At 34.1% G+C, this 52,145-nt stretch carries 55 protein-coding genes and 1 riboswitch; of the genes, 11 read left to right on the top strand and 44 right to left on the bottom strand.

Annotation, left to right across the window (positions count from 1 at the left end; all coding sequences use genetic code 11):
• Positions 1-211 (top strand): hypothetical protein (locus tag ACO1DI_RS12810; protein ID WP_423145343.1); only part of this gene is annotated, 211 nt, incomplete at its 5' end.
• 36 nt (positions 212-247) lie between these two features.
• Here ACO1DI_RS12810 and ACO1DI_RS12805 read toward each other — a convergent pair.
• The 30 genes from ACO1DI_RS12805 to ACO1DI_RS12660 all read right to left on the bottom strand — a co-directional run bounded on the left by ACO1DI_RS12805 (position 248) and on the right by ACO1DI_RS12660 (position 33,879).
• Positions 248-2,041 (bottom strand): ABC transporter ATP-binding protein, encoded by a 1,794-nt coding sequence (locus ACO1DI_RS12805; RefSeq protein WP_209369137.1) that lies wholly within the window; start codon positions 2,039-2,041, stop codon positions 248-250.
• Entirely contained in the window at positions 2,041-3,240 is a 1,200-nt protein-coding gene (locus ACO1DI_RS12800; RefSeq protein WP_115653800.1) for a nucleotidyltransferase domain-containing protein, read from the bottom strand. Before ACO1DI_RS12800 ends, ACO1DI_RS12805 begins: the two co-directional genes overlap by 1 nt.
• A 25-nt stretch (positions 3,241-3,265) precedes the next feature.
• A complete protein-coding gene (locus ACO1DI_RS12795; protein ID WP_098626847.1) occupies positions 3,266-3,715 on the bottom strand; it encodes a lasso peptide biosynthesis B2 protein in 450 nt (149 codons plus the stop codon).
• 28 nt (positions 3,716-3,743) lie between these two features.
• Positions 3,744-4,043, bottom strand: coding sequence for a lasso peptide biosynthesis PqqD family chaperone (locus tag ACO1DI_RS12790; RefSeq protein WP_115653798.1), 300 nt, complete (start codon positions 4,041-4,043; stop codon positions 3,744-3,746).
• The gene (locus ACO1DI_RS12785) at positions 4,036-4,974 is read right to left on the bottom strand and encodes an aldolase (protein ID WP_209369135.1); all 939 of its coding nucleotides are present in this window, start codon (positions 4,972-4,974) and stop codon (positions 4,036-4,038) included. The genes ACO1DI_RS12790 and ACO1DI_RS12785 overlap by 8 nt, the downstream gene beginning before the upstream one ends.
• Positions 4,975-5,421: 447 nt before the next feature.
• A complete protein-coding gene (locus ACO1DI_RS12780) occupies positions 5,422-5,553 on the bottom strand; it encodes a paeninodin family lasso peptide (RefSeq protein ID WP_115653796.1) in 132 nt (43 codons plus the stop codon).
• A 14-nt stretch (positions 5,554-5,567) separates the two neighbouring features.
• Positions 5,568-7,508 (bottom strand): lasso peptide isopeptide bond-forming cyclase, encoded by a 1,941-nt coding sequence (locus ACO1DI_RS12775; RefSeq protein WP_209369133.1) that lies wholly within the window; start codon positions 7,506-7,508, stop codon positions 5,568-5,570.
• A 530-nt stretch (positions 7,509-8,038) separates the two neighbouring features.
• Positions 8,039-10,597, bottom strand: coding sequence for a right-handed parallel beta-helix repeat-containing protein (locus ACO1DI_RS12770; RefSeq protein ID WP_115653794.1), 2,559 nt, complete (start codon positions 10,595-10,597; stop codon positions 8,039-8,041).
• Between the two features lie 67 nt (positions 10,598-10,664).
• Positions 10,665-11,597, bottom strand: coding sequence for a fibronectin type III domain-containing protein (locus ACO1DI_RS12765; RefSeq protein ID WP_115653793.1), 933 nt, complete (start codon positions 11,595-11,597; stop codon positions 10,665-10,667).
• Between the two features lie 1,630 nt (positions 11,598-13,227).
• Positions 13,228-14,769, bottom strand: coding sequence for an oligosaccharide flippase family protein (locus ACO1DI_RS12760; protein WP_115653792.1), 1,542 nt, complete (start codon positions 14,767-14,769; stop codon positions 13,228-13,230).
• A 548-nt stretch (positions 14,770-15,317) separates the two neighbouring features.
• On the bottom strand, positions 15,318-16,511 hold the full coding sequence (locus ACO1DI_RS12755) for a glycosyltransferase (protein WP_115653791.1): 1,194 nt from the start codon (positions 16,509-16,511) through the stop codon (positions 15,318-15,320).
• On the bottom strand, positions 16,508-17,638 hold the full coding sequence (locus ACO1DI_RS12750; RefSeq protein ID WP_115653790.1) for a polysaccharide pyruvyl transferase family protein: 1,131 nt from the start codon (positions 17,636-17,638) through the stop codon (positions 16,508-16,510). The genes ACO1DI_RS12755 and ACO1DI_RS12750 overlap by 4 nt, the downstream gene beginning before the upstream one ends.
• A gap of 66 nt (positions 17,639-17,704) precedes the next feature.
• Positions 17,705-18,919, bottom strand: a complete 1,215-nt coding sequence (locus ACO1DI_RS12745) for a glycosyltransferase (RefSeq protein ID WP_115653789.1) — start codon at positions 18,917-18,919, stop codon at positions 17,705-17,707.
• Between the two features lie 27 nt (positions 18,920-18,946).
• Positions 18,947-19,900, bottom strand: a complete 954-nt coding sequence (locus tag ACO1DI_RS12740) for a glycosyltransferase family 8 protein (protein WP_115653788.1) — start codon at positions 19,898-19,900, stop codon at positions 18,947-18,949.
• A gap of 15 nt (positions 19,901-19,915) precedes the next feature.
• Positions 19,916-20,653, bottom strand: coding sequence for a glycosyltransferase family 32 protein (locus ACO1DI_RS12735; RefSeq protein WP_115653787.1), 738 nt, complete (start codon positions 20,651-20,653; stop codon positions 19,916-19,918).
• A gap of 41 nt (positions 20,654-20,694) precedes the next feature.
• Positions 20,695-21,048, bottom strand: a complete 354-nt coding sequence (locus ACO1DI_RS12730) for a helix-turn-helix domain-containing protein (RefSeq protein WP_115653786.1) — start codon at positions 21,046-21,048, stop codon at positions 20,695-20,697.
• A gap of 20 nt (positions 21,049-21,068) precedes the next feature.
• Positions 21,069-22,241 carry a DegT/DnrJ/EryC1/StrS family aminotransferase gene (locus ACO1DI_RS12725; RefSeq protein ID WP_115653785.1) on the bottom strand — a complete coding sequence of 391 codons (1,173 nt, stop codon included), beginning with the start codon at positions 22,239-22,241 and terminating at the stop codon, positions 21,069-21,071.
• Between the two features lie 31 nt (positions 22,242-22,272).
• The gene (locus ACO1DI_RS12720) at positions 22,273-22,896 is read right to left on the bottom strand and encodes an acetyltransferase (RefSeq protein WP_115653784.1); all 624 of its coding nucleotides are present in this window, start codon (positions 22,894-22,896) and stop codon (positions 22,273-22,275) included.
• 1 nt (position 22,897) lies between these two features.
• On the bottom strand, positions 22,898-23,497 hold the full coding sequence (locus tag ACO1DI_RS12715; protein WP_115655154.1) for a sugar transferase: 600 nt from the start codon (positions 23,495-23,497) through the stop codon (positions 22,898-22,900).
• Positions 23,498-23,543: 46 nt separating this feature from the next.
• Complete coding sequence (locus tag ACO1DI_RS12710) at positions 23,544-23,693, bottom strand: hypothetical protein (protein WP_168760706.1); 150 nt, start codon at positions 23,691-23,693, stop codon at positions 23,544-23,546.
• Positions 23,694-23,705: 12 nt separating this feature from the next.
• A complete protein-coding gene (gene galE / locus ACO1DI_RS12705; protein WP_108674675.1) occupies positions 23,706-24,788 on the bottom strand; it encodes a UDP-glucose 4-epimerase GalE in 1,083 nt (360 codons plus the stop codon).
• Between the two features lie 19 nt (positions 24,789-24,807).
• Positions 24,808-25,887, bottom strand: coding sequence for an EpsG family protein (locus ACO1DI_RS12700; protein ID WP_115653783.1), 1,080 nt, complete (start codon positions 25,885-25,887; stop codon positions 24,808-24,810).
• A gap of 45 nt (positions 25,888-25,932) precedes the next feature.
• The gene (locus ACO1DI_RS12695; protein WP_115653782.1) at positions 25,933-26,826 is read right to left on the bottom strand and encodes a glycosyltransferase family 2 protein; all 894 of its coding nucleotides are present in this window, start codon (positions 26,824-26,826) and stop codon (positions 25,933-25,935) included.
• A 30-nt stretch (positions 26,827-26,856) separates the two neighbouring features.
• Positions 26,857-27,966, bottom strand: coding sequence for a glycosyltransferase family 1 protein (locus ACO1DI_RS12690; RefSeq protein ID WP_115653781.1), 1,110 nt, complete (start codon positions 27,964-27,966; stop codon positions 26,857-26,859).
• Positions 27,967-27,977: 11 nt separating this feature from the next.
• Positions 27,978-29,045: a glycosyltransferase gene (locus ACO1DI_RS12685; RefSeq protein WP_115653780.1), complete on the bottom strand. Its 1,068-nt coding sequence runs from the start codon at positions 29,043-29,045 to the stop codon at positions 27,978-27,980.
• Positions 29,008-30,171 carry a glycosyltransferase family 4 protein gene (locus ACO1DI_RS12680; RefSeq protein WP_115653779.1) on the bottom strand — a complete coding sequence of 388 codons (1,164 nt, stop codon included), beginning with the start codon at positions 30,169-30,171 and terminating at the stop codon, positions 29,008-29,010. Before ACO1DI_RS12680 ends, ACO1DI_RS12685 begins: the two co-directional genes overlap by 38 nt.
• A gap of 39 nt (positions 30,172-30,210) precedes the next feature.
• On the bottom strand, positions 30,211-32,043 hold the full coding sequence (locus tag ACO1DI_RS12675; protein WP_115653778.1) for a polysaccharide biosynthesis protein: 1,833 nt from the start codon (positions 32,041-32,043) through the stop codon (positions 30,211-30,213).
• A 31-nt stretch (positions 32,044-32,074) separates the two neighbouring features.
• Positions 32,075-32,224 (bottom strand): hypothetical protein, encoded by a 150-nt coding sequence (locus ACO1DI_RS12670; protein WP_168760704.1) that lies wholly within the window; start codon positions 32,222-32,224, stop codon positions 32,075-32,077.
• A gap of 280 nt (positions 32,225-32,504) precedes the next feature.
• Entirely contained in the window at positions 32,505-33,164 is a 660-nt protein-coding gene (locus tag ACO1DI_RS12665; protein ID WP_115653777.1) for a CpsD/CapB family tyrosine-protein kinase, read from the bottom strand.
• Complete coding sequence (locus ACO1DI_RS12660) at positions 33,151-33,879, bottom strand: YveK family protein (RefSeq protein WP_048021112.1); 729 nt, start codon at positions 33,877-33,879, stop codon at positions 33,151-33,153. The genes ACO1DI_RS12665 and ACO1DI_RS12660 overlap by 14 nt, the downstream gene beginning before the upstream one ends.
• 681 nt (positions 33,880-34,560) lie before the next feature.
• A riboswitch (cyclic di-GMP riboswitch) is annotated at positions 34,561-34,659 on the top strand.
• A 24-nt stretch (positions 34,660-34,683) separates the two neighbouring features.
• Between ACO1DI_RS12660 and ACO1DI_RS12655 the strand changes: the two genes are divergently transcribed.
• A complete protein-coding gene (locus tag ACO1DI_RS12655; protein WP_115653775.1) occupies positions 34,684-34,830 on the top strand; it encodes an anti-repressor SinI family protein in 147 nt (48 codons plus the stop codon).
• 343 nt (positions 34,831-35,173) lie between these two features.
• On the opposite strand, the gene ACO1DI_RS12650 is transcribed toward ACO1DI_RS12655, so the two are convergent.
• On the bottom strand, positions 35,174-35,506 hold the full coding sequence (locus ACO1DI_RS12650; RefSeq protein WP_115653774.1) for a helix-turn-helix domain-containing protein: 333 nt from the start codon (positions 35,504-35,506) through the stop codon (positions 35,174-35,176).
• 314 nt (positions 35,507-35,820) lie between these two features.
• Complete coding sequence (locus ACO1DI_RS12645; RefSeq protein WP_108674671.1) at positions 35,821-35,964, bottom strand: anti-repressor SinI family protein; 144 nt, start codon at positions 35,962-35,964, stop codon at positions 35,821-35,823.
• A gap of 226 nt (positions 35,965-36,190) precedes the next feature.
• Between ACO1DI_RS12645 and ACO1DI_RS12640 the strand changes: the two genes are divergently transcribed.
• From ACO1DI_RS12640 to ACO1DI_RS12630, 3 genes are all read left to right on the top strand, one after another.
• Positions 36,191-37,744: an alpha/beta hydrolase gene (locus ACO1DI_RS12640; protein ID WP_209369131.1), complete on the top strand. Its 1,554-nt coding sequence runs from the start codon at positions 36,191-36,193 to the stop codon at positions 37,742-37,744.
• Between the two features lie 15 nt (positions 37,745-37,759).
• Positions 37,760-38,230, top strand: coding sequence for a DinB family protein (locus ACO1DI_RS12635; RefSeq protein WP_209369129.1), 471 nt, complete (start codon positions 37,760-37,762; stop codon positions 38,228-38,230).
• A gap of 135 nt (positions 38,231-38,365) precedes the next feature.
• Positions 38,366-39,151 (top strand): nucleotidyltransferase domain-containing protein, encoded by a 786-nt coding sequence (locus ACO1DI_RS12630; RefSeq protein ID WP_014460251.1) that lies wholly within the window; start codon positions 38,366-38,368, stop codon positions 39,149-39,151.
• Between the two features lie 64 nt (positions 39,152-39,215).
• On the opposite strand, the gene ACO1DI_RS12625 is transcribed toward ACO1DI_RS12630, so the two are convergent.
• The 5 genes from ACO1DI_RS12625 to ACO1DI_RS12605 all read right to left on the bottom strand — a co-directional run bounded on the left by ACO1DI_RS12625 (position 39,216) and on the right by ACO1DI_RS12605 (position 41,296).
• Positions 39,216-39,413, bottom strand: coding sequence for a hypothetical protein (locus ACO1DI_RS12625; RefSeq protein ID WP_014460252.1), 198 nt, complete (start codon positions 39,411-39,413; stop codon positions 39,216-39,218).
• Positions 39,410-39,535 carry a hypothetical protein gene (locus tag ACO1DI_RS12620; protein WP_014460253.1) on the bottom strand — a complete coding sequence of 42 codons (126 nt, stop codon included), beginning with the start codon at positions 39,533-39,535 and terminating at the stop codon, positions 39,410-39,412. The genes ACO1DI_RS12625 and ACO1DI_RS12620 overlap by 4 nt, the downstream gene beginning before the upstream one ends.
• Positions 39,536-39,876: 341 nt before the next feature.
• Entirely contained in the window at positions 39,877-40,074 is a 198-nt protein-coding gene (locus ACO1DI_RS12615; RefSeq protein WP_014460254.1) for a hypothetical protein, read from the bottom strand.
• Between the two features lie 115 nt (positions 40,075-40,189).
• Complete coding sequence (gene fosB, locus ACO1DI_RS12610; RefSeq protein ID WP_328575229.1) at positions 40,190-40,618, bottom strand: metallothiol transferase FosB; 429 nt, start codon at positions 40,616-40,618, stop codon at positions 40,190-40,192.
• A gap of 66 nt (positions 40,619-40,684) precedes the next feature.
• A complete protein-coding gene (locus ACO1DI_RS12605) occupies positions 40,685-41,296 on the bottom strand; it encodes a LysE/ArgO family amino acid transporter (protein ID WP_014460256.1) in 612 nt (203 codons plus the stop codon).
• 103 nt (positions 41,297-41,399) lie between these two features.
• Between ACO1DI_RS12605 and ACO1DI_RS12600 the strand changes: the two genes are divergently transcribed.
• The gene (locus ACO1DI_RS12600) at positions 41,400-42,842 is read left to right on the top strand and encodes a PLP-dependent aminotransferase family protein (protein ID WP_423145342.1); all 1,443 of its coding nucleotides are present in this window, start codon (positions 41,400-41,402) and stop codon (positions 42,840-42,842) included.
• On the opposite strand, the gene ACO1DI_RS12595 is transcribed toward ACO1DI_RS12600, so the two are convergent.
• The 3 genes from ACO1DI_RS12595 to ACO1DI_RS12585 are packed head-to-tail and all read right to left on the bottom strand — an operon-like array spanning position 42,833 to position 45,161.
• Complete coding sequence (locus ACO1DI_RS12595) at positions 42,833-43,909, bottom strand: ATP-binding protein (protein WP_423145341.1); 1,077 nt, start codon at positions 43,907-43,909, stop codon at positions 42,833-42,835. The two genes, ACO1DI_RS12600 and ACO1DI_RS12595, sit on opposite strands and share 10 nt — an antisense overlap.
• Positions 43,906-44,586 carry a response regulator transcription factor gene (locus ACO1DI_RS12590; RefSeq protein ID WP_014460260.1) on the bottom strand — a complete coding sequence of 227 codons (681 nt, stop codon included), beginning with the start codon at positions 44,584-44,586 and terminating at the stop codon, positions 43,906-43,908. Before ACO1DI_RS12590 ends, ACO1DI_RS12595 begins: the two co-directional genes overlap by 4 nt.
• Before the next feature lie 11 nt (positions 44,587-44,597).
• Positions 44,598-45,161, bottom strand: coding sequence for a class I SAM-dependent methyltransferase (locus tag ACO1DI_RS12585; RefSeq protein WP_108674664.1), 564 nt, complete (start codon positions 45,159-45,161; stop codon positions 44,598-44,600).
• Between the two features lie 233 nt (positions 45,162-45,394).
• On the opposite strand from ACO1DI_RS12585, the gene ACO1DI_RS12580 reads away from it, so the two are divergent.
• Positions 45,395-45,529, top strand: coding sequence for a hypothetical protein (locus ACO1DI_RS12580; protein WP_264158850.1), 135 nt, complete (start codon positions 45,395-45,397; stop codon positions 45,527-45,529).
• A gap of 87 nt (positions 45,530-45,616) precedes the next feature.
• On the opposite strand, the gene ACO1DI_RS12575 is transcribed toward ACO1DI_RS12580, so the two are convergent.
• The gene (locus tag ACO1DI_RS12575; protein WP_108674663.1) at positions 45,617-46,336 is read right to left on the bottom strand and encodes an SDR family NAD(P)-dependent oxidoreductase; all 720 of its coding nucleotides are present in this window, start codon (positions 46,334-46,336) and stop codon (positions 45,617-45,619) included.
• A 198-nt stretch (positions 46,337-46,534) separates the two neighbouring features.
• Here ACO1DI_RS12575 and ACO1DI_RS12570 point away from each other — a divergent pair, with 198 nt between their 5' ends.
• The gene (locus ACO1DI_RS12570; protein WP_014460265.1) at positions 46,535-47,161 is read left to right on the top strand and encodes an FMN-dependent NADH-azoreductase; all 627 of its coding nucleotides are present in this window, start codon (positions 46,535-46,537) and stop codon (positions 47,159-47,161) included.
• Positions 47,162-47,189: 28 nt separating this feature from the next.
• Here ACO1DI_RS12570 and ACO1DI_RS12565 read toward each other — a convergent pair whose 3' ends face one another.
• Positions 47,190-47,957, bottom strand: a complete 768-nt coding sequence (locus tag ACO1DI_RS12565; RefSeq protein WP_209369122.1) for a TrmB family transcriptional regulator — start codon at positions 47,955-47,957, stop codon at positions 47,190-47,192.
• 122 nt (positions 47,958-48,079) lie between these two features.
• Between ACO1DI_RS12565 and ACO1DI_RS12560 the strand changes: the two genes are divergently transcribed.
• The 3 genes from ACO1DI_RS12560 (at position 48,080) to ACO1DI_RS12550 (ending at position 50,676) form a co-directional block, all read left to right on the top strand.
• Positions 48,080-48,853 carry a sulfite exporter TauE/SafE family protein gene (locus tag ACO1DI_RS12560; RefSeq protein ID WP_013056888.1) on the top strand — a complete coding sequence of 258 codons (774 nt, stop codon included), beginning with the start codon at positions 48,080-48,082 and terminating at the stop codon, positions 48,851-48,853.
• A gap of 164 nt (positions 48,854-49,017) precedes the next feature.
• The gene (locus ACO1DI_RS12555; protein ID WP_243549222.1) at positions 49,018-49,683 is read left to right on the top strand and encodes a hypothetical protein; all 666 of its coding nucleotides are present in this window, start codon (positions 49,018-49,020) and stop codon (positions 49,681-49,683) included.
• Positions 49,684-49,785: 102 nt separating this feature from the next.
• Positions 49,786-50,676, top strand: coding sequence for a PhzF family phenazine biosynthesis isomerase (locus ACO1DI_RS12550; protein ID WP_209369118.1), 891 nt, complete (start codon positions 49,786-49,788; stop codon positions 50,674-50,676).
• A gap of 40 nt (positions 50,677-50,716) precedes the next feature.
• On the opposite strand, the gene ACO1DI_RS12545 is transcribed toward ACO1DI_RS12550, so the two are convergent.
• Both ACO1DI_RS12545 and ACO1DI_RS12540 read right to left on the bottom strand, forming a co-directional pair.
• Entirely contained in the window at positions 50,717-50,983 is a 267-nt protein-coding gene (locus ACO1DI_RS12545) for a hypothetical protein (protein WP_205689777.1), read from the bottom strand.
• 125 nt (positions 50,984-51,108) lie between these two features.
• Positions 51,109-52,145 (bottom strand): NAD(P)H-hydrate dehydratase (locus tag ACO1DI_RS12540; RefSeq protein ID WP_423145340.1); only part of this gene is annotated, 1,037 nt, incomplete at its 5' end.

Here is a 52,145-nt window from a genome sequence, read left to right as displayed (position 1 = left end):
TTTTTTTATTTTACTTGGTTCGGTTATCCGAAACTGGGTGTTTAACCCTACTTACGAAGCTGAGGGACTGCGTTTTCGCATTTATCGTGAAACGCTTTCGCGTTTTCGTGCGCCGCTTCAAGCTGATGATTTAACACTTCTGGAGCGCTATAAGTCTTCTCTTGCATATGATCACCTCCTTTCAATTAATTCTTTATTAAAGAACGATTGATTCAAAAAATTTAACCCATTGCTGTTTAGTAAAGTTCTAATGAGCAGCTTCCATTTGTTTTCCTAGTAATTGACTAAATGTATTACTCTTTTCTTCGGCAAGTTGAGTAAAACCACCTTGTTGAATAATTTTACCTTGCTCCAGCACGATAACCTGATCAGCATTGCGAATTGTAGATAGACGATGAGCAATAACAATAATCGTCATTTTTCCTTTTAATCGTTCCAATGCTTCTTGAATTTTTGCTTCATTTTCCGTGTCAAGCGCGCTCGTTGCTTCGTCTAAGACTAAAATAGATGGATTGCGTAAAATAGCGCGGGCTAGCACAAGCCGCTGCCTTTCTCCTCCTGAAAGCTTAATTCCTCGGTCTCCGATTAATGAATCAAGGCCTTGTGGAAGCCTTCTTACAAATTCTGCAGCCGATGAAAACTCAAGCGCTTCCCACATTCGCTGTTCGCTTGCGTTAGGTTCTACCAACAATAAATTTTCTCTTATACTCGCATTAAACAAAAAAGGATCTTGTGGAACATAGCTAATAGCTCGCCTTAACGATAATAAATTATCTTTTGATAACGGAATTCCATCAATTAAAACCTGACCTTTTTCAGGCTGATTAAGCCCCATCAACAAGTCTATCAGCGTGCTTTTCCCAGCACCAGACCGACCTACAAAAGCAGTCATTTGGTTAGAAGGAATGATTAAATTAATACGGTGCAAAGCGTAAGATGCATCTTGGTTATAGCGAAAATAAGCGTTTCTGCACTGAATGTCTTTTTTAAATTGAATTGGTTCGATACTTTGATTAGCTTCTTTTTCAAATTCTCTTGCATTTTTGCATTCATCTTGCAAGGCTTTCACAGCTTTAAATGCTGGTAGAGTTGTCGCAATCTGTTCCATAGAGGCTTGAATACCAGCAACCTTTGGCCATAACCTTGAAAAAATTAGAACGATGAGCATCAACTGACTTGCCTCAGCATGAAACAACTTCACCGCAGCATATATAAAAGCCGCAACTAATACAGCAGATGAGATTTTATAATAAGACTGTGACATTGTTTTTAGCCTAGTATATTCAACTTGCTCATTTTTCATTTCTTCTGTAATCGAGCGATACCAGCTCATTCTCGATTCTTCTAAAGTATTACTTTTAATATCTTTGATTCCGTTAATCTGATCGGTTATCCCTGCGAGATAGCTTTTTCCTAGCTCAAAGTTTCTATTGCCTAATGCCAGCGATCGTTTGAGAAATTTACGGTTTAAAAAGATAATCACTAAACCGCAAAGCAATACAAAAATAGTTATTTTAGGTGAAAGCCAAAGTGCCAGCCCAATTTGTATACACGTAAATATAAGAGAAGCTATAAACTGTAAAAACGAACTCGTGCCCGCACCAGCACGAGTAACCTCAGCTGTTAATAAATTGATTAAATCAGATTTTCTTTTTTTGATAAAAAAATTCCAATCTGCATGAAGTAGACCTCTGTAAGTTTCTAAACGCATATGTCTTAAAAAACTAAGCTGAATGATAGTATTTTGAACAGTTACCTGTCTTTGCAATATATTTTGACCAGTAACTATGAACACATAACTACCCAAAATCAGAAGCAAGCTTATAGCATGAGGAATATCCTGTAAAAATGAAAATGCCCTTACAATTGATGATCGTCCTGTCTCCAAGTTCACGATACCACTTAAACTAACCATTGGGATTAATAGTAAAATCCCAACACCTTCAAGTAAACTCATAAACACCGTTGCTAAGAGGTTAACATAGAGCCTTTTGCCAGCAAACGAATGTATCTGCTTCAAGAAGTATACAAGCTGTTTCATTATGTTCTCCCCTTGCGTAACTCATCTTTTCTAGTCTTCCTCCAAGCCCATAAAAAAGGCCGTAAAGGAAAATATAAGAAATGAAATTTTTCTGGCAATGGCAATGTCTCTGCATCTTCAGGATAAGGGTATAAAAAGCTCACAATAAAGGCCAATTTTTGTGGAGTAGACATTAATGCGAATAAATGACGACTGTGATATTTAGCTACATTTTCAGAAACAGGTTCGTTATGTAAATTTATCATGTTTTCGAGATAAAACATTGCTTCTTGAGCTAACTCTCTTGGACGTTTACTTGCAACCAAAGAGTTCATTTCTTCGGCTATTTTTGTATGAAATAACTGCGATGCTAGAAGGATACTCTGTCCTCCTATAGAACGATAATGATAACAATTCAGTAAATCATAAACCTTTTGCCAGTCCACCTCTTGATTCATCATTTGATGAATATCAAACAGCCAGCGAAGCCGCGACCATCCATGACGAGCTCCATGAGAGATGAGAAACATAAATAAATCTTCTTTTCCGAGTAAATAGACGGGATAACCAATCAGTTCACTTCTACTTTTCCGTTCCCATAATTCATTAAAGCTAGGTTCCTTTCCTGGACCTGGATTTAATCTCCAATGAATTTCAATTTTAATCAGCTTTCCAGGATGAATATACGTAACATGATGATGCCTCCATTTCCAGTCGTTTAAGACCGTCTGAATATAATCATCTTTTTCGTATCCTATGCTTGTGAGAATTTCATCTGCTTGTTCGAGTTTTTCAATAGGAATTAAGACATCTAAATCACCAGATGTGCGAAGAGAGATATCACCATATAATTCATGAGCGAGTACCGGACCTTTTAAGCACAGAAGCTGTATGTGCGCTTCTGTAAATAATTTAGCTATCCTCTCCATTTCAGCACTTAAATGAAGCATGTGAAATGTGTTTCTTTTATAGGCTTGACGTAAACTTTGAATAACGTAGGTAGGAATAACATGTTCATCCATTGTTTTTAACTTTGAGTAGAGTATTGGATAAATACGATGGTGTTCCGCTTGATTAACAAAAAGATCCCAATCAATTCCTCTGCATACTTCCAATTTGTTAGCTAGCGTACCACCGGTCTCACTACTTTTTAGCAATTCAATGATTAAATTTAATTCATTAGGGATGCCCGATACATTCAGACAGAATTGATTATCCATTGAGTTCTCCTTCAATCGTTTAGTATCAGAGCTTTTTAGCAAACTTACTCACTACGGTGAACCTTTCCATTACTTCTGCTCCCGTAATATAAAAAGGACCGCTGCGAAGCCACGCATGCGCTACTAACTCTCCGTTTTCTTCTCTAGCAGTACCTAAATAAAGAGTACTTTCAATCTGGCGTTTCTCTAGCATTTTCATTGCAGCAATGGCTTTTACAAGACACTGACTTTCCCAAAATGTATAGCGACTCATAATATGAATAGCTTGCGCTACACTGGCTAATACCTCTTTATTTGATGAACTAAGAGTAAAAGATGTCTCTTCCATATGATTACCTAAAGTAGGCGCCACTTTTGAAAAAGGAACACTCTTTAAATAACGAGACCACCCTAAATAAAGGTAAGACTCCAATAACAAACTTTTTGTCTTCCAATCAAATAATAAGAAAGCTTTTAGTTTTTTTATAAGTGCCATATGATTATTCCTTTCAAAACAATAAAAACTATGATACCTTTTCGCCTTCAACTTTTACTAGACCTTCATTAATTAGCAAGGTTAAAAACGAAATGACTTGTTCCTTGCACGTATCTAGTTCTACATCGTACTGATCAACTAGTTCGTCTACTAAGTTTTGAATGGAAACGGGCTCTTTTATCTTCTCCCATATTTCACCTCCGAGCTCCCCGAGATTATAGTACTTACCGTTGTGAATACTTAACATCACTTTTTCTCCATCCATATCACTTACAATGTTTCCTTCCCCTTGGCTAACGAATTGACTTATTGAAATACTTTTAATCATCTAATGCCTCTCCTTTGTTTAATGTAGCTAAAATTAAATCTGGTAAATCATGAGCCGTAAAACGAGACGTAGGTCGACGAAGCTGATAAAGCTCAATTTTGTTAATAATTTTTGCCAGAGTACTAAAATGCCATTCCATCAAGCCTGCCTTTTGCACAAAAAAATTGCGGTAAGTATGAGTATACAGAGTATAGAACCGTTCCAGTTTTTGAATACAGTGTAGTTCTATTTCGTCCCCATCTGTTTTGACTAGTTCAAATACACCTGCAAGAGGCAGCGGTTGATTTGCAAATTGAGATTGAACGGGAATAGCAAACTTCGTTTCTCTGTCAATAATAGGCCGGTAATTACTTGATTCCATCTCAAATTCATTTAAACTTTCTATCCATAATTTTTGCTGCGGGTAAGCAGGTATGACAACAGGCACGTTCTCGTCAGTAACAACTACCGGTATAACATCGTCACTCAAAAGTTGATAGCCTCTTTTTAAAAAAGCTGAAGCAAGAGTTGATTTCCCAGCACCAGATTTTCCTACTATTGCATACACTTTGTTATCTATAGCAATTGCACTGCCATGCAACGGGAGAATATTTCTTTGTAATAGCACTGTCCCCATACAAGTACCAAGAATATAAAGGCGCAGTTCATCTTCCTGAGCGCCTTCCATTGGGGAGAAAAGAATTTTATTTCCGTTTTCGACCAAAAAGAAAGCTGTTTCGGGAATATGGAACATAACTAAATTTTCTTGAATAACAAAATCATCACCTGGAACAGATCTTTCAGACCATAATTCGAAAAGATTGGCCTCTTTAATCACAACATCTGCTTCACCGTCATCTACGCTCGGTTGCAGCAGTTCTGGCAGAGAAAGCTCACTTGAAACAGTTAATCCAAATGCCCTGTAAGCAGTCCTTTTTATAGTGTCTATCATTTAACACGTCCCCATTCCTCATGTACTTCTCCTTATATCCGCTTAGCTATAAGAGCTAAATTCAGTGAGGAGGCAGTCACCTGTTTTAAAACCGATATAATCAAATAAGTTCTATATATAGAACAATTAAATCAAAAAAATAATTCTGTACCAACGTATATTAATATTATTAAGAAAAACTCTATAATAGATAAATAGTTCTTAATTAAGAACAACTACTTAATATATAACATTTTCCAATTGTCTTGTCAATAGAACAAAGAACTGTTTTATTTGTGAAATAATTTACTTTAAAAAAGAATAAGTGACTTTTTTAAATAGTTAAAAGCCCCTATATGTGTTTTAAAATATAAGGGCTTTTAACTTTTGAATCTTACAAACCTGCACTGCAAAATTTCATATGTACGAAATCCACGCAGATTTGGATGAATAGCTCTGTCCGATCATTTAGCTAAAAGTTAATTTACCTTTAGGTGTGTTTTGAGGAAAAGCAGCATCAGTATAATCTCCATCTTTTCCAAGCATTGTCATTTTCACATCAAGTACTTCTAATACGGGTGTTTGCCATTCTTTTTTCATGTTATCACCTCCTTTCAAGTAAATTTTTTAATATATCTATATATAATTAAACTGCGCATTAAAACCTTATAATCGGGATCAGTGGCATGTTCCGGCCGCGCTCCTTGTTTGACTTTTAACAGAGCCTTCTTAATTACTTGACCGTCTAAAAACCTTAAAACTCTCTCATCTGCACTAAGCTGCTCCACTTCATCCACAAATGCATCCCAATGGGGAATCATTCGATGAACCCAATCAGCTCCTTGAACTCCCCGAATACGTTGGTTTAACCTAACTTCATCAGGAAGAAAGTTCTCTGTTGCTCTTCGAATAAGAGAGCGATCTACTCCATTTTGAACGTATTGTTCTTCAGGAACCGATAAACAAAAACGCACTACACGCAAATCATTGGTTGGATCGCGCTTCCATACGGCATAGCGTAAAGACAGTTTGGCGGCAAGTGTATTACCCGCATTCCAATGGAAACCATCTTCAAAATGCCTTTTTCTTTCTTCAAATATATTTGCACCAGGAAACCAGCCTGTTTGGTCTATGCCGTACCCTTTAAGTTTAGTAAAAACACCTGTGCTCTCTGCAAATTCCTGATTAAGAAGTTTAGGAAGCTGATATGATATACCTTCTGGAAAAATTTTATCAATTATAGGAAAACCCACTCTAGCAACAACTGGGAGCATACGTAACCTAGCCCCGCCTGTATTTTGACTATATTGATTTAATTCGTAGAACAGCTGAAACCATCTTAACTTCTTTAAAAGAATTGCGTAATAATCTAGAGCAAACCCCCAAGATATTGAAAAATTACCTCTATCACCACTTAATAATATTCCTACTCCTTCATGATGAGCTTTCTCAAACATTCCCTTCAACCAAAAAGAATTTTCGAAAAATTTATACGGCATCTCTATTGTTTCCAGTAAACTATCAATTTCTAAGTAAGAATTTCTATCAGCAAAGTCTAAATAGTGATCTTGGATACCTCCTACATATTGTACAGTTGATTGGATAAAAGGTCTTTCATCAGGCAGCAATTGTTTAGGCGTAAAATCTACAAAATCCTTTGGCGGAATATAACTAAATGTATGTAATTTTTTGTTATTCTCTTGGGTATCTTTTGCAGCAAAGCTAACCACTGCCCCTGAATCCAAACCTCCACTTAACTGTGCTCCGACATTCAAGTGTGTACGCAACCTTGAAGTTACTGCCTTTTGAAACACCTCTTGAAATGCTTCTACATACTCTTCGTTTGACTTTAGGTTTAGTTTCTTTTCTGAAATCAAATGACAATACCTTGTAAGGTTTATTTTATCTTTAGTTATCGAGATACAGTGAGATGGAGGTACTTGTTGTATCTTCTTATAGGGCGTTATAGAAGCATCTGCCGCATCAATCATTCCAGCTATGGCCAAATATTCAGCTAGCCACTGTTCATTCAGCTGTTTTTCAATATAAGGTAAGGTAAGTAGTGGCTCTATTGTCGTACAAAAGGCAAGTTGCTGCTGCGTATGATAGTAATAGAGAGTTCGAGCCCCAGAGAAATCTCTTGCTCCAAATAGCTTACGTTTTTTCTCATCCCAAATCATAAAAGCAAAATCACCTATTAAATACTTAGGTGTTTCTTCTCCCCATTTTTGATAAGCAAGTAAAATCAATTGGCTATCTGGCAGCATTTTTCTTCGCGATCGTTCAACTTGCAGCTGGTCAAATAGTTCATCCCGATTATCAATAATAGCATCTACCGTAATGGCTAGCTGTCTTTCATAGTCGTAATAAGGCAGCTGCTCTCCAACTGATTCTGGTGTGATCCACTGCGCATGACATCCCAAAAAAATATTTTCCTTGTGCCATACCTTAATATCATTAGCAGGGTATTTTTGTAAGGACCCCATAATTCCTCTTACATGCTCTATCGGTACAGGTTCATTATTAGAATGATAGATGCCAGCGATTGCGCTCATTGTTTTTCTCTCCGATTCAAAAGATTTACGTTTGTATTATTTAACACTAAATTATAAATCTATTATTCTTTAAAATCACTCAATTCATTCTTAATAAAGAACAAAAAGTTTTCATAAACTGACATAGAAAAATTCAACCTGATAAATTTTAATTTTTTATACGTTTTAATTCCAAGCCGGTAATATTAGATGAAATGGACCAAATAACCTATTAGATTGTTCTTTATAAAGAACAATACTATACTTTCATTGAGAATACAATACTTAATTTGATTTTATCTATTTTTTAAATTTATTCTATAGTGTTACGTTAAAGATAATGTACTGGCTACAAAAATCTCACCACTTATTTTAACCTCAAGAGATTTGTGGTGTAGTAACCCTTCTTTTTTTATGATAATATTATGTAACATCGCTTAATAAAAATAAGAATAGGACTAAGATGCAATTAAGAGGTCATATTAGTTACTTGCTATCCTCGTTTCTACAGAAGTAAGAGCTAGGTCCAGTTTGGGAACTAGCTCTTTAAATCAGTTTTGTATATACCCAAATTCTTTAAACACTGCCAATAGACTAAGTTGTTTCCAAGTTATATTGTTATCAATAACTATCCCACCGAAAGTTTTAGGAAATGCAGGTGCAGTGATACCTGAAGTACCGCTGTTTTGTGCTTGATAAACGTGGCCGCCTGATTGAATTATAGTATCTTTTAAATAATTTGTAGAGGACACCCAAGCCTTATTACTAACATAACCGGGCGTTGTACATATCCAGCCTACAAACCCACCAGGAATAGGATTCAAGTTTTTAACCTCTTGTCCTAAATTATAGAAACCAGAAGAAGGTTTTGATGACATCTTATAGTAAGGATCCTGAACCATGTCAATAGTATTGTTATACTTATCTACATTTTTATTGAATTCCTTGTAACTATAATTTATATTAATAAAATAGTTATTTTTTATAGTTGTCTCTACATTCTCCATATTTTTGTAAGAAGGAATCTCTACAAATTTCTTTGGGACTGTGCTTACTATATCATTTCCATCAATTAGTATTTTATTACCTTTAAATGAACTTTCCACCCTAAAAAACTCCGATGTGTCAACTGTAGAAGTATATTCGACTCTATTGTTTTTGAAAATAAATTCTTTAAAGTCATAAAACCTAAAAGCATATCCTTTAGTACCTTTTATATCACAATCACTTATCACTATTGATTTACAGTTATTAATGTTAAATATTGTCGCATCATCAATTATAACTTTACATTGATTAAACTGATATTCTAAATTAGAATAAGTAGCACCACTAATACCTACATCTATTGTCCCACACTTATTAAATGTACAACCCGTATATGAACCAGGAGGTAAACTAATACCCTTGTTCATTCCCGTAAATATTACATTATCAAATATCCAACCATCATTAACAGTAGCTATCAGATTAAATAAATGATTGACATCGTCACCTCTAAATGTACAATTGGATAGTATTTGAGGTTGAGAATCGAATGATATAGTGCTAAGTAATTCAACTGCCTTCTTATCTAAATCATTTATAAATATACAGTTATTTATTCTAACCTTATACTTTGCTATTTTATTTATATTTATACTGCAATTCCGAAAATGACAACTATCGATAATTACTTCTTTATCTCTGGTATCTTCTGTAGTTACAAATATTTGACAACCATAAAGATAATTATCAGACATCATAATTTCACCATATAGAGACATACTACATCCTTGGATAGTATTTTGAGAAACTGTTATCATATCGCAACCAGCAGTTACAGCTAGTCCATTAGATCCTTTAGAGCTTACCAATCTGTTTCTAGTTATACGTATGTTCCTAGCTGATTTCATAACTATATTATAATTGGCGTTATGGTGAAAGTGATTATTATCAATAAAGATATACTGATTCGCTGCATAACCATCTTCTATATCAATTCCACCCATAGGTGGTGTCCCATTGACTTTTCCAATTCCACCTATATGGTGAATTTCATTGTCTCTTATAAAAACCCACTTTCCACCTATACTAATTCCTTGTCTTCTGTTATGGTGTAAGTTACATCTTTCAATGTAGGTATTTTTAGGTATTTTAGCAGAATGTAATGTCATAGAATAACGAGTGGTAGGTATAAGTGATTGGTTAAGAACGATTTTTGCATAGCTTGCACCTTCAGGTATGTCTATCTCATCAAAGAATTGGACCCCTTTTTCACAGGACAAAAAAGTATCATCATTTTTATAGAAAAAAACATTATATACTCCAACCGTTATCTCTGTTCCAAGCCCTCCATAACCATCACCTTGTATACTGAAATATCCATTCTCTACGAGTTCAGAATAGGAGGTCATACTTATCTTTCCTGCATATCTAACTCTGGTGGAATCATTAACAAGAGTCCCAGTGTTAGCATCTATTCCACCTTGTTCAAAAGAAGTAGAGTTAAAATAGAACCCAACTACTTGACTTGCTCTTGCACTACCTGCTATGGCATCTCCGGTGAAGTTAAAAATCTCCAAATTGTCAATTGAAATAAAACGTGTATCACCAACTATACTGATACCTAGACCATGTTCATGTGATCCCTCAGTTGAATAATTGTGGGTAATTCTATCACCTTCAAGTATGCCATTTGTAACCCTTGAAAATCTTTGCCGATTGTTATAACTAATTATCTTATACCCTTGCAGGCCATTGTCTCTTATTCTTAGAGTTGAACCTCCTAAGTTTAATGTCATAAAACTTTTAGGTTCGATAGGTATTTCTTCGTCGATTAGATAAGTTCCTCTTGGTAGAATAATTTCTTTATACCCTTTTTCCGACGCCCAAGTTAATGCAGAATTAATTCCCTTAGAATTCCTTAGTGATACATTCTTATCAGCTAAGTCTTCTATATCATTTCTTACCCCCCAACGCTTCAAATCTAGTACATAAGACCAGACACCTCCTAAATTATCTAAAAAGGTTGCAAGACTTGTGCTTTCATTTATATAAACTGCTTCCGATACAGTTATTGGGTAAGCATACTCATTTCCATTTTTTAACTTCTTTATTTTCCCTTTCACTTAATAAACAACTCCATACTTTATATATTAGTTTTATATACAAAAGCTAGATTATTTAAATAAACTATTATCCTTGCGTGATCCAAGTTCCACCATATAATGTAGCTACTTTTCTATTTCCACTGATGTCTGGAATAATTGTACCTGTAAACTGTTGAGTAAGATCATAATGAGCTACTAACATTGAATCATTGTATAACTTTACTTCATAAATAATACCTTTCATCTTTTCATTTCCAGAACTATTAGAGAAAATGTTTATGTCATCTTTCACAGAAGATGATAAAACTCCCTTGATTGTAGTTTTTGTATTTGACATGATAGATGGTTTACTGGAAGTTTTTAACACACCATTTATATATATAGCACTCCAACTGGAGCCATAGGAATCCGTCCCAGCTGAATTTCGTGCTATATAACCTAAAGGTGTACCATTTCTTGCATCTAAGTAATAGCTCCATACTTTCGGTAATGGCTCTACACTACACGTCAATTCAATACAATCAAATATTAATGGTTGTAATTTAATATAATCACTTATACCATTCATAGAAATAGCATAATTCCCCAAAGTTTTTGTATCAATACTTATGCCACTTGATTCGTTGTTTGAACTATCTCTTGATTTCACAGTAAATGTATACTTTGTAGAAAGAATTAGTCCCGTTATATCAAATGTCGTTCCTGTTACTATTCCTAATAATGTTGTCCCATTATAAATTGTATAATCTTTTATATCTTCTAATGATGAGCTTTCTGTCCAACTTAACGTTATACTTGTTTTATCAATATTGGAAACTATCAGATTACTAACATCTGCCGGAGGCTTCTCATCAATTATCGTTACTGTCTCGCCCTCCTCAACTGTCCAGTCTTCAAATGAAACAGGAAAACTCTTTGATATCCACTTTGTTTTAGTACTATCATAGGTAAGTACATCATTGTTAGACGGAGGAGTTGTTTTTAAATCTATATCATCAAGGTCCCTAAGATTACTCATTTAGCTTTCCACCTTTTTCTAATGTTCTTTTATTATATGCAAAAATATAACAATTGATTAGGTGTATTAACTATTATAAAGAGTACATTTATCCCTTCATAAATTATAGATTCTTATGATACAAACAAATTCTTTAAGAAACTTAAAAGGCTTAAATGAAATACTTCTATTAAGCGCATTTCCAAATTATAAAATTGCTTTTATTTATAGAGAAAAATTTTTATAACCTATGAGGAATAAAAAATTTTGAGTATGATCTGTTTAATCAAACACTTAACTTTTGTAATAGATAGGAAACTCTACTTCCTCACATCACTTGAAAACAAATAGTTTTTAAGTGGGAAAAGATACCTTTTATAGGAATATATAAGATAATCTAATATATCCTAGGTTTAAACAATTATAAATTTAATAGTAAAATCCACGAAAGATATAGATAAATTTAACAACACCTTTTAAGAATACCGTAGAAAATATTGTAATAAGGGAGAATTTGGGGAGAGACTATTTTTTATGTAAAAAAGAAATGACTCCTATAAAGTAAAAAATAAACAAATTCTTTACAGGAATATTTAAAAACTAAATAAAATATCTTTCTCTTTAGCTTTTAGTCAAGTTGCTAGTAAATGAGTTTACAAGAATAATGATTCAAAACAAAAGAACACAAGTTGATAATGATAAAAGTCGTATAAAGTTTTTTGAGGCATTTGATGTCATTTTATTACCTGCATTTCCTATTTATTTAGATTTAAGTCTTTTCAAAAAAAGAAACCTGAGCTAAAATCTGTTTAAGATAAATATTTTATTTTATCTCTAGTAAGTGTTTATATCAAAAGGCTATTAAAAAGTTATAACCACATTTAATCCCAGTTCTGTATTACCCATTAAATTGAATGAGTTTTTTAATTGGTAACTATCAACACAATGAATGTATGTATCTTAAACACAGTAATCATATAACTAGACAAGATTAAGTACTGTTTTTCTTCATGATTAACTTAGCTAATATTCTAGAGGTAGCCAAACTTCTTTTTAATTTCACACTTAATCTTGTGTTTCCCATATCTTTGACAGCTCTCTTGAAAAATATCAATCATTGATAGAAAAGACAGCTCATTCTCTATCAAATTTTCTTTTATGTCATAGTAATCGCTACCTCTCTACACTTAAAGGTCTTTATATATTAATCACATCAAGTATTTATAATGGTTTTAATAGGTCTTATATCAAAATTGGCGTCTTCACACTCTACTTATAAAATTTTATTTTCTTTACAAAGGTTATTAGGTAATACAAATTAAGTTCTTTGAATAGCTTAACTGTCCGTATTAAAATTACACTTTTCTTACAATATTATCAATCATATCACCAAATCAGTTTTTATCTTCTTCTTACCCTTACTCATAAGTGTGTTAAATTGCTGGGAACTTAATTTTTCTATTCATATAAGCAAAAAGTTTATTTATTTTCTACAAAAAGGAGATATTATCCATCATTTTAGAAATGTTTGTGCAATATTCTATTAGAATAAATGTTTGTTTTTTAAAACGGTCTTTTATGTTAACCATCTTAAAGTGAGTTAAGAATCAGCTTTCCTTTTTTTCTCTGGTTATAATTGTCTGTTAATCTTTCAGCTTATTTTATACAATTTTCTCGTTCGAATCTTTTGCATAACATTTTTAAAAATTGGTATAAGCAGTTCTTTTTCATACCGATTCATTCCCATAAACCACATTAACAAGGAGTAAAACATAGAAAATGCAATAGTTTTAAACACAAAAATAAACCAGCTTTCAGACACTAGTAATTTATTTATTGTTAATCCAGTGACTAGACTAATAACAAATGGAGCACTCATAAAAATAATATTAAGCCAAAATTTAGGTATATCTATATTTATTTTCTTCCAGTAATAAATGTTCATAATAATTATATTTCCTATTGTAAATGCCAAAGCTGTGGCTAGAGCACAACCTATAGCCCCCCACCATTGAACAAATAGTAAACTTAAAAGTATATTAGCTATAGCTATAGCAAAATAGACAATCGTTCTAAATTTTTGTATATTTTTCGCTTGAAGTATAACTCCTCCTATACCTTGTATTAAAGGTACTGTCATAGGAATTGTTAACGTAATAGCTATAAGAAAAGAACTATTATATGCTTCTCCCACCCATAAATTAATAAATTCCTGTCCCAAAACTAAAAAACCACTTAAAGCAAACGATATTACAATATACTGGATTCTCCCCACTCTGATAAATAAATCTGATATTTCTTTATCTGAAACCTCTTTGGTAACCATTCCAGTAACTTTACTTAGAAACACATTTGAGATAGCTGCAGAAAGACCTGAAAAATATCCAGAAAAAGACGCTCCTATTGTATAGATGGAAATTGATATTGCTCCGCTATAAATACCTAGTATAATTTGATCTGTTGACCAATATATTCTCTCTACAATTAGATTCAAAAATATAAAAAATGAAAATACTGTGATTTCTTTTAATAGGTTTAAATCAAATTTTTTAAATGTAATCTTTATTTTTAAAACCCTAAAGCAATAATATATATTAATTAAAACTGTTATAAAGTTAAGTAGGGTAGTTACTATCACCATAGATATAACTCCATACCCCATTATGAAAACAGGAATCATTATGAGAGGATTAATAATAGAACTAACTATACCTAATACCTTTTGAAAAATAAATTTTTCGTGAGCTAGTCCTATAGAACTGAAGAAACCAAGCCCTATTCCAAGCGATATGCTTACTACCATTATTCCTATTACAATTCTTAATTTATGAATCTCCTCTATACTTAGAGAGTTTGAAAACACATATTTTACATTTAATATCAAAATAACACCTAAAACTAATGCTAAAATTCCTAATACACCATACATAACACTAAACATTCCATATAGATTAGAACACCTCTCATCATCCGCAAGGGATTTATACTTTGAGGTATACCTTATTACAGCACTACCTAATAAAAACATTAGCGCTCCTATGTAGCTTGTTGCTGAAGTAGCTAAACTATATATTCCATAGTCTGATTGGCCAATAAGCTTTAACATTATAGGAGTGTACACTATTGATATAAAACTACTAATAAACAACGATAGATATGATAATACCGCTCCTGCTTTAAGTTGATTTACCATCCTAATGACTACCCTTCATATATATTTAACCTAGAACTTAAAGTTTAGGTGTTCAAACTACACACACTCTTTATCCCCGATTTTAAATTCATAAATGAACTAGAAATTGCATTAATAATTCTTATATTGGTTTTAAAAATAATTAACAGATTACTATTTCAGATAAAATTCTGTATTACAAAATTAGAAATGTGTTAACTAAGTTTTTCACAATACATTTGTTACATATATTCCAATTGAATTTTTTCTTATAGTGAAAAACAACGAGTCCCCCTTACTCAAGAGCTATCTACAACAAACATATCGCTACAAAAATAACTAAAATAAGATAATCATCCATATTCCTAGTAAAAACTTTAGAAAGAATAATTTTTCTAAAATTTGAAAAGAAAGAGATGAAGATGTAAAAAACATATATAAATAGATTTTCGCTTTTTACACTTTTCATCTTTTAAATTCTTAATTTTCAACACACACAATTACAGTATGAAACAGTTCAAAGAACGAGACATCTCAAATTTAAACAGAAATACCTGAAAAACTGAGAATTATAAACTTTCTATAATCGAATACAATTTATTAATTTCCTGTTCAGTTCCTACATTTTCATCACTCAAATTACTACATAAAGATTCTTTTAAATTATTGTTGTCTACAATTTCTTTGATACCTTTACATATTGCTTGTGAATTCATATTAACGATTAGACCATTTTCTCTATTCCTAAGTTGATTATGAACTACTGTGAAATTTGTTGCCACTATAGGTTTTTGAAATATTCTAGCCTCTGCGAGAGCTAACCCGTAGCCTTCAAACCTTGATGGTTGTACATATATATCACACTGCTTTAAAAATACGTACGGGTTTTGAAATGTACCCAAGAGCACAAATGTATTTTCGAGCTGAAATTCCTTAATCATATTTTCTAGTTTATTTTTTAAAACCCCCTCGCCAATAACATACCATTTAAAATTATATCCCTGTTTTTTCAACATATAACAGGCCTCTATTGCCATGTCGTACCCTTTTGCATCTACTAACCTTCCAATTGTGAGTATCCTTAATCCATCATGTTTATCTTTAAATCCACCATTATTTAACGAGTTTAATGCCATGGATCTAATTAATTTTGGTGACACTATATCATAAATAACACGAGTTTTCTCTTTAGCAATAGGAATCTCATTTATAAAGACTTCTCTATTATGATCAGATACAGCTATTACATTTGTATACTGCTTATAGTACTTTATATCGAAATTTTTATTGTATAATGCTAATTTGTAATCAGTATTTACCCAACATAACTTTTTAGTAGCTTCCACCTTCTCTGCAACAAAGTAAGTTGGGGTGCCTTGGCTATAAGCTATAGCTATATCGTACTTTCCATGTAATTTATTTATACCTTTAGACATCCATCTCCAGCTTGATTGGGCAGTGTGCATATTTTTTTTATTATATGGATTTCTAAGAGAAACAGATGTCCTAAGCCTTATATATAACTCTTTGAAATTTTTATTCTTTATTAAATACTTTATATTATTATTCTGTATCTTAATAAACTCAGGAACTTCTATTATGTTAACGTTCTCAGATAGCAATGGTAAATATAGTCCAGCAGGAGAGAACATTAATAGATCCACACTATATTTTTGATAATCTAGCAAATTTAATAACGAAACTAAACTTTTTTCAGCCCCCCCGCTATTTAAAGAATCTATGACAAATAATATCTTTTTCATAGTGTATTTCTCACTCTTTCTTTTTTAGACAATACACCTTCTAAATAATGCTTAGAAAGTTCAATTTTCTTATTTAAAATTCTTTTACTCTCTTCATAATTAACCTTTTCTAATAATTGATTTAATTTATAGTCTTCATTTACTAACCTATGATCAAGTTTTAAATCATCTAATAGATCTCTCATTCTTGTATTTATAGCTTCTTTTCTATTAATAATAACAAAGTCTTTTTCATAAATTATAGAAAAAACTGCTGCGTGGAAAGAATTAGATATCACATATTGCGCATTTCTAACAAGGGAAACAAAAGTTTCTGGACCATCAAAAATATAGTATTTATCTGCATATTTAAGTTTACTTTGGTTTATTGTATAAATTTTATACCCTTTTTCTTTACCAATTTGCTTAGCCATTTTTTTTATCAAATCGCTATTATCAAAGTCATAAATAAGGATATACTTTTCCTTAAACTCTCTTGTACCAATATAATTCCATTCTTCTTGATCTAGTAGAAAAACTGGATCAACCACGTTGACCGCCGTATTAATATTCAATTCCCTTAAAATTTCTACTCCACTCTGTTCTCTTACACCCACTCCATCTAACCTTTCCACTCTCTCTTTTACAATAGGCTTGTATTTATCTGAAATTGTATCAGTTGCAAAGCTTGCTCCATAGGACGCCTTTATTTTTTCATAGGGGACAAAGTCTAAATAGAATGCAGGATCTTTTCCGTTCCTATGCAAAGTATTCCAAATTTGATCACTTCCGCACAAGTATGCATCCGCACAGGGGAGATTTTTCTTTAACTCTTCATTAGATGTAAATCTTAATTCAGTCAATTTTAGATATCGGGAAGTAAACCTATCAAAAGATTTTTTTCTATTTAATCCACGTACTCTTCCAGGAATTTTCAGCGTTAAATATATTAACTTTGTCACAACACTTTTTTCCCATTTTGGGTTGTTAATATCTAATAAATTATAATGATTACTTAAATAATCTGGTTTGTAATCTATTATTTCAACCTCATAACCACATTTCATTAGATGCTTCATCAACCCATATGCTTGCAAAGAAGCCCCATGATTATACACGTCATGACATGTTATTGTACAAATTTTCATAATTTCACTTCCTTAACTATCTAATTATAGTAACTTATTAATTAATAGCTACATTATTCATTTGTATTATTTGATAAAGTATCTTGGTTTACATAAATTATATAGTTTTTCTATTTCATTACTATTGCTATAATCCTTTTTGAGTGTATTAGTAATAAGCCTTTCTCTAAGTTCTTTATTCTGTATAAGACTCTTAAGTCCCTCAACTATCCCATCTATACCCATTGAGGTTATCACTCCATCTACTTTATCTTGTACTTGGCTTTTTGATGTTGGATAATTTGTTATTACTACTGGCTTACCTAGGATTTGTGCTTCTCTCACAGTAACGGCTTTTCCCTCATATCTTGAAGGTTGGCAGTAAATATCACACTGTTTCATAAATGGATAGGGATTAATTTTTTTCCCTAATAATATAAATCTATCTTCCATTTTGTTTTCTTTTATCAACTGTTTAAGGTATTTTTCTTGCCCGCCATACCCTACAATATACCATTTTATATCATAGCCTAATTGAACTAACTTTCTACATGCCAGTACTGCTAAATCAAAACCCTTTGCGTCAGAAAATCTGCCTACCGAACAAATTTTCAAAGATCCATCATCAGGCATCTCATCTGCAATGTTTTCTTTAGACTGTTCTTTTACAAAGGAAGATGATATTATATTTTCTAATACAATCGATTTATTTTTAAGATTTGGAAATACCTTTAAAAATGATGCCTCACACTCTTCGGAAACATGTACTATATAATCTAATTTATTCCACATTTTTTCATCTAGCTTTTTGTCAGGATTCACAATAGTAAAGTAGTCAGTATGATTCCATCCAAATTTTAGTTTCGCTTGTATTTTATCCAATATAAAATTATGAGGACCTAAGAAACTTATAGCTATATCATAACCTTTATCAATTTTAGGTAATTTCGGCATTGAGTAATGCCAAGTGTATTGCATTTGTTTATAGGTTCTTTGTTCTTTCTTAATTCCATCGTTTCTAATATTTGTTTTTATCTTAGCTAGAACTCTCATACAACCTAAGTATAAATGTCCTTCTTTTAGAATTTCCTTAATAGGCCTTTCAAATGTCGTGTATTCTTTAATTGTTGGTAATAAATTTACTTCTTTAGGAACATAAGATAAAAATTCACCTTCATGTCTGTATAAAAATAAATCAATATCATATTTGTTATAATTAAAACTTTCTAACAGACCAATTAAACTTCTTTCAGCTCCACCGATATTCAACGAATACATGCTTATTAAAATTTTTTTCTTCATAAAACATCTCCTGCTTTAAATCGATAATTACTTGAATATTAAATTACGTATACCGTTTGCTATCTTGAATGGAAAATTATTAAATAGGAAAGATATTAACTTTTCACCTTTTTTTCTATTATCATTGCTCAATGTGCTGCCTTGCCACGGTGTCATGTCTAAATATTTTTTGTACAGTGATGCTAAAGGATGCTTACATCCTTTAATCCATGGCCTGCTTACAAATGCAGGAGTATAATGAATAAAAACAGGTGACATTCTAGCTTCTTCCAATTCGTCCTCAATATAATACTTCTTCAATCCATAGTATTGCATCATCTGTTTCCTACCCATAGTGTAAAAAGGAGTCATAGCATTATACTTTGGATGAAGAAGTAAAATCTTTTTATTTAAAACACCATTTATAACTCCTTGATCGTGATGAAAAACATTTCCATTATATGATTCTATAAAATTCAAAAACTTTTCTTCCACATACTCTTCTCTCCATTTTTTCATATTGATTAAAAGCATACCTGAATTTATGTAAGACTTATTTAAATCAAGATTGATTTTTAATTTTGTATTGTCATTTACAGTATCACAGACACCAGCTACATAATAATTACTTATATCTAGTCTCCACAAGTTACTTAGACTACTATTTATGATAGAATCGCAATCCAAATAAATTATTTTATCAATGCTTTTTTCAAGAATTCTAGGCAAGAATAATCTAGCATAAGCATTAGTGGAAATATGGTGTTCCATATTAAGATTTAAATTATTTGAATATTCATAAAAATCTATAAATTTTAGTTTTCTATTATATTTTTCACAAATTGATACAAGATTATTTTTGTTAGCCATTGAAATTCTATTTTCTATAAGATAAATATTTATACTACCGAAACTTTTATTATTCTCAAACAGTGATAGCATAGAAACCCCAACATGCTGTGCATAATTATCATCACTCGAATACACAACATCTAAATTCATATTAATTCCCCCAAGTTATTTAAGTAATAATTCCCTTAATTTCAAAATATTATCTCCACCTATTATTTTAGCAGTTAAAATTTTAAGGTTGCTTTTAAATCTGACCTTAGGTGGCAGCCAACTTTTATAAAAATGGTGCATAGCATATGTGTCTTTCGTAATTTGTTTTCTGCAGTTTATATAATCATACGGAGAAAAATATGTTTGAGGATAAAAAGTTCCCATATCTTGAATCTCTTGATATTCTCCATTCTTTTTGAGTCCGATATTTTCTAAAATTTTAGTTACAATTGCTACATTCGTTAATTGATCAATTTTTCCATCCTTTTTGAGAAAGCTTTTTTCTTGGTATGAATCTAAAAATACCTTTATTATTTTATTTTTTTTAGTTGCTCCAATTGTGCTAGTAGCTATAAAATTCTCTTGTTCAAACCCCCAAAATGAATCATGATGTAATAGATTATTGAAAGGTTTGAAAACTTCAACATCAGTATCTAAGTAAATGCCTCCAAAATTATATAAAGCATGTATCCTTGCGTAGTCACTAACAAAAGCAAATTTTTTAGAATCATACGCCTCTTTTACATAAGAATTACAATTTATATCAAAATTTTTTTCATTCCATTCTATTATTTCATAGTCTGATAAATGATTTTTCCAGGTATCTATACATCTTTTTACTATGTCTGGCTTCTCTTTTCCTCCGAACCAGCAATAATGAATAATCTTTGGTATTTTAATATCTTTACTCATTTTTATACCTCTTTTCAAAAAATAATAAGTGCTGGTATACTCTATCTTTTATTTTCTACATTCTTATTCTGCTCATTCTGCCATTTTATAAATTCAATAATAGCTTTATACTCTGGAAGCTGTTCTTTTCTAATCCCCAGTTTTTTTAATTCGTTTACGAAATGAATCCATTCACTTTCTAAAAAATGTGAGGGTTCATGCTTAATTTCGATAAGTGTATGTAAATCTACATTTAACACGGCCGCAATTCTTTCAACTACTTGGATAGAAGGATTATCATTTAAATTACGCTCGATATTACTTAAATACGACTTGGACATATTAGCTCTTTCAGCCAGTTCAGATAATGTAAGTCCCTTTTTTTTGCGGATTTTATGGATTTTGTCTCCAATCATTCATCCTTACCTCATATTTTCTAATATTGGACGATTCTTTCTTTATTTAAGACTTTTAATCCTTTTTTTAGGCATTCAATGACTTTGTTTTGTTCATCTTCCGTCATACTTGAACCTGATGGAAGACAGATTCCGGTTTTAAATAGCTGTTGGGCTACGTCTTTATTTGCATCATGGTGATAGTAACGTGCTCCTTTAAAAAGAGGCTGCGTATGGAGGGGCTTCCATACCGGGCGCGCTTCAATATTTTGTTCCGTGAACGCTTGTACCAGCTCTGCTGCAGATGTTCCTGCTTCTTTTTCATTAACAGTTAAAACAGTAAGCCAACGATTTGTTTTCGTATTTGATAGCTCGGGCATGAATGCAATACCTGATAAACCAGATAATTCTTGATAATAACGCTCGAAAATTTTTCTTCGTGTTTCTACTCTTTTCTCTAACACTTGTAACTGTGCCCTTCCGACTCCTGCGAGAATATTACTCATCCGATAATTATACCCAAGCTGACTATGCTGATAGTGAGGAGCAGAGTCACGTGCTTGCGTTGCTAAAAAGCGCGCTTTTTGTAACTCGTCTATATCATTAGAAACAAGCATTCCTCCGCCAGATGTCGTAATAATTTTATTTCCGTTAAAAGAGTATACGCCGAACTTACCAAAACTACCGCTTGCTTTTCCTTTATAAGTAGACCCTAGTGATTCAGCCGCGTCTTCAATGACAGGAACGTTATATTGATTACACAGTGAAAGAATTTGATCCATTTTTGCGCTTTGACCATATAAATTTACGACAATCACTGCTTTGGGAAGCTTTCCTTGTATAAAAGCATCCTGTAACGCTTTTTTTAATGCCTCTGGTGACATATTCCATGTCTCTGGCTCTGAATCAATGAATACAGGCTCCGCTCCTTGATAAATAATGGGATTTGCACTTGCTACAAAAGTAAGAGTCGAACAAAATACGATATCTCCTTTTGTCACTTCCAATAAAGAAAGAGCCAAATGAATCGCTGCAGTTCCTGAACTTACTGCAACCGCTTCACTGACCCCTACATAAGAAGCAAGTTCTTTCTCAAAAGCATCTACATTTGGCCCTAGCGGCGCAATCCAATTAGTTTCGAATGCTTCATCTATATATCTTTTCTCATCTCCGCTCATATGAGGAGGAGAAAGATATATTTTGGAGTTAGTCATTAAAAGTCATCACCTTTTCTACTTATTTTGTTTAATCGCTATAAATAACTTTGGCTGGAGATCCTACGGCTTTGCAACTAGAAGAAATATGATGGATGACAGTTGAACCGGCTCCAATCACCGACCACTCACCAATTTCTATTCCTGGAATAACAGTAGCGGATGCTCCTATATGTACACCTTCACCTAGCGAAACATTTCCTGTTAAGGTAGCGTTAGGCGAGATGTGGACATAATTTGCAAGTTTATTTTCATGTTCAACAATGGCTCCGGTGTTAATAATGGAATGCTCTCCAATTTCCGCATCTGCATTAATCACCGCATTCGGCATTACAACAGTTCCATTTCCAATCATAGCTGTTGAACTTACAACTGCCGTTGGATGGATAACCGATAAATACTGGTCTGTTCGTAAATTTAATGTTTCCACTAGCTTTTTTCTTACTGTATTGCTGCCGATTGCAATCACAACTTTTACATCTGTATCAAGTAGCTTATTTAGAGACGAAAAAGGCGCATACGTAATTCCATTTCTTTCTTTTTTTTCTTTATATTTATCATCTAAAATAACGATAATTTCGTAATTTCGTAAAGAAGAGATCATTTCTTGAATGACCTTACTATGTCCGCCATTACCTATTACGATAACTTTCAAGTTATATCACGTCTTTCGTTCCTTTGAATTTTTCTATCGTTACATGCCCTTGCTGAGTAACACCTTCTTTTTTCGCAACTTTAAGAACCGTTAGAATTAAGACTTTAAAATCAAGAAATATGGTTTGGTTCCTTACATACCAAGTATCCATGTGGAATTTTTCTTCCCATGTAATTGCATTTCTGCCGTTTACTTGAGCCCACCCGGTAATTCCTGGTTTTACATTATGTCTAAGCATTTGTTCTTCTGTATAAAGAGGCAAATACTCCATCAATAATGGTCTTGGTCCGACTAAACTCATATCTCCTTTTACTACATTAATAAGCTGTGGAAGTTCGTCTAAGCTATACTTTCTCAGAAACTGTCCGGCTGTTGTTAAACGGGCTTGATCAGATAGCAGGTTTCCTTGCTTGTCTTTTAAATTAGCCATTGTACGAAATTTATAAAGGTAAAATGGGTTACTATCTTTCCCAGGACGCTGCTGTTTAAACAAAACAGGCGCACCCATCTTTACTCTAACCAATATGGCAGTGGACAAAATAACAGGAGACAATAATATTAATAGAGTCAATGAAATGACTAAATCCATTATTCGTTTCATCATGCATACCCTCTATTTCTTTTTATTTCTTACTTTGCTTATTTAGCTAATCAGAAGAATTAACAGTTAAAATCGTTTGTTTAATCTCATTTACAATATCGGTTGGTTTAATATCATGAGATTGATTGCCTTTTTCATAAAAACGGATTAGAATTTCCTGCAGCTTTTTTTCAGTAAGGATATTAGATATATTCATCGAGATTTCTCCTTAATTAGACACTAAAAAACCCGCTGCAGAAGCAAGCACCGGAAAATTATGTTCGATTAAGTTGTCATGATCTTCAACATATCCATCTGGATTATTTTTCTGCCACCTCCAGGTATCTTGGCACATTTCATTAATTCCTTTAGCGGCAACCCAGCCAAGCTCATTTTTTGCTTTTGAAACATCTGCAAAACAAATGGCTGCATCTCCTGATCGTCGATCCGTAAAGGTATAAGAAACTTTTTTCCCAGAAGCCGCTTCAAATGCTTTAACCATTTCTAATACACTATAGCCTTTTCCTGTCCCAAGGTTGTAAACATTCACACCTTTTGATGACTGTACTTTCTCTAAAGCTTTTAAGTGCCCTTTGGCTAGGTCAACAACATGAATGTAGTCTCTAACTCCTGTTCCATCTTTTGTTGAATAATCACTCCCAAATATATTAAGGCTCTGTAATTTACCAACTGCTACTTGCGAAATATATGGCATTAAGTTGTTTGGAATACCATTTGGATCTTCTCCAATCAACCCGCTTTCATGAGCCCCAATGGGATTAAAATATCGTAAAAGAGTAATACTCCATGCCTCATCGGAAATATATAAATCTCCTAATATCTCTTCTATTATCTGCTTCGTTTTTCCGTATGGATTTACAGCTCCTAATGGAACGTCTTCGGATATAGGAACTTGATCCGTTGATCCATAAACGGTTGCTGAAGAACTAAATACTAGTTTTTTCACTCCGTATTTTTTCATCAGTTCACACAGTACAAACGTACCCGTAAGGTTATTATGATAGTACCAAAGAGGAAAAGATACAGATTCACCTACAGCTTTAAGCCCTGCAAAGTGAATAACTGACTCAATCTTATTTTCAGAAAATACTCTTTCAAGCCCTTTTTGATTGAGTAAATCCACGTTATACGTTTTAAATGTTTTTCCCGTTATGTCAGATACACGTTTTAATGATTCAAGTTTGCTGTTGAAAAAGTTATCTACAACCACGACTTCATGACCTGCATTTAACAGCTCTACGCACGTATGACTTCCAATATAACCTGCTCCTCCTGTAACAAGAACCGCCATTCATTCATTCCTCCAATTTTTAGGGAATTAAATTCAAATAATCACTTTTATAAAATATTCCTAAGCTAATTACATTTTCGTAATAGTAATAGATAAAGTAAAGAACCAAGATGGCATAGTAGATAAGTTTTTCATCTTTTTCTCGAAATAGCTTTACAATCCATGAAATCACAATTAATTGATATAAATTAAAATAAATCCAAAACCTTGCGAAAATCCAATTTTGAGTAGAAATTAACATAAACACGCAGCCAATTAAAGCCATATTGATAATAGGATCGCTGTTAGGAAATATTCTTCTTAATTTATCTCGTCCTAAAAAAGCAATGAGTAAAGGCCCAGCGTTCACTGCTACTCTCAGAATATTAGCTCCACCTTCGTTAACATTTTGATAATCACTGTACTGCGTATCTTGAATAGCCGAAAACAAAAGTGTTGAAAATTGATTAAACCCTAAAACAATTATAATGGCTAAAGCTATGAGAACAACCGTAGCCTTGGACCAGGCTTTACTTCTAACAATAAAGTAAATTGGAATTAATATAAGGGCACTTTGATGAAAAAAAGATGCAAAAATAACAACTAAGAAATACCTTTTCCAACTTCCTTCTATCAAAAATTTTGTTGCTGTAAATATAATTGCTGCGGCTAAAGTTTGTCTAATCCCGTTCATTGTAACTAAAAACAATCCACCAGTTATATATACATACAGACTCAACTCAAACATTCGCGAATATCTATATAAAACGAATACAACAAGAACGTTAGTTATTAAGGCAGTAGTAAAAACCAATATCTGTGGATCTTCTGATATTTTTTGTAACAATATTTGGAGAATTCCAAAACCTATATCTTTCCCATTTTTAATAGAATCCCATGTATAATCGTTTGTTTCATAAGAATGCATATAAGCGAAAGTATCGCCTATGTTGTTTCTAAGGCCTGATAACAAAACTAGAGATACTAATGCAATAAAAGTAAGCGTTTTTTTAGGCTTTATAGACACTGTTGAAAGATTTGTTATAACAGTATTCCCAAAGTATCTTCCAAAAAAAGAAAATATAAATACTAAAGAAAGGTTAATCCAAAGGAAAGTCATATCATGTACCCTCTCAAAGACAAAAACAGAAATTGTTAAAACCAACTAAATTTTAATAGACTTTGTTTTTGCCGTGATATAGAAATATAATGCTATCCCTAAAGGCATTGCTAAAATTGTTAACATTTTGCTAGGTGTCTCTTTTAAAAACAGCCAATTTTTGCTTATAAAACTACTTGATACATAATGAACAGCTTGCTTAAATTTAAATAACATACTACCAAAAGGTAAGCTCATCAATTCTTTACGATAAAAAGCAAAACCACGAGGATTTTTACGATATTGATTTAGCATATTAAGTGATGATCCATCTGGTAGATATTCTACACAGCATAGTACTTCATTCATTAGTAGCAGTTCACATTGCTTATCAATCATATGATACTTATAGGCTAACCCCACATATCTTTCATTTTGAAATAACGGGTATGGATGTGGTTTTGTTAATGTAGTTCGATAAACTAGTTTTTTATCACCCTTCACCCTGTGTTTGTTATATAAATCGAACAGTGTAGAATGCTTAATATCTTTTGGCAAACTTGTACCTACTATTGCACCATCGTTATAAGAATCTAAGCCAATAATTCCACTAAATTTTTCACCTCCATGTTTACTCCAAAAGTTTGTGATCTTTTCAATAGCATCGTCCGGCATATAGTCATCTGAGTCTATGCAAACATTTAATTCGGTATCGATAAGCTCATATGCTGCGTTGTGAGCTCCGTGCATTCCTTGATTTTCTTGATAGTAATATCTAATTGATATTTTATTATCCTTCATCCAACTTTCTACCAATTCTTTCGTATTATCACTTGATCCATCGTCAATGATTAACCATACAAAGTCTCGACATGTTTGTCTTATTAAACTTTCATAACATAAATGAAGAGTATAAGCTCTGTTGTAAGTCGGAGTAAACACCGTTAAAGTAGGAACCATTTTTCTTTCCCTCCTAATTTCTTCGTACACTCACAGCGCATGTTCTCTATAATATTCCATCAGCCACTTAGACATTGTTTTAGTATCATACCCTTGCTCATTCAGTATTCTTGAAGTGTCCTTATGTTCATACGATGCGGACAGAATTTTATCCGCCCAAGTTTCAGTGGGCTCTCCTAAACTTATATATTCTACATTTCCTGTTATGTTTGATTCGACCGTAATTGTGTCTGAAACAATGCACTGTAAACCTGCCGCTTGTGCTTCAACCAATACAACCGGAAGTCCTTCAAATAAAGAAGGAAACAAAAATAAATCCATTGCTTGCATTAAGTTTGAAATATCATTTCGAACGCCTAAAAATTTAACATTAGCTGAGAGACCTAAACTCTTAACTTGCCTTTCAATACCCTGGCGTAAGTCTCCGTCTCCAACTAGTGTTAATATCGAATTAGGTCTTTGTTTGTAAACAGCATGGAATATATCAATTAAGTACTCATGGTTTTTTTGCTTATTAAACCTGCCAACATGTCCGATAACAAGTTGACTTTTATCAATGCCAAGCTCATTTCTAATGTCATTTCGCATATTTTCGTTATATCTAAACTCTTTAGTATTCACAGCATTATTTAGGACAATCACTTCCTTAGTACTGGTAGACCTATTATTAAATAACCATTGACCTGCCTTTACTGAACAAGCAAAATAACTATTAGGATAATTTTTCATTGAATACCTAGCGTATAAACGAAAAGGCAACTTAAAATCAAATCCTAAATCGCTTAAATGGCTATGTGCAATTCTGCAAGGAACTCCGACTGTTTTTGCTGCTCTTAATACAAAGCTACTGTTTTCATTAATATGTGAATGTACTACTTTATACTCGTTATGATTTATAAAGAACTCATTTAAGTGCTTAAAGTATTTGCGGTAGTTACCAGGTCTTATTGGGGGCATTCGAAAAATATTTCCTCCAAGTTTTTTAATCTCCTCATCATAATGTCCTTCTTCCATACGATGGACCATAAAATCAAACTGTATTTTACTTCGATCCATTTCCCGGTAATAGTTCATTAACATCGTTTCAAGTCCACCACGGTTCATGATGGTCACTACTTGCAGGATCCGAATTGGTTTCAAAATCTTCACTCCTATCTAACAGCCTTCCTAAGGGTCTCTATTGAAACTAATAATATATAAAAACCTATTGAAATACGCATTTTTGCGCAGTAATAAAACACCTTCCAAATGATTGGAAAGTGCGACAGTTGAAATTGACTAAATGAGCGTTTTATTCGATAGTCGTTTAAGAAGGATTTTATATACTTTATTTTTAACAAACCGGATAACTCGTTACTTTTGCTGATTGTATTCAAACCAAGGCCTAGTGTATTTAAGCAAATTCGATTATTTAAAGCAAAATAATACTCCTCTTTCATATTTTTACTTTTTAAAAACATCTCAATTATTTTATAGAGATTAAACCACTGCTCCAGTAAATTCGGCTTAAAACCTGTTGTTACAGAAGAATTGTTTGCTCGCCAATAATGATAAAAGGGGTTGTTTAAAAAAACGAAGGAATTGGCGTAATACACTACTTGAATATTAAACAATGTATCTTCGTTTGTGCCGATCTGCTTAAGGTCAACAAATGTAAGGTTATTTTGCTTAATAATATCTGCACGATATAGCTTCGACCACACAGTCCCCCATGCATCCAACAATTCTGGATTTGCGACTTCTTGATTTAAAGGCCCTACTAATCTCCTCATCACATTCAATTTAACTTCTTCATTCTCATAGGTAACTTTATTGGGCAAGTTAAATATTTTTTCCTTTGAATGAGTACCAAATTCACGAGTATATGTGCACATTACAATATCTACTTTATCTTTAATTGCTGTATTGTACATGGTTTCGTACATCTTGGGCTCTACCCAATCATCTGGATCTACAAATCCTATAAAATCTCCGGTAGCAGCTTTTATTCCCTCGTTCCTAGCAGATGATACCCCCATATTATTCGTATTAATTATTTTAATACGATAGTCCTTCTTGGTATACTCATTAAGAATTGAGAGAGTGGAATCTGTCGAACCATCATTAACTGCGATAATTTCAATTTCTTTAAGACTTTGTATTAATAAACTATCTAAACATCTGCTTAAATAATTTTCCATATTATATACAGGTACAATTATACTTACCCTTGGATTCATTTATTTCCTCCGCCGCATATCTCAAATAAATATTGTTTAATTCTTTTTTCACTTCGGTTAAAGAAAAATTCTGTGCTCTTCTCTTACCTTCTATTGACATTTTTCTATAAATTTCTTTTGATTGGTATATTTCTAACAGTCTAAAAGAAAAAGTTTGATATTCATTTGCTGGTACTATATATCCATTTTCACCATCTTGTATGAGCTCTATATGTCCTCTGTTTGAACATGCCACTACAGGTAAACCACAAGCCATAGCTTCCATAATATTCACAGGCAGCCCTTCACGAAAGCTTGATGCCACTGCCACGTCACACATTGGAACGATTTGATGAAGGTCGTTTCGATAACCTAAAAAGTCCACCATATGAGAAATTTCTAAGTCTGCTGCTAGTTCTCGGCATTTTTCCAGCAACGGTCCTTTACCTGCTAAAAGAAGTTTTGCCTGCGGAATTTTATCTTTTATAAGTGCTAGCGACTGAATAAGAAGCTGCTGGTTTTTATTTTTATTAAACTCTGCTGCGTAAAATAGTAAAAAGTCATTTGCCTGATACCCAAATGACTTTTTAAGCTGAATTTTTTCTTTTTCATTTACGGGCTTAAATTTGTGTGTGTCAATTCCTACTCCGTGCACATGCTCAATATGTTTCGTTTTAAAACGCTTAGTTGCCAATTGGTAATCTTCTTGATTGATTGTAATTAAGCAGTCTGTATAACGGGCAAGTATCTTTTCTATCGGATAATACAACAGCCAATTCACAAAAGATGCACCTTTGCAAAAGTGAAAACCATGAGCAGTGTAAATAACGGCCGTTCCTTTTTTTCTTGCTTGACGTGCTGCTAAACGCGCCAGCGTTCCCCCCATTGGAGTATGACAATGAATAAGGTTGTATTTATTATGATTAATCACCGTTTTTAATTCTTTGTAAGCTTTCAAGTTGTCTTGGTGCAAGGGTGATCTTTGAATGGAAAGTTTATGTTTTTTATCAACATAAGGAAGCTCCATATTCCCGCTTGCTGCTACATGAACCTCCCATCCTTGTTCCTTAAACCATTCCATGTAAGGCAGATGAAACGCTTTAAAATGAAAATCTACAGTTGCACAAAACAGTACTTTTTTATTCACTCATATCACCTATCTGCATAACGTTTCAACTTCTTTTCTTTAACTTGAAACAGAGACAATTTGTTTAGAAGCTGAAGTTAGATTATTATTTGCCAAATTTAATAATGTTTCCCTTAAAGATTCTTTATCCATCGTCTCATATGTTGCAATGATCTCATTAATTTCTTCTACATATAGTTTTGCTGTTTTTCCAATATAGATTTTTGGATATACTTGCTGTTCATGAATTTCATCTTCTTTCAACAATTCTTCAAAAAGCTTTTCACCTGGCCTCATACCGGTAAATTTTAAACCAATTTCGTCGATGGAATTTCCAGATAGCTTTATTAAATTTTTAGCAAGATCTACTATTTTTACCGGTTCTCCCATATCTAAAACAAAAATTTCTCCTTCACCAGCCAACGCTCCAGCTTGAATAACAAGTCTTGATGCCTCTGGAATTGTCATAAAGTAGCGAACCATATCCGGGTGAGTTACGGTTACTGGTCCTCCTTTTTCAATTTGTTTTTTAAATAACGGAATGACACTTCCTCGACTTCCCAACACATTACCAAATCGAACTGCAACAAATTTTGTAGCACTATGTGCATCCATTCCTTGAATAATCATTTCTGCCAGTCTTTTCGTTGCTCCCATCACACTTGTGGGATTCACTGCTTTATCACTAGAAATCATGACAAAAGTTCCTACACCATGCCAGCTCGCTGCCTTTGCAACATTCATGGTTCCAATTATATTATTTTTAACAGCTTCTTCTGGATTACGCTCCATTAGCGGTACGTGCTTATGAGCTGCAGCGTGATATACAACGTCTGGACTATGTATATTCATTACCGACATCATTCTCTTAGCATCTTGTAAATCGGCAATCTCTGTTGTAAATTCAATGTTTGTCTCTTTAAACATATTTTTCAGTTCCATTTCAATGGAATAAATGCTGTTTTCACCGTGACCAAGTAAAATAAGCTTTTTAGGACTGAATTTTGAGATTTGTCTGGAAATTTCAGAGCCAATTGATCCGCCAGCTCCCGTCACTAAAATTACTTTATTCGTAACATAACCGGAGATACTTTCAACATCCATTTCCACAGGGTCTCTTCCCAAAAGGTCTTCTACTTGCACATCTCGAAACTGATTTACTGAAATTTTCCCTGTAACAAGATGCTCAAGCATAGGCAAGGTTTGAGTTCTCGCTTTTGTCTTAGCACATTCCTGAAAGATGATATTTAATTCCTTTTTACTAAGGGAAGGAATGGAAATAATAATATTTTCAATGGCGAATTTTTCAACAGTTTCTTCTATTTTCTCTGCTCCACCTAGGACAGGAAGACCTAAGATATCAAGGTGATGCTTTTTTATGTTGTCATCGATAAAACCAATAGGAAGAAGATTGCTTCCGTTTTTCTTTAAAAGCTGCCTCGCTACCATAGTACCTGCAGATCCAGCGCCAATGATTAACGTCCTTTGTTTATTGCTTGATTTGTTTATAATAGAATCCCGATACATTCTCCACACGAATCGTGATCCCCCCATTAATAACATATGCAGCAGCCATGTCACGGCTAACAGTCTAAAAAATGTTTCTTTAAAAACCAGTTGCTGAATGATGGCAGCACAGAGAATAGAATAAGAGACAACTTTAAAAATGATGACTAGTTCTCCAATACTTGCATATTCCCAAGATTTTTTATAAAGTTTAAACCTAATCGAGAAAAAATGATGACTCAACAAAAACGTAAGTGAACTTACAACAACAGGAAAAGTAATTACGTAAATACTTGCATCTACAAGAAAGCGGCTCATAAAAATAGCTAACATCACAATACAAGAATCAACTACAATAAATAAAGACAACCTTTGGCGATAAGTCATACACGTTCTCCTTTCTTTAGTTGATAATTTGTTAGTTGTCTAATTCAAGAGCCTTTATCCTTTTTTGAATCGTACTATTCAACAATTTTTTAATTTCAATCAGCTGCTCTTTAAATGCATCTTTTTTAATGTACCTAACAAGTTTTTTCATAGATTTTGGATGATTATCAAAACTCCCCATTGCACCTTACATCTCCTTCACTATAAAAATGATAAAGCCCTTATGTATACGTTTTTTATAAAATCGTATACATAAAAGCTTTATAAAAATTGAAATGGGCATTTAACCCAGCCTCACACCACACTTTTGACGACTTGCGTCTAAGGTTTCTTTCAACCCACAGCATGATCGAGTGCCTGCATTGATAACGGCAAGTAGGCATCGCCAAACTATTTTGTTAAACACCTTCTTAAAGAACAATAATGTTCTTTATTAAGAACTAAGGTATAAAAAAATATTTTTATTTTTCGTTCATAACTGCGCCTACTATTTTAGCTCCGGCAATATCTAGAACTTTTTTCGCTTCCTTTATTTTCTCCACCTTAGTGTTGCCTCGCTTCAAGATTAATATTACTCCGTCACAGTACGTTGATAATAAACTTGTTTCAGGAGACATTAATACAGAAGGAGAATCAATTAGTACAACATTATAGCAAGCAGACAATTTAGCCAGCAAATTTTTCATCTTTTTATTGCCCAATAACTCCCCAAAATGTGTTGAAAAAGAGCCGCACGTTAATATATCTAAATTCTCTATTCTTGTTTGATGTACAACTTCTTCGAAAGGTTCTTCAGATTCTAGTATATCTATTAATCCCCCATTGTTTGATATATCGAAAATATCTTGAATTGCTGGATCTCTTAAATTCGCATCAATTAATAGGATTTTCTCTTTTTTTTGAGCCATGGAAACAGCGAGATTAGCTGCCGTAGTTGATTTTCCTTCTCCCGTTTCAGGAGAAGTAATAAGAAAAAGCTTGCACGTTTTTTCCTTTGTTAAAAAATGAACGTTTGCTCTAATTGCACGAAATTGATCTGAAATAATAGAATTAGGATGAGAGTGGGTAAAAAGGATTGGTGTTTTCATTGTTTTCACTTTAGATTTTTTACTTACTGCCAATGGTCTCACTCCTTAATTCTACGTCTGTTTTAGCAGATAATTTTAATTTTTGTTTATTCATGCTCGAAATTGTTCCTATTACCGGTACACCTAATAATTGTTCCACTTCACTGTCTTTTTTTACTCTTCCATCTAAAGAATCTAGCAAAAAAGTAAGCCCGAGTCCTATTATAATACCTGCAATCAAAGCAAGCATAATGGTACGATTTTGATTTCCATCAATAGGAGAAGAGTTCTTTGCTGGAGATAATAATTGGACTCCTTTAATACCTAGAATATTCCCTACTTCTTCTTTAAATACTTCAGCTGTTGAATTGGCGATTTTAACAGCAGTTGTGGGATCCGTACTTGTTGCAGAAAGACTAATGATTTGTGATCCATCAAGGCTCGCCGCCTGGACTTGACCTGCTGTGGCTTCTGCAGGCTGCTCTAAATTCAACTGTTTTGTTACCTTTCCCATCACTATCGGATCTTTAACCATTACTAGAAGCGTACTCATTTTCTGGGTATCTACATCTACAACCACTCTGGTCGAAGCTTGATAATATACTGTAGTATTATTCTGATGACTATAAAAAAAGCCAGCCAGTGTAGTAAAGATAGTAACGATAATGATAAGCCAAATACGTTTTTTAATGACTTCATAGTATTCTTTTAAATTAATGTCTTTACCCTTTTGTTGGTGGAGAAAATTCTTTTCTTGCAGTGTACTCATTAGAACCACCTTTGCTTCAATTATTTTTTAATGTTCTTGATATCAAAAACTAAAATTCTTTATAACGAACAAAAAACCACTTTTACTTAACTCCTTATTTTCGTATGCGCTCCAAAATCTAGTTATTAGCTTCTACCTCATTTTAATTCTTTATAAAGAACAAGTCAATATTAATTTAAACTACAAAGTCTAAATATGTACCCATAGTCCTTTTGAATTTCTGATATAAAATATAAATCTTTATTGTTTTTTATAAAGAACAAATTCTATTGAGTTAATAACTAAGTAAACTCATAAAGTAATACCGTTAAAGAAGTTGAATTATCACTTATCTCACCTTCTTTATAAGTTCCGAGTTCAGATAAGTGACTAGAAGTATTAATTATAAATATGAATAGCTTTATAGTAGGTAGTTATGCATTTCAGATGTTTGATTTAGAAAGTCTCTTTCTTTTAATATTTTATAGCTCTTTAAATACTTTTCTATAAATACAATAAAGAAGTGAAGTTTATACAGCTACCATCCATCCTTTAAAATATTGCCTAAGTGTCCACTCTAATAAATTATATTTCATCCTTAGTTGTAAAACTTAACCACATTTTATTCTAATTATTATAAAACCGACAAATTATGACACATTCAGGTATTTTCTTGCAGTAAAATGTTCGTAATACAAATGATTCAGAAAAGAGCAAACTGTTTGAAAGAGCAAGACGCAAAGCTGCGGGTCTAAAGTCATGGCAAAAAATATAAAAGACTATGATAGCCGGGTTACCTGATAGAGAAAAGCTGGAGGTAGAATAATGCTGAATCGTACTAACGTTGTGGAAGAAAATAAAAAGGTAGAGAAGCTAGATAAAGAATGGGTTGAGCTTATGGATACTGCTTATAAAATGGGGATCTGTATTGAAGAAGTAAGAAGATTTATCGCTTATAATAAACCTCGCTAAAAGGAAAAAAGAGGACACAAGGGATTCAATTCACATAGGGATTAGATTCTTTTTTTTGAGCTGAGAACTATTAAAAGAGTGAATTTGTTTGTAGACGCTATACTTTAAGGGTTGTTTACTGCCATCAAAATAAAAGGAAAAATTTGTAACATACAGTTAGAATAGGAAGGGAAAAAGATGATTTTAAAAGCCGCTGCCTCTTAAAACGTTGAACTAAGCGAAGGAATTATTTTAATTTTACTTGACAATAACTTTTTTAGTAACAATCAAGAACATTTAAGACCTTTAGGGGCAGCTACAATTAATCAGTTTCTACTGCCCTTTAAACCAAATGCTCTTGAATTCATTGATTTGAACGCTGCCACTTTTGGAATTCAAGAAACTGTTTGAATTGCTCTTTGCTTATACCAGATTCAGCCGCTTCTTTTGCTAAATCTAACCATTCATTATCTATAGAGATTGAGCTATCACTCTCGGAAGAATCATGAATTAACTTATCTACACTGACATGTAAAGAAGCTGCAATCTTATTTAGAAATTGAATAGAGGGGTTTAACTGAATATCTCTTTCGACAGAGGAAATATAAGACTTAGCTACTCCAGCACGGTTAGCAAGCTCAGTTAATGATATTCCTTGTTTCTTTCGAAGTTCCCGGATACGTTGACCAATTGTCATATTTATCACCCTTAATAAATGCTTATAAGGATAATTGTACCACAGTTCTATACTAAATCCTATAACAAATTAAAATCGCTGGGCTATGAAAAACTGCTTATATGGATTGAAATAACCTTATTATGTATTCAAAATAAGATGTCATGTTTTGTACAGCCAAGCCGTTCAATCGATTGTAATTATATGGTGATTTTTTTACGCGTTATAAGTTTTATAAAAAATGATTATTCACTTCCTGTGCTAAAATGATAAAAAAGGAATTTAGTTAAGCTATCTTCCCTGTATCAGATTCTTCTTTACTTCACAAAAGGTTCTTATTTATTATATTCTTTCTTATTGAATTGGTTTGGATTAGAGATAAATTCTTTAACTTCTTGTATGCTAACCCCTTGATTTTGCGCTTCTAGCATTAAATGAACCCATTCCAAATCAACAGTACTTTTATCATTTGCGCTCATCATTCCAGTCCCCTTCATTTTAAATTTGATAACGCTTTCTAAAAAAATGATCAAATAAAAAATACCTATTTTTCCCTGTTTTTTTACAGTATAATGGACATTGCAAGAGTATTAGACATTTTTTATTACTAAAAGCACCAATTTTTTTGAAATTTTTGTCTATTCCTATCATAATGATTTTACCGTTACACAAACGCTACAGTTAGACACTAGGAGGATTGCTTTTATGCCTTTTCTGCATACGGCGACAGAAAAAATTTACTATGAAATTCATTCGCCCGTGTTCACTGACAAGACAGAAACCGTTGTTATGGTTCATTCTTGTGTCACTGATCATACGCTTTTTGATTCTATTACTGCGGAATTAACCCAACATTACCGTGTTATTCATTACGATTTGAGAGAGACAGGAAAGAGCGCCTCTGCTACAGGAGAATTATCGTTTGAGGCTCATATTGAAGATCTTTTTCTCTTATTACATACGTTACATATAAAGAAGTGTTACTTAGTTGGAGTGGGATTTGGAGGACAAATCGCTGTTAAATTTACCGCCCGCTATGAATTTCTTATTGAAGGACTGATACTACTGTCTCTTCCTTTTTATTCAGATAGCACCATTCAAAAGATTAAGAGATGTTACAAAGAAGAAAGCAAAAATCAAATACCGGTAAATAAAATCCTTGAATTAGGCAAACTGGAAAGTCTGGAATATACAAACATACAAGAGGTTATTGAAAGACTTAAACAAATGGATCCCAATGTATATTTCCGCTTCGTTAAACTTTCTATTACAGCCAGTCTATTTCAAGAGCTAAGCAGCATTTCACTTCCTGTACTCACTTTATCTGGCCAACATGATTTGCTGTTTTCATCTCAGTATCTGATTTCAAAAACGATGTTTTTAAAAAACTACAGTCATATGACCATACCTAACGCACACTCTTTATTTCTAATAAAAGAAAAAACAGCTTTATTCAGAGAAATTGTCATAGATTTTATTAAAAGTAATACATCTCAGCTGCCTTCTTTAAAGAATGATCCTATGAAAATACTTAAGAACTGGGAAAGTGATACGGCTATAGACATACAAAAAGAATTCCATGCCCACACACCCTCTCTTAAAGTAGATTTCTTATACTCTTTTTCCGTCTATGTAAATGGTCAGCTTATTACAGAAGGCTGGAATAAGCGCTTTGCTCAAGAAATTTTACTATATCTTATTTTTCATCATTCTATCAGCAGGGAACAGCTATGCGAAGCGCTGTGGCCCGAAATGCCTTTAAGCAACGCCAAAAAGAATTTACGCGTCTACTTGTCTCATTTAAAAAAATTATTGAACGCAGAAAATTCAGAGCCGGTTTTACTTGTTAACAGGCAGCTCATTTCTTTAAATGCCGATGTGTCAAGCGATGGATTAGATTTACTAACTGACCTTCAGTGGATAACCGAACAGTCTGACCCGTCTCTGAAATTCAAGGAGGCTGAACAGCGCCTGCATCAATTAGTTCCTCATTATTTAACAACGATTTATGACGACTGGTTCCTTGATATCCGAGTGAAAATAGAGATTATTCTTCTTGATCTATTAATCTGGATGAAAGAATGGCTTTGTGAGAATGGAAAAGTTTCGAAAGCCGTATTTTTACTCGTTAAATTTATTGATTTAGTAGAAGAAAAAGAATTCATTTATGATGAAATTATCGATTGCTATATCAAGCTCGATAACAATGAAAAATCAGAGTACTGGCTGAATCAAAAAATGCAGTATTTAGTTGAATAAAAAGGATGTGAATACATGAATTCGTACTGTGAGATGGTGTTTAATCAAATACACGTCAACGTCCAGTCTCTCACCGCGATCATTGATGAGGTTACAGAAGAAGAGCTTGCTTATCGTCCCCTCCCTCACAAGCGGTCTATTCAAGAGCTGCTGCAGCATTTATGTCTCATTTGTAGTGCAGACTATTCTATTTCCTCAGGCTACTCTGCAGATAAAATGAACGACTTTTATCTGCAGCATCCAGCTTATACAAAGCTTGAACTCAAAACAGCTTTAATAGATGGCTTCAATCAGCTAAAAGCGGCCTACTCTTCTTTTGACGAACGAAAGCTTTTTTCACTGCAAACGTCCTATTGGGGATGTACGTATACGCACTTTGAATGGCTGCTTGAAATTCAGTCTCATTTATATCATCACCGTGCAGAACTGTATACGCTTCTAACCTGTTACCGCAGAAACCAATTGGATGTCGTGCTTTTTGAGTGATATAATTTTCACTTTCAATATTTCCTTAGCTTTTTAGAGGCCTAAAGGAAGCTTCTTTTAGTTATTTACCATTTTCCATCCATTATGAAATATAATTTGTATATAGAAAGCATTAAAAGAAAATGAGGTTGGCTTATGAAAGAAACAATTGTTGCAGCTTTAAAGAAAATTGAAGAAGATTACGACGTGAAGATATTATACGCTTGTGAATCTGGAAGTAGAGCATGGGACTTTCCATCTAAAGATAGTGATTATGATGTTAGATTTATTTATATTCATAAGAAAAATAAGTATTTAAGCATTGATCCAATCGGTGTAGGTAAAAAGCGAGATGTAATAGAGCTACCTATTAATGACCTGTTAGATGTTAGCGGCTGGGACTTAACCAAGACATTAAAACTTTTTAGAAAATCAAACCCACCTTTACTAGAATGGATGCAATCAAACATTGTATATTACAAGGCGTATTCAACATTTGATAAAATGAAAGAACTACATTCTAACATCTTTACTCCTACTTCTTGTATATACCACTATTTAAATATGGCTAGAAATAACTTTAGAGAGTATTTGCAAGGTGATGAAGTAAAAATCAAAAAATATTTTTACGTTTTAAGACCTGTGTTAGCTGCTAAGTGGATTGAACAATATAACGAATTTCCTCCGCTAGAATTCCCTATTCTCTTAGAGAAACTGTTACCAGAAGGAGAATTAAAAAAAGAAGTTAGCAAGCTGTTAAAGCGGAAAATTAGTGGTGATGAGTTAGATTTAGAACCACGCATTAATGTTATTAATGAATTTTTAAACTTAGAAATTCACCGTTTAGACAAATACGTCCGAACTTTATCTGTAGAATTAGATGACCCTACATATGAATTAGATCAATTGTTTAGAGATACTTTAGACGAAGTTTGGAACTAAGTATAAAACAAAAAGGCTTATCCCTAATGCAATTAGCAGCGGATAAGCCTTTTATTTATATCTATTAAAGCGGTATATTATTATTCGTATTTTTTGTTTCATTCAAATAGTTCTCCACATATATTTGTTCTGCATCTGTAGCATTTTTAATTCCATCCTCTGGACTAAATTCAATGTTTCTCCTTATTGCTACACGATCTGCAATGTAACCCATTGCTAACAAAAACACTATACATCCGCCTGCCCACAACCACATTGTCATCTTAATACCCCCTTTTTCTTCTTTAGTTCACCTAGCGTTGCGTAATACAGCATATATCCTCCGCAGGATAAAAGCCCTCCAACAAGTAAAATCGCAATTTTTTTAATAACTATCCCCTCCACATTCTTTTAAACAAAACAGAACTAACAGATAATTCGACTTCATATTAAACGTTTTTCCGCAAAAAGGAATTTAAATTAACATTCCCTATACTTACTATACGTTTTAGTACGAAGAAAAGTTTCAGAAAATTACATTAATAATTTTTAAGTTAATTTTCAACAAATCTGATTATAATTTTTTATGTTTCATCCTACTAGTTCTGATTCAAAATAATAAATTTGCAATTTTTGTAGTAAACTGACTTGTTTTTCTAAAGTGGAAATTAACCATTTTCTTCATAAAAATAGTACTATTTTCAAGAGGAATCTTTTATTTCTCCTGAGAATAGTACTACACTATATTAGATAACCTTTATTTTTGTTTTAATTGTATAATATGTATCTGCTAAGAATCCTACTGCAAGTCCGCTAATCATACCGTACGGTAATACACCTGATACATTTTGATAAAAAGTGCCGATTAACATTGCAGCTAGGATGCCGAAAAGTACGCCTATCACAATATGCGAACCAAACTTCACCTGTTTTGCGGTATACATTCTTCCTCCTCCTCACTTTTTTTCCATTATATCACAACAGCATCGTTTATTTAATGATAACTGAGCGAGGAATGCGAATGTAATAAAACTGTAACCTTATATAACTATTTTAGTACTACTCTTTTGGCGAATAAAATGTCATATGAGGCTTTTCTTCTTGGTAATACGCTAAACGGTCTTGGAGCGTACCGGTATGAAGTTCAAATTTATGCCCATCTGGATCCGTAAAATAAATAGATTTTTTGTCTCTCTCGTCACGATTTCTTCCAGGTAAGATATTTACATTATGCTGTTTTAACAGCTCTTTTGCCTCGTCAAAGCTTTTAATGGAAATAGAAAATGCTAAATGAGTATACGAATACTGAATTTCTGATCTAGGAATATTTTTTTCTTCGTTTAACGCCAGCCACAATCCATTTAGACTAAAGTAAGCGGTGGACTTTCCTTTTACTAAAAGTTCCGCTCCTAGCACTTTTTGATAAAATGTAATGGACCGTTCTAAATTTGACACAGAAAAGCACATATGATTAATTCCTTGAATCATCTTTACCCTCCATTTCTAGAAAAAAGTACTTCTTTCTATTATATAACTTTTCTTTTAGCGTCTATTTTACTGAAAAAACATACTTTTTGCCATGTAAAGAGCTACTCCCCAAATCATACATGCAGAAACCTTATTGACCCAAATCATTATTTTCCCATTTGAATCCATTTTCCCTACCGCTTTTCCGGCAAAAGCTAAGGATAAAAACCATATCCATGAAACGCATATCGTAACGAGCGTAAAAATCCATTTTTCTTTTCCGCTGTATAGTAGAGAATTTGTTCCGATTACGCCCATAATATCCATCAGCGCGTGAGGGTTTAGCAGAGATACAGAAGCAGCAAATAAAATTTGCGCTTTTACCGTCATTCCTTCTTTTAATGACGTTTTTGAAGGTTCGCTCTTCCAGGTCACAAAGCCCATATACGCTAAAAAAAGAAGACCTATTCCAAAAATAAGCGTTTGAAAAAACGAAAAAGCAGCAACTACTGCTGAAACTCCCACCACTGCGACTAGAATTAAAATCGTATCACAAACAGAAGCCGTCACCACTACGGGAAGCGCCTGTTTGATCGTTCGTTGATTTGCTCCTTGGTTAAAAACAAACACATTTTGTACTCCTAAAGGTAAAATCAAACCGAATGCTAACAACAAAGCGTGTATAACCACTGTAAACATGTTACTCTCTCCTTTCTCTTTCATCTTACAATTGACATCCCCTGTTGTCTCCATCCAAGTTTTGATTTATAATACCAACCAAATTACAAAAAGGTGGTCTCACATGAATTGGACTCCAAATCCGGCTGATAAAAAGCCAATGCACAAACAAATCCAAGAGTATATGACAGAAAAAATCACAAATGGAGAATGGCCTATTGGAACTAAAATTCCTTCGCAGCGCCATTTGGCTGCTGCCTTTTCTGTAAATAGAAGCACGGTGGTGACGGCAACCGAAAACTTAATTGCGGAAGGACTTCTCAGTGGAAACAAAGGCGGTGGCACTAAGGTCATTAACAATACGTGGAGCTTACTAGCATCAGCCTCTCAGATGAACTGGAATTCATATGTAGAAGCAGGAATATACCAACCAAATTCTCCAACTATTCGCCATATTAATGAAGCTGAATTTCAAAGGGGCATTATTCGTTTAGGAACTGGAGAGTTAGCACCTGACCTGCTCCCTTCTGATCAGCTTTCCGAGCTGTTTAGCGGAATGAAACATAGAAGCGTACACTTGGGGTACGAGCACCCAAAAGGTAACGGTGAACTGCGACAAGAATTAGCGAAGCATGTAAAAAAACGAGGCATTGAAACGTCTCCTTCATCTATTTTAATTGTATCTGGTTCACTTCAAGCGCTTCAATTAATTTCAATCGGCCTGCTGCCTCCAGGTGCCAATATTTTAGCTGAAAAGCCATCTTATCTTTATTCTCTGCCCTTGTTTCAGTCCGCACAAATGAAAATAACGGGCGTTTCATTAGATAAAGAAGGAATTCAATTATCTTCATTAAAAGACCAGCATGAAAAAGAAAAAGGCGCAGTCTTATATACGATACCCAACTTTCATAACCCGACCAATGTGACGATGAGCGAACAAAGGCGTCAAGAGCTACTTCATCGGTGTGAAATGATGCATTTGCCTATTATTGAAGATGATGCTTACGGAGAGCTTTGGTTTCATTCACCCCCTCCGCTTTCATTAAAAGCTCGAGATAAAAACGGAATGGTTCTTTATTTAGGAACGCTCTCTAAAACATTCAGTCCAGGATTTCGAATTGGATGGATTGTAGGGCCTGAACATGTAATTGAGCGATTGGCCGACCTTAAAATGCAAGTTGACTACGGAGCCAGTTCCTTATCTCAATGGGCAGCTGCTGAAGCTCTAAAAACCGGAATTTATGACAAGCACGTTGCCAGCGTACGCTATAAATTAAAAGAAAAATCTCAGCAAACACAGGCTATTTTAGAGAAGCATTTAAAAAGTCTTGCTACGTGGAATACTCCGAACGGGGGTTTTTATTTTTGGCTTACGCTGCATAAGCCTATTTCGATGCGGAAATTATTTAAGCACTGTCTCCACGAAGGAGTTCTTTTAAATCCAGGCGCATTGTATGACCATGAAACGTCACAGCATATCAGAATATCCTTTTCTTATGCAACGCTTGCAGAATTTGAATATGGCATCAAAATAGTAGCAAAAAGCCTTAAGAATCTCTACAAGTGATTCTTAAGGCTTTCTTGTGTTAGCGGCAGCTTTATCAAAAAAGTGAGCTTATTATGCTGACGCTCTGCTCGTATCTCCCCTTGATGCAGCTGAATGATTTGTTTTGCAATAGCCAGTCCTAAACCTGAACCATTCGCGTCCGTTCTTGATTCATCACCTCGATAAAATCGATCAAATAACTTTTCTACCTCAATTTTTTCACTGATGTTAATGCTGTTCCTAAAGGAAATTACCAACGAATCCTCATCAATTTCCTGATTCACCTCTAATACGGAAGGCTTTTTGCTGTACTTCTTGGCATTTTCGAGCAAGTTTTGAAAGACTCTTACCATTTTTTCTACATCAATAAATGCATGCCATTCACAAGCAAAGTTAGTCTGAACGTCAATGCCCTCTCTTTTTAACATCGGCTCGTGCTCTCCTATTACCTGCTGAAGCAAACGTTTCATATCAACCTCATTTCGCTGAAGCTGAAAATCCGGACTCGTTAATTTTGTATAGTCAAACAACTCGTCTATTAAATCCGTTAAATAATTTGCTTTTGAATCAACAATATATAAATAGCTATCTAATGTTTCATCGTCCATATTTTCTCTTTTTTTGATTAAATCGAGGTATCCCACAATGGACGTTAAGGGCGTACGCAAATCGTGAGACACGCTGGATATTAGCTCATTTTTTGCTTGTTCGATTTCTCGTTCCCGATCAAACTTTGTACGAAGCTGTGCAGACATTTTGTTAATATTTTGACTTAGCTCAGCCAGTTCATCTTTTCCTCGCACATGGATGGTTGCGCCTAAATCTCCATTTGATATTTTTTGAACCTGTTCGGAAATTTCTTTCAGGTAACGAATATGGGAACGAATAAGTACTAAAAAAACAAAAATAAAGACCACAACCGCCATAGAAATAAGCCCAAACGCCAATAGGTTATATGCAGAAACATTCATTTTCTCTTCTTGTATATACCTGCTTAAAACAAGCCTAGCAATTAAAATAAAAGTTAAATTGGTGACCAAAAAGCTTATAATCACAGCGAAAAGAAGCTTTACACTTAATTTTCTCATATCCTGTATCCTACGCCCCATATGGTTTTAATATAAATAGGCTTTTTCGGATCATCCTCAATTTTTTCACGGATTTTTGTGATATGGACCATTACAGTATTATCGGATTTAAACGCGTCTTCTTGCCACACGGCTTCATATATTTTCCCCATACTCATTACCGTTCCCTTATGGCGTGCAAGCAGCTCTAAAATATCAAACTCTTTTGGTGTTAAACGAATCTCTTGACCGCGCACAAAGACAAGGCGAGTACTGCGGTTAATTTCCAAATCGCCAATTTGAATAACGTCACGCTCAGCGCGTTCATTGTATTTTTTATAGCGTCTAATTTGTGATTTCACTCGTGCGATGAGTTCGAGTGGGTTAAATGGTTTTGTTAAGTAATCATCTGCTCCTGCTGTTAGACCAGAAATTTTGTCCATATCTTCTGACTTAGCCGAAAGCATAATAATAGGCATATTTTTTTCTTCACGTATTTTAAAAGCAGCGTCGATTCCATTCATCTGCGGCATCATAATATCTAATATAATTAAATCTACTTCTTGTTCCTCTAAAAGCGCTAAGCCAGATACAGCATTAGAAACTTTCAGCGCTTCAAATCCTTCATTTTCTAAGTAAATAGCAATTAAATTACGAATTTGCTCATCGTCATCTATAATTAAAATTCTGTCTTTCATTTACAAACTCCTTATATCTCATTCTTTTCGCATGTAAAAATGTATGCGGGAGGAACGTTTCTCCACTCTTTTTCAACTTTAATGTGCGGGAAAAACGAGCGGATCAGCTGTTTTTTTAAATTCGTATACTGAAACGTAATAAATTTCCCTTCATCGGCTAATACGCTGCGCGTGTTTTGCAAGATACAGTCCGACACTTCAGACGTTAAAGAAGCAAAAGGAAGACCTGATAGTACGTAATCCACTTTTGGAATATCATACTGTATCAAGTACTTTTGAACATGTTCAGCGGATCCGTGTATCACATACACATTTTTTTCATCTCTTACTTGTTCCTTTACTTTTTCGTAAAAATGCCGATTGTATTCGATAAGAAGCAAAGTTGTCTGAGCGCTTCGTCTTCTTATTAATTCACGGGTGAAAACTCCGGTTCCTGGCCCGTACTCTACTATACAGGCTGCATGTTCAAAATCAATCCCTTTTACCATTTTTTTCGCTAAGTGCGTAGAGCTTGGCAAAAGTGCTCCTACCGTTCGCGGCTGGTGAAAATATTGATACATAAAAGCTAAGTTCATTTTCTATTCCTTCTTTCTACTCTTTCTTTCTAGAATAGAAAAAAAAACTAAAGAAACGTTAAGTAAATTTCTTAAGAATTCTTAAGAAAATAAAAAGGAGGATGTGACAAACGTATTTTAGTTGAAGAAAGATCCGAACGATGAATTGAGATTCTTTATTGAGAATCAAGTTCGTTCGGATTTTTTATGGTTATGGTGAACGTAGGTTTCAGGTATGTACCAGCTTCTAGCCGGTGATTGGAGGGCAAGACGGAGTCTCCTGCGGGAAAAGCGGAACAGATGAGACCCCGCAGGAGCGCAAGCGACGAGGAGGCTCATCGGCCGCCCGCGGAAAGCGCAGTCTTGCACGGAAATCAACTGCGGTGTAACAAGCGTCATACTAGATTATTAATGCCACTTTTTCGCCTTTAAATTGAATTGAGGCAGTTATGTCTCAATCTCTTTTGAAAGAGTATTCAGCGCAAATAACATCCGCTATTTAAATCAAAGGTAGCTCCTGTATAATGTTTTGCTTGAGGACTCAGCAAAAAAAGAACCGTATCTGCCACGTCTTGAGGCGTAACAAAGCTTGGAACCAGCTGATGAGCGATGTATTCATTTTTGCGCCACTCTGGAATATTTTTCATCATATTGGTATTTACCATTGTAGGTGCTACGGCATTCACCCGGATATAAGGAGAAAAATTCATTGCACAGCTCTTGGTTAATCCTAATATCGCTGCTTTAGACATTCCATATATAGCATCGGAGCTTCCTTCCATTCCCGATACGGACGATATATTAATAATCGCTCCTTCTGTTTCCTTTTCCATTAGTAATTCGCCAAAATATTTGGAAAAATAAATACATCCTTTAATATTAATGTCCATCACAAAATCTATTTCGCTTTCTTCATAATCCAATAAATTTTTTCCTAAATACACGCCTGCATTATTTACTAATCCATATAAATTTTTATCTTTTATTTGATAAAAAAGGTTTTTTACGTCCTTCCCTTCTTTAACATCTATTACATACGTTTCAATATGACCTTTCGTATCTTCAGCTAGCTGTTTCAAAGCTCCTTCATTAATATCACAAGCAATAACTGAATAGCACTTCGACACACATTCTTTTACAATTTCTTTGCCAATTCCAGAACCTGCACCCGTGACGATTATCCATTTTTCTTTCATCTCGACACCTCTTGTCTACTTTCTGTTATACATACTTTTTATGTAAATATTCAAACATTTATTATACCATTATTTTCTATATGAACATCCCTTTCTTGCGCTCTTTTTTAGCTTACCTGACAAAGAACGTATAGTTTTTTATACGAGTGATAACGATAAGACAGTACATTATTCCAAATAAGAAAGAGATGATAAGACATGGCAAAAGTACTTTATATTACAGCTCATCCTCACGATGAGTCTCAATCATTCAGTATGGCAACTGGAAAAGCGTTTATCGATGCTTACAAAGAGCACAATGCAAGTGACGAAGTTGTACATATTGACCTTTATAAAGAAAATATCCCTCATATTGATGCAGATGTATTTAGCGGATGGGGCAAACTGCAGTCTGGCTCGGAACTCTCTTCTCACGAACAAGAAAAGGTCAATCGCCTTGCAGAACTGAGCGAACAGTTTGTAGGAGCGGACAAATATGTTTTTGTAACGCCAATGTGGAACTTTTCATTTCCACCGGTTATGAAAGCTTATTTAGACTCTGTAGCCGTAGCGGGTAAGTCATTTAAATACACGGCAGAAGGTCCCGTTGGGCTATTAACGGATAAAAAAGCGCTTCATATTCAAGCACGCGGAGGCATTTATTCTGAAGGTCCTGCAGCTGAGATGGAAATGGGACATCGTTATATTGGAATTATGATGAATTTCTTTGGAGTCCCTTCATTAGACGGCATTTTTGTCGAAGGGCATAACGCAATGCCAGACAAAGCCCAAGAAATTAAAGAAAAAGGAATAGCAGAAGCAAAAAAACTTGCACAAACTTTTTAATACAAAAACCCGCGTAAAGCGGGTTTTTCTACGCAAAAAAGCTTTCTCTTTCCTTTTCAATCCACCTGTCCATTTCCTGATCACTTTTTTCTACAAGCCTGTTAACGAGAATATCATGCCAAATATAGTTTTCAAGTAAATTAATGTTGACTGCGTTATTTGTATAGTAAGCCATTTCTTTATGACCATAAATCATTTCACTGCTGTCAACAGATATAATAAACCAGTTTTGATTCCCAATGTTTTCGGTATAGCTTGTATGACGGTGCCGGTCAAATTCCTCCATCGCTTCATCTTGTTCAAACACAATTCCTTTTAGTGTTACGCTCTCCCTTAGCTGTAATAAAAGAGGCTTCAACTCATTATAAATATCGGGCCAAAGCGAGATGACAATTTTATTTTTTGCTTTTAACAATATCGACTCACAAAAAGCAAGAATGGCAGTTTCTCCTTTCATCGTCATAACCCGGCTTTCTTCTATAGACTCTGCAGCTTCAAGACGTTTAAGCGTTTCGCTAACGTCTTCATACGTTTCGTTCCATTTTTTCTGCAGTGAATGCAAAAAAGCATCGACGGGCAACGACGTGTACTGAGTGCCATCATTACTCTCTTCTTTTAACACCATGCCTTTTTCCTCTAGTGTTTGTAAAATATCGTATACACGCGCTCTTGGCACACCTGAATGTTTACTAATGCTATAAGCAGTGGAAGATCCTTTTTTGACAAGCGTCACGTATACCTTTGATTCATACTGATTAAATCCAAGCCACTGCAGCTGCTCAATAATATTTTCCATAAAGGAAGCCTCCATGTTTTTTAAGTTATTTGAAATTTTCATCATTTACATATTTACAACTGCTTTTTATATAGTTACTATTTAAGTAGTCACTATATATTATGACATGAGGAAGGTGCTTTATGGAAGAATTAAGTTTACAGATTGTTCTTTTGCTTTTACTATTTGGTTTTTTAGCTGCATTCATTGACTCTGTAGTTGGCGGAGGCGGTTTAATTTCAACGCCTGCCCTTTTATTTTTAGGCCTGCCTCCCGCTGCTGCCTTAGCTACAAATAAATTAGCTGGAACGATGGGCGTATTAACGAGTACCATTCGATTTGTCAAATCTGGAAAAGTCGATTTTCGCGTCGTAGGTAAATGGTTTCCTTTTGTATTTATTGGTTCTTTAGGAGGTTCAATCACCGTTCATTTTCTATCCTCTGCTTTTTTGAAACCTGTTATTTTGATTCTCCTTGTTTTAGTTGCTATTTATACAATCTTCAAAAAAAACTGGGGCACCACGTCCACATATAAGCCGCTGTCTATTAAGAAACTTATTTTCTTTACTGCACTTATTTTTATTATTGGCTTTTACGATGGATTTTTAGGAGCAGGCACAGGTTCATTTATTTTATTTGCTTTTTTATTTATGGGGTTTGATTTCCTGCAGTCAGCAGGCAGCGCAAAATTTTTAAATTTCGGCAGTAATTTAGGTGCTTTGCTTGTATTTTTATATTTTGATTCTGTTGTATTTTCTTACGGATTAATTATGGGGTTTGCGATGATCGTGGGTTCTTTTGTTGGATCAAATGTCGCTCTATCAAAAGGCGTGACGTACGTTCGAACGCTTTTTATTCTTGTCACTTTAAGCCTTATTAGCAAAAACATATTTGATTATGTGAATCAGTACAAATAGATCAATGGTTTCTTTAGAACCATAACAATGAACCTATATATCTATTAGATTAATAAAACCACCTCTTACTATTTTCTTATTTTTGGGTAAATGTGTAAAAAAACACTAAAATTGTTGTATACTGGTCGATGTTGTTTTACATAATTTAGAAACATTATACAGAGGTGAACATTTTGTTTAAGAAATTTAGGTTTTTATGGTTTATTTTGCTGATCTTTGCACTTATTTTTGTCAAAAATACGTTCTTTTCTTCTTCAGAGAACGCTACTGAGACGCTAGCAACGTCGGATGTTCCACAAGCCGCAGCTACTTTCAAAGAGGGAAACAATCAGCAGGACGGAGTCATTATTCAAAAATATCGCAAACAGCTAGATGCAGCACAGAAAAAAAACGATGAAAAAGCTACTAAAGAAATACAAGAAAAAATTTATGAAGACGGAAGACAGGCGGCACTAAACTTTTTACCGCGCAATAAATTTCAAAGAGCTTTTTCTCAGCCTTCGAAAAAATCGGTCGATGACATTTATAACTTTCTAATTGCCCAAGTAGGGTTTGGAGGATATGATTCTCTTTATCAAGAAGTAATAGCTTCAAAAAAAGAAGCAGCTTCTTCTACTGATGAATTAAATATGAGTGGCATTCAAGCTAAAACCGCTGCACTTACATACGGCACACTAGCACAAAGAGAGCAACTGCTTGTTACAAGTCTTGCCTATGACTTAAGCAGCGTGGGCGTCATTTCTTCCGATACAGCTAAAGGTATTGATAAAAAAGCTACTCATATGCTAGAAATTAGAAAAGAAGGAATAAATGCCGCGATGCAAGAATAGTTCTGCAAAGTGAAAAGCAGCAGGTAAAAACTGCTGTTTTTTTATTCTAAATAACGATGGTTATAGCTTTCATATAATGATATAAAAATGGAGGAGATTTTTATGAAAGAAGCGATTGTGTATCAATACGACGCGTTTAGCACGCGCCCTAATAAAGGAAATCCTGCAGGAATTGTGTTTAACGGAGATGATTTTTCGACTGAAGAAATGCAGAAGATTGCTTATCAAGCACAGTTTAACGAAACGGCTTTTATCATGAAGTCTTCTCGCGCTGATTTACGAATTCGATACTTTACGCCTGGACAAGAAGCAGATTTGTGCGGCCATGCGACTGTCGCTTCTCTTTATGCTTTACATAGTAAAAACAAACTTCAAAAGACTACATTTACAGTAGAAACAAATGCTGGAATTTTGCCTATGACTGTACAGAGTAGAAACGGACAACCTGTTATCACCATGACTCAAGCTTCTCCACAGTTTCATCCGTTTTTAGGTTCAAAAGAAAAGCTGGCAAAAGCTCTTAATCTTCATATTGATGACCTTGATCAAAGACTTCCTATTGTATATGGAAGTACAGGAAACTGGACGCTTATTGTACCTTTAAAAAATTTAGATGCCTGTAAAAAGATGAAGGCTAATCAAGAAGATTTCCCTCATATTTTAACTGATATGCCAAAAGCATCTATTCATCCCTTTTGTTTTGAAACAATTCACTCAGAAGCTCATATGCACGGAAGACATTTCTCTTCACCATTTTCGGGTACGGTAGAAGATGCTGTAACTGGAACAGCATCAGGCGTGATGGGCGCCTATTATGCGAGATATGTGGATCAGCAAGATAACGACCGCTGGCAATTTGTGATTGAGCAAGGACAGGAAATAGATAGAGATGGCTTCGTTCATGTAGAAATTACAAAAAAAGAGAATACGTATGGTGTGGTAATCGGAGGAGAAGCTGCCTATGTAACAAAGCAAATCGTTTCTCTTTCCTAATAAAAACGTGTCCGCCTGTTTGGCGAACACGTTTTTTTGTTTAATAAATAATAGCTTGTACGCTCATTATTGTAACGGTTAAAATAAGAATCACGTTCCCTATAATTAACCACGGCTTTGCGCTTCCTCTTCTCCCTTTAATCGCCGTGATTAGTCCAGCAATGGGCAATAAAGCCATAATGATGACCCAAATTTTACGAAGAATGCTGGAATCCAAATAAAAACCAAACTGCATCATCGCAAATAACACGACTGTAATAAGGAAGAAAAGTGTAGGCACGGCTAAATGAATGCCTCTTGGTCTCATTGAGTAGTACACAACATCACTTTCTTTCTATGTAAAATCTTACGTAAAATAACGTTATCATTTACACAGAGTTTTGACAACTTTTTGAAGGATTTTGTCAACAAATTTTAATAATCTAGAAGAAATTACTTCTCACTCAGCTGTTCGAAGACTGCCGGAAGTGCAGAAATAACGTCGCTTGCTAACATATCTATCATTGTATGCCCCTGATCGAGCAGCACATCCGCCGCTTTTCCGTGAACATATACCGCATTACTGATTGCTTCTTGAAGAGAATCATGCTGCATGATAAAAGCGAGGATGATCCCTGTTAACGTGTCACCCGTTCCACCTTTCGCAAGTCCCGCGTTTCCAGTTACATTTACGTATTGTTTTCCGTCAGGTGTTGTAACAATCGTATTTGGACCTTTTAATACAAGGTACACACCATTTTCTACTGCGTATTGCCTAGATATTGAAAATCGATTTGCTTCTACTTCGGCGATTGTTGTGTCCACGAGCCTTGCCATTTCCCCCGGATGAGGCGTTAAAATCGTTGCGTGTTCTCTTTCTTTTACTTCTTTTTCTAAATGGGGAAGATGAAAAAGACCATCGGCGTCCACCACAACGGAAACCGGCTGTTGAAGCACTTGTTCGACTACTTTCTTCGTTTCTTTCGTTCTCCCAAGCCCCGGTCCGACTGCAATCGCATCATACTTCGCTTCTTCTAAAGGAATCTCGCCTGCAAAAAAGCCATCTTTGCTTGGACATGGTTTATACATCACTTCCAACATGTGAGCAGCTGCAATCGCATGAATATCACTTGGAAGCCCAAGAGTTAAAAGCCCTGCTCCGCTGGTGAGTGCTGCTTTTGACGTTAGCATCGGCGCTCCAGGTGTTTGGAGTGAACCTCCTATTACGATTCCTTTTCCGTGTGTACCTTTATTGGACGAAGCGTTCCGAATAGGAAAAGATTTCTTAATATGCTGCGTTGACCATATTTCTTTAAAAGATGAACTTTTTTCAATTGCTAGCGGTGGGATACCGATATCTACTACAATCAATTCACCATAGCTTTCTTTGCTCGGGTATGTAAATGCCGTGACTTTCGGCTGCTGAAGCGTAATCGTAGCATCTGCACGTACCGTAAGCTCTTGCTTCTGTTCCATTACTCCACTTAGAA

This window comes from Priestia sp. 40 (assembly GCF_049368575.1).
GTDB lineage: Bacteria > Bacillota > Bacilli > Bacillales > Bacillaceae_H > Priestia > Priestia zanthoxyli.
The sequence above is the reverse complement of the archived record's forward strand: the minus strand, read 5'-3'. Positions and strand labels throughout refer to the sequence as shown.

Bases quoted from the DNA above. Each gene is read 5' to 3' on its own strand.
- ACO1DI_RS12805 (WP_209369137.1), bottom strand. From the start codon at position 2,041: ATGAAACAGCTTGTATACTTCTTGAAGCAGATACATTCGTTTGCTGGC.
- ACO1DI_RS12800 (WP_115653800.1), bottom strand. From the start codon at position 3,240: ATGGATAATCAATTCTGTCTGAATGTATCGGGCATCCCTAATGAATTA.
- ACO1DI_RS12795 (WP_098626847.1), bottom strand. From the start codon at position 3,715: ATGGCACTTATAAAAAAACTAAAAGCTTTCTTATTATTTGATTGGAAG.
- ACO1DI_RS12790 (WP_115653798.1), bottom strand. From the start codon at position 4,043: ATGATTAAAAGTATTTCAATAAGTCAATTCGTTAGCCAAGGGGAAGGA.
- ACO1DI_RS12785 (WP_209369135.1), bottom strand. From the start codon at position 4,974: ATGATAGACACTATAAAAAGGACTGCTTACAGGGCATTTGGATTAACT.
- ACO1DI_RS12780 (WP_115653796.1), bottom strand. From the start codon at position 5,553: ATGAAAAAAGAATGGCAAACACCCGTATTAGAAGTACTTGATGTGAAA.
- ACO1DI_RS12775 (WP_209369133.1), bottom strand. From the start codon at position 7,508: ATGAGCGCAATCGCTGGCATCTATCATTCTAATAATGAACCTGTACCG.
- ACO1DI_RS12765 (WP_115653793.1), bottom strand. From the start codon at position 11,597: ATGAGTAATCTTAGGGACCTTGATGATATAGATTTAAAAACAACTCCT.
- ACO1DI_RS12760 (WP_115653792.1), bottom strand. From the start codon at position 14,769: ATGGTAAATCAACTTAAAGCAGGAGCGGTATTATCATATCTATCGTTG.
- ACO1DI_RS12755 (WP_115653791.1), bottom strand. From the start codon at position 16,511: ATGAAAAAGATATTATTTGTCATAGATTCTTTAAATAGCGGGGGGGCT.
- ACO1DI_RS12750 (WP_115653790.1), bottom strand. From the start codon at position 17,638: ATGAAAATTTGTACAATAACATGTCATGACGTGTATAATCATGGGGCT.
- ACO1DI_RS12745 (WP_115653789.1), bottom strand. From the start codon at position 18,919: ATGAAGAAAAAAATTTTAATAAGCATGTATTCGTTGAATATCGGTGGA.
- ACO1DI_RS12740 (WP_115653788.1), bottom strand. From the start codon at position 19,900: ATGAATTTAGATGTTGTGTATTCGAGTGATGATAATTATGCACAGCAT.
- ACO1DI_RS12735 (WP_115653787.1), bottom strand. From the start codon at position 20,653: ATGAGTAAAGATATTAAAATACCAAAGATTATTCATTATTGCTGGTTC.
- ACO1DI_RS12730 (WP_115653786.1), bottom strand. From the start codon at position 21,048: ATGATTGGAGACAAAATCCATAAAATCCGCAAAAAAAAGGGACTTACA.
- ACO1DI_RS12725 (WP_115653785.1), bottom strand. From the start codon at position 22,241: ATGACTAACTCCAAAATATATCTTTCTCCTCCTCATATGAGCGGAGAT.
- ACO1DI_RS12715 (WP_115655154.1), bottom strand. From the start codon at position 23,497: ATGAAACGAATAATGGATTTAGTCATTTCATTGACTCTATTAATATTA.
- ACO1DI_RS12710 (WP_168760706.1), bottom strand. From the start codon at position 23,693: ATGAATATATCTAATATCCTTACTGAAAAAAAGCTGCAGGAAATTCTA.
- galE (WP_108674675.1), bottom strand. From the start codon at position 24,788: ATGGCGGTTCTTGTTACAGGAGGAGCAGGTTATATTGGAAGTCATACG.
- ACO1DI_RS12700 (WP_115653783.1), bottom strand. From the start codon at position 25,887: ATGACTTTCCTTTGGATTAACCTTTCTTTAGTATTTATATTTTCTTTT.
- ACO1DI_RS12695 (WP_115653782.1), bottom strand. From the start codon at position 26,826: ATGGTTCCTACTTTAACGGTGTTTACTCCGACTTACAACAGAGCTTAT.
- ACO1DI_RS12685 (WP_115653780.1), bottom strand. From the start codon at position 29,045: ATGAATCCAAGGGTAAGTATAATTGTACCTGTATATAATATGGAAAAT.
- ACO1DI_RS12675 (WP_115653778.1), bottom strand. From the start codon at position 32,043: ATGACTTATCGCCAAAGGTTGTCTTTATTTATTGTAGTTGATTCTTGT.
- ACO1DI_RS12670 (WP_168760704.1), bottom strand. From the start codon at position 32,224: ATGGGGAGTTTTGATAATCATCCAAAATCTATGAAAAAACTTGTTAGG.
- ACO1DI_RS12660 (WP_048021112.1), bottom strand. From the start codon at position 33,879: ATGAGTACACTGCAAGAAAAGAATTTTCTCCACCAACAAAAGGGTAAA.
- ACO1DI_RS12655 (WP_115653775.1), top strand. From the start codon at position 34,684: ATGCTGAATCGTACTAACGTTGTGGAAGAAAATAAAAAGGTAGAGAAG.
- ACO1DI_RS12650 (WP_115653774.1), bottom strand. From the start codon at position 35,506: ATGACAATTGGTCAACGTATCCGGGAACTTCGAAAGAAACAAGGAATA.
- ACO1DI_RS12645 (WP_108674671.1), bottom strand. From the start codon at position 35,964: ATGAGCGCAAATGATAAAAGTACTGTTGATTTGGAATGGGTTCATTTA.
- ACO1DI_RS12640 (WP_209369131.1), top strand. From the start codon at position 36,191: ATGCCTTTTCTGCATACGGCGACAGAAAAAATTTACTATGAAATTCAT.
- ACO1DI_RS12635 (WP_209369129.1), top strand. From the start codon at position 37,760: ATGAATTCGTACTGTGAGATGGTGTTTAATCAAATACACGTCAACGTC.
- ACO1DI_RS12630 (WP_014460251.1), top strand. From the start codon at position 38,366: ATGAAAGAAACAATTGTTGCAGCTTTAAAGAAAATTGAAGAAGATTAC.
- ACO1DI_RS12625 (WP_014460252.1), bottom strand. From the start codon at position 39,413: ATGACAATGTGGTTGTGGGCAGGCGGATGTATAGTGTTTTTGTTAGCA.
- ACO1DI_RS12615 (WP_014460254.1), bottom strand. From the start codon at position 40,074: ATGTATACCGCAAAACAGGTGAAGTTTGGTTCGCATATTGTGATAGGC.
- fosB (WP_328575229.1), bottom strand. From the start codon at position 40,618: ATGATTCAAGGAATTAATCATATGTGCTTTTCTGTGTCAAATTTAGAA.
- ACO1DI_RS12605 (WP_014460256.1), bottom strand. From the start codon at position 41,296: ATGTTTACAGTGGTTATACACGCTTTGTTGTTAGCATTCGGTTTGATT.
- ACO1DI_RS12600 (WP_423145342.1), top strand. From the start codon at position 41,400: ATGAATTGGACTCCAAATCCGGCTGATAAAAAGCCAATGCACAAACAA.
- ACO1DI_RS12595 (WP_423145341.1), bottom strand. From the start codon at position 43,909: ATGAGAAAATTAAGTGTAAAGCTTCTTTTCGCTGTGATTATAAGCTTT.
- ACO1DI_RS12590 (WP_014460260.1), bottom strand. From the start codon at position 44,586: ATGAAAGACAGAATTTTAATTATAGATGACGATGAGCAAATTCGTAAT.
- ACO1DI_RS12585 (WP_108674664.1), bottom strand. From the start codon at position 45,161: ATGAACTTAGCTTTTATGTATCAATATTTTCACCAGCCGCGAACGGTA.
- ACO1DI_RS12575 (WP_108674663.1), bottom strand. From the start codon at position 46,336: ATGAAAGAAAAATGGATAATCGTCACGGGTGCAGGTTCTGGAATTGGC.
- ACO1DI_RS12570 (WP_014460265.1), top strand. From the start codon at position 46,535: ATGGCAAAAGTACTTTATATTACAGCTCATCCTCACGATGAGTCTCAA.
- ACO1DI_RS12565 (WP_209369122.1), bottom strand. From the start codon at position 47,957: ATGGAAAATATTATTGAGCAGCTGCAGTGGCTTGGATTTAATCAGTAT.
- ACO1DI_RS12560 (WP_013056888.1), top strand. From the start codon at position 48,080: ATGGAAGAATTAAGTTTACAGATTGTTCTTTTGCTTTTACTATTTGGT.
- ACO1DI_RS12550 (WP_209369118.1), top strand. From the start codon at position 49,786: ATGAAAGAAGCGATTGTGTATCAATACGACGCGTTTAGCACGCGCCCT.
- ACO1DI_RS12545 (WP_205689777.1), bottom strand. From the start codon at position 50,983: ATGAGACCAAGAGGCATTCATTTAGCCGTGCCTACACTTTTCTTCCTT.